Here is a 57,671-nt window from a genome sequence, read left to right on the forward strand (position 1 = left end):
GAGAACACTGCTCGAACCAGTCAGTCAGAGAAGGGAGTGAACCGGCCCGTCCGCGGGGATCCGCGTCCGTCTCGCTCGGTACTTCCCCAACTCTACCCCTGCGCCGGAGTGCTTGGGACACCTTTGCCGAACCTTGCCGGTGTCGTGCCTTACACGGTCCGCCCCAAACGGGGCGGACCGCCGCACAAGCACCGCGCACCCGCGTCGGAGCGGGCCCGGGGGCAGGTCAGAGCTTCTCGATCGGGGCGTACTTGACGAGGAAGTCCTTCTCACCGATATCCGCGCCGAAGTCGATCCTGGCCTTGGTCTTGTCGCCGGCGCCCTCCACCAGCTGCACGCGGCCCATACCGAAGGAGTCGTGGTTGACCAGGTCGCCCACACTCAGCGTCGGAGCCTCCTTGGCGGCCCTGGCCCCACCTCGCGAGCGCGGACCACCGCCACCGCCGAAGGTGCCGCCGAAGCCCCCGCCTCCCCCGAAGCCGCCCGGGCCCCGGCCGCCGCCGATGCTGCGGCTGGGCGGAGCGGCCAGGGTGGACTCGGCGCGGCGCCAGTCCACCAGGGACGAGGGGATCTCGTCCAGGAAGCGGGAGGCCGGGTTGTAGGACGGGGTCCCCCAGGCGCTGCGCACCGCCGCGCGGCTGACGTACAGCAGCCGCTGGGCCCGGGTCAGGCCCACGTAGGCCAGGCGGCGCTCCTCCTCCAGCTGCGTCTTGTCGCCGAGCGTGCGGGTGTGCGGGAACACCCCGTCCTCCATGCCGGTGAGGAACACCGCGGGGAACTCCAGTCCCTTGGCGGCGTGCAGGGTCATCAGTGTGACCACCCCGCCCTCGTCGTCCGCGTCGGGGATCTGGTCGGTGTCCGCGACCAGGGAGATCCGCTCCAGGAAGTCGACCAGTGTGGGCGCGCCCGGGTCGACCGCCCCCGCGGCTCCGTCCCCGTCATCGTCCTCGTCCTCGTCCGAGGGCTCCTCCTCCAGGAGTGCGGCGAAGGTGTGCTCGAACTCGCGGGCGACGTCGACGAACTCCTCCAGGTTCTCCACCCGGCTCTCGTCCTGGAGGTCCTTGGACTCGGCCAGCTCGGACAGGTAGCCGGTCTTGCTCAGCACCGCCTCGACGATCTCCGCCGGAGTGCCCCCGGGCACCGTCTCCGCGAGTTCGTCCAGCAGCGCGTTGAAGTTGCGCACCGCCTTGACCGAGCGGGTCGCCATCCCCGGGACCTCGTCCACGCGGCGCAGGGCCCGGGCGAAGGAGATGCGCTCGCGGGCGGCGAACAGCTCCACCGCCTCCTCCGCGCGCGCGCCGATCCCGCGCTTGGGCACGTTGAGGATGCGGCGCAGGCTGACGGTGTCCTCGGGGTTGGCCAGGACACGCAGGTAGGCGAGGATGTCGCGGATCTCCTTGCGCTCGTAGAAGCGCACACCGCCGACGATCTTGTACGGCAGCCCGGTCCGGATGAACACGTCCTCGAAGACGCGGGACTGGGCGTTGGTCCGGTAGAACACCGCCACCTGGCCGGGCGTGAGCGTCCCGTCGTCGGTGAGCCGGTCGATCTCCCCGGCCACGAACGCGGCCTCGTCGTGCTCGTTGTCGGCCACGTAGCCGGTGATGGCCGGCCCCTCGCCCTGCTCCGACCACAGGTTCTTGGCCGGGCGGCCCTCGTTGCGGTCGATGACCGCGTTGGCCGCGGACAGGATGGTCTGGGTGGAGCGGTAGTTCTGCTCCAGCAGGATGGTGCGCGCCTTGGGGAAGTCGCGCTCGAACTCCAGGATGTTGCGGATGGTGGCGCCGCGGAACGCGTAGATGGACTGGTCCGCGTCACCGACCACGCACAGCTCCGCGGGCGGCACCACGCTGGTGTCGGAGTCCTCGGCGGCGCCCACCAGTTCGCGGATGAACGCGTACTGGGCGTGGTTGGTGTCCTGGTACTCGTCGACCATGACGTGCCGGAAGCGGCGCCGGTAGTACTCGGCGACGTCCGGGAACATCTGGAAGAGGTTGACCGTGAGCATGATCAGGTCGTCGAAGTCCATGGCGCCCGCCTCGTGCAGGCGGCGCTGGTAGAGCTGGTAGGCCTCGGCGAGCTTCTTCTCCTGCTCGTTCTGGGCCTGTCCGGCGAACGTGTCGTAGTCGACCAGCTCGTTCTTGAGGTTGGACACCTGGAAGGAGAAGGACCTGGGCGGGAACCTCTTGGGGTCCAGGTCCATCTCCTTGCACACCAGCTGCATCAGGCGCGCGGAGTCGGCGGAGTCGTAGATGGTGAAGCTGCTCGGGTAGCCGAGCCGGGACGCCTCCCTGCGCAGGATGCGCACGCACGCCGAGTGGAAGGTCATGGTCCACATGCTGTTGGCGGCGCGCACGCCCAGCAGCGCCTGGATGCGCTCGCGCATCTCCGCGGCGGCCTTGTTGGTGAAGGTGATGGCGAGGATCTCACCGGGTCGCACGCCGCGTTCGGCCATGAGGTGGGCGATGCGGTGGGTGAGGACGCGGGTCTTCCCGGACCCGGCACCCGCCACGATCAGGAGCGGAGCGCCGCTGTGGACGACGGCGTCGCGCTGGGGACCGTTCAGACCTTCGAGAAGCTGTTCTTGGGAGGACACGGCATCCAGGTTACGGCCGACCGGTGACGCCGCCGTCCCGTCCACAGGACCGTTCGCCGGGTTGGCCCGGACCGGTCCGGTCCTCCGGTCGAAAACGCCCTGATCGGCGAATTACGCTGTTTCGGTACGGGTCCCCGTGAGGGGGCCGTCTCGTGTTTCGGGGGGAGTTTCCTTGACCATGCGTGTGTTCGTCGACTGCGACCCGGGGATCGACGACGCCGTCGCGCTCGCCTATCTGGCCGCGCGGCCCGAGGTGGAGATCATCGGTGTCGGAGCAGTGTTCGGCAACAACAGCGTGGACGTCACGGCGGACAACGCGCTGCGGCTCCTGGAGCTGTACGGCCGCCCGGACACGCCGGTGGCGGTGGGCGCCGCGCGTCCGCTGGTGCAGCCCCCGCGCCTGGCCGCCCACGTGCACGGCGGCAACGGTCTGGGGGACGTGGAGCTGCCCGAGCCCGCGGGCAAGCCGGTCACGGAGAGCGCGGCCGAGCTGCTGGTGCGCCTGGCCCGTGAGAACCCGGGCGAGGTCGACGTGCTCGCGGTGGGTCCGCTGACGAACCTGGCGATCGCCTTGGGCCTGGAGCCGGAACTGCCCCGGCTGGTGCGGCGCCTGGTGGTGATGGGCGGCGCCGTGAGCGTCCCGGGCAACGTGTCCTCGCACGCCGAGGCCAACATCAGCAACGACCCCGAGGCGGCGGAGGCGGTGTTCGCGGCCGGGTTCGACCTGGACCTGGTGGCGCTGGACATCACCATGAAGACGGTGGCCACCGCGGAGTGGCTGGAGGAGCTGAAGACGGTCCGGGGCGAGCGCGCCGAGCGCACGTCGGCGTTCCTGGACTTCTACGCGGACTTCTACGCGGGGATCTTCGGGTCCCGCCAGTGCGCGATGCACGACCCGCTGGCGGCGGCGGTGCTGGTGGATCCGGACCTGGTGACGGAGGCGTTCGAGGCGCCGCTGCGGGTGGAGCTGGCCGGCGCGCTCACCCGGGGGATGACCGTGGCCGACCGGCGTCCGCGTCCGAAGGACGACGACCGTCGGCCCGCGCGCGTGGTCACGGAGGTGGCCGGGGCCGAGTTCCTCGGACGGATGCTCGACTCGCTGCGCTGAGCGGACCGGGGCGAACCGGTGCACGGGCCGGGGCCGCCGTCCACAGGTTCTGGCGGGGGCTGGCGGCGCGCCCCCGCCCGGTGGTCCCATGGACAAGGGGGGTCCCTGGCATCCCCTGCTTCGCCGCGCCCGCGGGCCGCGGCACCCGTCGTGTCAGACGAGTCTGCGGGCGGTGGCCCAGCGGCTCAGCTCGTGGCGGTTCGACAGCTGGAGCTTGCGCAGCACCGACGACACGTGGGTCTCCACGGTCTTGACGGAGATGAACAGCTCCTTGGCGACCTCCTTGTACGCGTAGCCGCGCGCGATGTGCCGCAGGACCTCGCGTTCGCGCTGGGTGAGCCGGTCGAGCTCGGGGTCCACCGGCGGGGCGTCGGTGGCGGAGAACGCGTCCAGCACGAATCCGGCCAGGCGCGGGGAGAACACCGCGTCTCCGTCGGCCACGCGCACGATGGCGTCGGCCAGTTCCCTGCCGGAGATGGTCTTGGTGACGTAGCCGCGGGCGCCGCCGCGCACCACGCCGATGACGTCCTTGGCGGCGTCGGAGACCGACAGGGCCAGGAAGCGGATCTGCGGGTGCTGTGCCAGGACGCGGCGCAGCACCTCCACGCCCCCGCCGCCGGGCAGGTGGACGTCCAGGAGGACGAGGTCGGGCTGCTTCTCCCCGATGACGTGCACCGCGCTGTCGACGTCCCCGGCCTCGCCGACGACCTCCACGGCCTCCCCCAGCTCACCGCGCACACCGCTGCGGAACAGCCGGTGGTCGTCCACGATCACGACGCGGGGAACCGCGCCACCGTCACTGAAGCTCGTGCTCTCGTCTGCCACACCTGGACTCTACCCACGTCCGCGGCGGCGGTGTCCTCCACCCGGCCGGGTGTCCGGATCCGGCCGGGGCCGCCGCGCCCCGGAGCCACGGAGCCCCGGAGCCACGGAGCCACGGCGGGTGCTCACCGCACCGCCCCCTCGGGCCTCCCGGCTCCGGATCTTCCGACCTCAGGCCTCGGGGATGCGGGGCATGCGCAGCTGCACCTCGGTGCCCTCCCCCGGACTGGTACGGATGCGCGCCGAGCCGCCGTGCCGCTCCATACGGCCCAGGATGGAGCCGCGCACGCCCATCCGGTCCTCGGGGATGTCGTCCATGTCGAATCCGGCGCCGCGGTCGCGGACGAACACCAGCACCTCTTCCTGGTCGACCTCGCCGAACACGGAGATGTTCTCGGTGCGCGCGTACTTGGAGGCGTTGACCATGGCCTCGCGCGCGGCGCGCAGCATCGCGGCCAGCCCGTCGTCCATGGGGCAGTCGCCCACGCACACCACCTCGATGGGGATGCCGTGCTCCTCCTCGACCTCGGCGGCGACGCGTTCGAGCGCGGGCGAGACGGTGGTGTCGGCGTCGGCGGGACGCTGGTAGAGCCAGCTGCGCAGTGCGCGCTCCTGCACACGGGCGAGGCGCTGCACCTCGCGGGGGTCCTCGGCCCGGCGCTGGATGAGGGTCAGGGTGTGCAGCACGGAGTCGTGGATGTGGGCGGCCAGTTCGGCCCGCTCCGCGTTGCGGATGCGCTCGCGGCGCTCCTGGTCGCGTTCGCGTATCAGCCCGATGATCCACGGGGCGACGATGAGCGCGATACCCGCGAGCACCGTGAAGGCGAAGGTCAGCCCCGCGCGGGCGTTCTGGAGCTGCTCCTGGAAGACGAGGAAGCCGATGACGCCGACGACGACGAGCAGAACGCCCGCACCGGCGCGCATGAGGCCCTTGACCCCCGCCCCGCCGACCGTGGAGGTCATCCACTCGTCGCGCTGGGAGGGGTTGGCGTGCTGCCAGAGGATGACGCCGCCGAGGGTGCCGAAGACCACGAACCACAGCAGGGGGTCGAAGACCCCGCCGAAGAGCAGGAACAGGACGCCGAGCCCGGTGGCGAGGCCGACGTAGGCCACGACCTGGGACAGGTCGCGGCCCTTGCGGCGGCTGCCCGGTTCGTCGGACTCCTTCTCCTTCTCCTCGGGGTCCTCGGGGACGAAGAAGTACAGGGCGACGTAGACCGCGACGCCGATGCCGCCCACCGACAGCGCCATGAGGGCGAGGCGGACGACCACGGGGTCGAGCCCGAGGTGCCGGGCCAGACCGGCGGCGACACCGCCGAGGAGCCTGCCCTCCACCGCGCGGGTGAGCCGCGGGGTGTCCGTGGCTGGTACTGCCACCGCCCGATCACCGCTTTCGTTCGTTGCGTCCGAGCGGCGGGGGGACGTACCGCGCCGCGCTCACAGGTCCTGCGGTGTCCAGGATGCCCTCCCCGGACGCGTGCGGGCATCGGGGACGCGTCCCTGGTCCTGCCCCGGCCCCGGTCAGGGTGGCTTCAGGGTCGTCCCGGATGTCCTGGTGGGCGGTTCCGGGTGACCATGGGCGTGTGAGGAAAGTGCGGTGAGTGACCATGACTGACGATCCGACGCCCGACTCCGGGGGCGGTGCCTCCCCCGTGTCCGGTGCGCCGGAGGCCGGGGGCTCCGAGCGCGAACTGCGCAAGGAGGACGAGGACCGGGTCCTCGCCGGTGTGTGCGCGGGCCTGGGGCGGTACACGCGGACCGATCCCGTGGTCTGGCGGACGGCCTTCGTGCTGACCGCGTTCGCCGGGGCCGCGGGCCTGCTGCTCTACGTCGCCGCGTGGATGCTGATGCGCGACGACCGGGGCGGCCCGGCCACGTTCGAGCAGATGCTGAACCGGAGCATCCCTCCCCGGACGGTGCCCAAGCTGCTCGCGGTCGGGCTGGCTGTCGCGACGGCGTTCAGCCTGGTCGGCGGGTTCGGCTGGTCGACTCTGGTCCTGGCGGTGCCGCTCGTGCTGGGGCTGCTGACCGCGCGCAGCCGGGGTGTGGACCTGCGGGCCGCGTTCGTCCGGCTGCGCGAGGACCTGGGGTCGAAGGAGCCCCCGCCGACGACGCCGCCCCCCGGACCGACGCCGACCTACTACAACCCGGCCCAGCCGTGGGCGTCCGCTCCGCAGGGACCGGTGGACCTGGCGGTGGTGGCGGAGCGCTCCGCGGCCGGGTCCCGCGGGGACGGCGCGGACCGGTCCGACGGGGACGGAGGGCTCTCCGGACGCGGCTCCGAGGAGGCGGAGCAGTCCTGCCGCAGGGGTGCGCCGCTGGCCTCGCTCGCGCTGTGGACGGCCGTGGCCGGGGGCGTCCTGCTTCCCGTCCTCGTGTTCGGCTGGTCGTCCTCGCTGTGGAGCGGACAGACGGCCCGGCTGCTGTTCGGGCCGGAGACCGGGGTGTTCTTCCTCGCCGGGGTCCTCGCGGTGATCGGCGTGTACGCGCTGGTGGGCACCCGGGCCGGAGATCCGCGGGGGCTGATGTCCCTGGGGCTGGTGACCGCGCTGGTGCTGGCGCTGGCGTCGGTGACCGACCTGACCCGGGTGCGGGTCGGAGGGCAGGTCTGGCGTCCGGCCACGGTGGCCGGGGCCGAGGGAGGTGACCACCGGATGACCCTCGGTTCGGGAACGCTGGACCTGACCGGGCTGGCGGACCTCTCCCCGGGCGAGACCGTCGACGTGTCCCTGCGGGTGGGCGCGGGTCACGCGGAGCTGATCCTGCCCGAGGACGCGCGCGTCGCGGTGACCTCGCGGGTCGGGCTGGGCGTGGTGGACCTCGGCGGCCGGGAGGGGAGCGAGGACATGGTCGGGTACTCCCTGACCTACGAGGAGGTCCACGAGCCCGCCGCGGGCGCCGTGGCGGAGGAGGACCGGTCGGAGGGCGGGGCCGGGCCCCCGCTGATCAACGTACGCACCGACTCGGTGTTCGGGGTTGTGGAGGTAGGGCATGGCGAAGCGTAGGACTGACTGGGGTTCGCTGGTCGCGGGCCTGCTGTTCCTCGGCCTGGCGGTCGCGTTCGTCGTGCGCGGCACGGGCGACTGGGAGTTCGACGTCGTGTGGGTACTGCCGGTGCTGGCCGTGGGGCTGGGCCTGGCGGGGGTGGCCCGCGCCCTCACCCGGTCCCGGCGGGAGCAGCCGCTGCCGGACCGTCCGTCCGACTCCGGGGAGTGACCCCCCAAGGAGCGGGAGCCCCCGGGGAGTGGCGGCCGCGCTCGCGGAGCGCGGCCGGCGTCCGTCGGGGCGGGGGCGTCGGCGGGCCCGCGGGCGGGTCACGCCTCCGGGCGCGGGCGGTGTTCGGCGATGGCCGCGAACGCCGTCACGTCCAGCGACTCCCCGCGGGCTGAGGGATCGACACCGGCCGCGCGCAGTGCGGCCTCGGCCGCGGGCGCGGAGCCGGCCCATCCTGCCAGGGCGGCGCGCAGGGTCTTGCGGCGCTGGGCGAAGGCCGCGTCGATCACCCGGAAGACCTCCTCCCGGCCGGCCTTCGTGTCGGGCCGCGGGCGGCGGACGAGCTCGACCAGGCCGGAGTCGACGTTGGGGGCGGGCCAGAACACGTTCCGGCCGACCGAGCCGGCGCGGCGCGCCCGGGCGTACCAGGCGACCTTGGCCGAGGGCACGCCGTAGATGCGCCCGCCGGGGGCGGCGGTGATCCGGTCGGCGACCTCGGCCTGCACCATGACCAGCACGCGCCGCAGTCCGGGCAGCAGTTCGAGCAGGTGCAGAAGGACCGGCACGGACACGTTGTAGGGCAGGTTGGCCACCAGCGCCGTGGGCTCGGGCCCGGGCACCCCGGTGATGCGCATGGCGTCACCGGGGACGACGGTGAGGCGGTCGGCGAGGTCGGGCGCGTGGTCGGCGACGGTGCCCGGGAGCGCGGCGGCCAGCGCCGGGTCGATCTCGATCGCGGTCACGTGGCGCACGTGCGGCAGCAGGGCCAGGGTGAGCGAGCCGAGCCCCGGGCCGACCTCGACCACGACGTCGGTGTCGTCGACCCCCGCGACCCGGACGATGCGGCGCACGGTGCCGTGGTCGATGACGAAGTTCTGGCCCAGGGTCTTGGTGGGCCGGATCCCGAACCGTTCGGCGAGGGCCCGCACGTCGGCGGGGGTGAGCAGGCGGGAGCGGCCGTCGGGTGCGGGTGTCTGTGTCACCCCCATATCTTGCCAGCTTCCGCCCACCGACCCGTCTCGGCCCGTTTCGGGCCCCTCAGGTCCTCGGCCCCGGGCCGAACACGCCCCGACCCGTCGGCGCCCCGGCCCGCACAATGAACCGAACGTCGTTCTAGTGTGGGATCCGTACACGTCCACCGCCTCCTTGGAGACCGCCCATGGGACCCCTCAACGGAATCCGCGTCGTCGAGTTCACCGGGATCGGCCCGGCGCCGATGGCCGGGATGCTCCTCGCCGACCTGGGTGCCAGCGTCATCCGGCTCGACCGGCCGGCGGCCGCCGACGCGATGAACGCCGGCGCGGGCGGCCCGCACATGAGCGAGGGACGCACCGTCCTGCCCGCCGACCTCAAGTCCGACGGGGGCCGCGCCCTCGCCCGCGACCTGGTCGCGCGCGCCGACGTGCTCCTGGAGGGCTTCCGCCCCGGGGTGATGGAACGCCTCGGCCTGGGACCCGACACCTGTCTCGGGCTCAACCCGCGCCTGGTCTACGCGCGGGTCACCGGCTGGGGCCAGGACGGCCCGCTGGCCCGCGCCGCCGGACACGACATGAACTACATCTCCGTCAACGGCGCCCTGCACGCCATCGGGCGGGAGGGCGGCCCGCCGGTCCCCCCGATCAACCTCCTCGGCGACTTCGCCGGGGGCACCATGTTCGCGGTCACCGGCGTCCTCGGCGCCCTGGTCGAGCGGCAGTCCTCCGGACGGGGCCAGGTCGTGGACGCCGCGATGGTGGACGGCAGCGCCCTGCTGATGTCGATGGTGCACGAGGACCGCGCGCGCGGCTCCTGGAACGACGAGCGCGGCACGAACTACCTGGACACCGGCGCGCCCTGGTACGACGTGTACGAGTGCGCGGACGGCCGCCACGTGTCGGTCGGCTGCATCGAGCCCCAGTTCTACGCCGCCTTCCTGGAGGGCACCGGCCTGGCCGGGGAGGACCTGCCCGACCAGTGGGACCGGTCGGGCTGGCCCCGGCTGCGCGAGCGCTTCGCCGAGGTCCTGCGCACCCGTACCCGCGACGAGTGGGGCGAGGTGTTCGACGGGGTGGACGCGTGCGTGATGCCGGTCCTGTCCCTGGAGGAGGCCCCCGACCACCCGCACGTGCGCGCCCGCGGCTCACTGGTGCGCGACGGCGGCCGGGTGATCCCCGGTCCGGCGCCCCGCTTCGACCGCACCCCGGGCGGGGTGACCCGGGGCCGGAGGCAGCCGGACGCCGACGAGACCCTCCGGGAGTGGGGACTGGACCGCTGACCGACCCGGACCGGTACGCGCCCGGGCGTGCGAATCCCCCTACCCGGGGCGGAGAATGGCTAGGGTGATCGACCAGTCACAGGCTGAGCGCGCGACGGGGGGTCTCCGCCATGCCACGACGGCTCGTCACACCGGGGGCGCACTGGGGCGCGCGCCTGTGTGCCCTGCTGCTGTCCGCGACGGTGCTGGCGCTCGCCGCGCTCGCCGCACCCTCCGCGGCCGGCACAGTCGGCACGGCCAGAACGGACGGTGCGTCCGCGACCCTTCCGGGCGGTGGCGGCTTCGACACCACCCGCCTCGACCGGCCCGGTCCCGGGGCCATCGCCCGGCGTAGCGGGCCCGTGGTGCTCGTGGGGGTGCCGGGCCTGCTGTGGGAGGACGTCACCCGCGAGAACACTCCGACCCTGTGGGAGATGGCCGAGAAGGGCTCCATCGGCAACGTGTCGATCCGCACGGCCACCTCCCGCACCTGCCCCACCGACGGATGGCTGTCGGTGTCGGCCGGGCAGCGCGCCCTGTCCATCCGCGAGCGCTTCACGGTGTGCGAGGCCGCGCCGGAGCCCGAGCGCGACGGCTCGGGTGCGGTCGTCCCCGGGTTCGGCTCCTATGTCCGGCAGAACGAGCGGTCCTCCTTCGGCGCTCCCGTGGGCCTGCTGGGGCAGACGGTGCGCGACGCGGGCGGGACCACGCTCGCCGTGGGCCACGGTGCCGCCCTGGGAGTGGCCGACCGCTCCGGGCGGGTGGACCACTACGTCGACGGGGTGCACGCCCTGACCACCGAGCGCCTGGAGGGGGTCTCCCTGGCCGCGGTGGAGCTGGCCGAGCTCACCCGGCTCTACCCCGTCTATCCCGATCCGCTCACGCCCGGTCAGGAGGACGGGGACGCGAACGGGAACGGGGGTCCCGTGGAGGCGCCCGGAGACGGCGAGGAGGCCGAGGAGCCGCCCGAACCCGACCCCGACGACGTCCCGGAGTGGGAGCGCGACAAGGCGCTGTCCGCCCTGGACGACCGGCTGCGGTCCCTGGAGAGCGTCCTGCCGGCCGGCTCGTCCCTGATGGTCGTCGGAGTGTCCATGGACACGGGGCCCTCCCAGCTCACGGTGGCCCTGTCCGGCGAGATCACCGAGGACGGGTTCACGGGGGCGGAGTCGTTCCTGGCCTCGGAGTCGACCCGGCGCGCCGGCCTGGTGGTGCTGACCGACACCACACCGACCCTGCTGACCTCCCTGGGGATGCGGGCGACCGAGCCGACCAGCGGCCGCCCCTGGCACCTGACCGGGCGGCCGCCGACAACCGACAAGGCGGTGGGGCGGCTGATGGAGTTCAACACCGCCGCGATCGTGGTGGGCGCCGCCATCCCCGGCTTCTTCAGCGGGCTGGTCGCCTTCCAGCTGCTCATCTACGCGGCGGCGGCCTACGCCCTGCACCGGTACTCGAACCGGCAGCGCGGCAAGCGCGCACGCGTGCTGTCCCTGACGCGGATCGTGGCGCTGGCCGGTGCCGCCTTCCCGGTGGCCAGCTACCTGGCCAACCTCGTCCCGTGGTGGACCTCGCCCATACCGCCGCTCGCGCTGCTGGTCTGCGTCCTGTCCGCGGACGCCCTGGTGGTGGCGCTGGCCGTGGCGGGGCCGTGGCGGCACACCATCCTCGGGCCGATGACGGTGGTGGCGGGGGCGACGACCGTGGTGCTCTTCCTCGACCTGTGCTTCGGCGCGGACCTGCAGATGAACTCGCCCACGGGCTACTCCCCGATCGTGGCGGGCCGGTTCTACGGGATCGGCAACATCGCGTTCGCCACGTTCGCGACCGGCATGCTGATGGCGGTGGCCGGGATCGCCCACGAGCTGATCTCGCGGGGGCGGCGCCGCGCCGCCGTGGTGACGACCCTGGTCATCGGGTCGGCGACGGTGCTGATCGTCGGCTGGCCGGGACTGGGCACCGACTTCGGCGGGGTGATCGCGCTGGTTCCGGGCCTGGCGGTCACGACGATGATGATCGCCGGGATACGCGTCACCCCGCCCCGTCTGGCCGCGGTGAGCGCGGCCGCGGTGGCGGCGATCGCGCTGATGGCGTGGCTGGACTACCTGAAGCCCCCGCAGGCGCGCAGCCACTTCGGCGCGTTCGCCGGCCAGGTGGTCAGCGGCGAGGCGGCCGCGGTGGTGGCCCGCAAGCTCAGCGCGATGCTGGGGACGCTGGGCAACTGGCAGCTGACCCTGTTGGCGGGATGTGCGCTGGTGTTCCTGTTCGTGGTGCTCCAACGGCCGCTCCACTGGCGGTTCGGCGCCCTGCAGGGCGCCTACGAGTACGCGCCGACGCTCCGGGCGGGGCTGACCGGTTCCCTGCTGACCGCTCTGGTGGGTTTCGCGGCCAACGACTCGGGGGTCGCGATCCCGGCGATCGCACTGACGGTGGCGGTGCCGTTGACGCTGTCGGCGTGTGTGTGGGCGCTCCAGCGGCAGGACGGGGACCGCGCTCCCGGCCCCGAACCGGCCGAGAACGCCCAACGGATGTGATGTACACCTCACTAAGCACAGGGAGAGCAAAACGCGCGAGCACGACCTTGCGTCGCTCACGTCACGAAACGGCCACGGCCCTATGGTAAAGTCCGTGGTCGGGCGACCCTCGTAGAGGAACCCGGTACCCCGGACGGGTGCCAGGCCGATCGTCCGGGACCCCGGAGCGGCCCCGGTACCACCGCTCCGGACGCCGCCCCGAGCCACAGGCGGGGAATGCCCGCCCCCGCGGACGGGTTTGGTCAGTTGCAGAGGGCAGGGAGTGGCCCGAAGCAGCACCCACCGGCGCACCGCCCTCTCCGCCGTGTCCACGGCAGGGCGGCGCACATCCAGGAACTCCCGAACCGGGTCCGCACGTTCTCCGGACAGTCGTCCTCATTGTGAACTCCAGTGGATCCGGGCGAGAAGCGTTCCACCCCCGGCCCGGGGCACCACGCAAGGAAATCGATGAACCATCAGCTTGGCCACCGCGGTAACGCGAAGAACGCACCGGTCGGCACCCGCTCGCGGAGCGGTGTGCGACCGGCCGCGCCGACCCGTCGGGCACGTCCCGAATACGCCGGAGTCGCCATGCCCGACCTGACCATCTCCTCCACCCTGCACGACACCGGACGGGTTCTGGTGTTGGACGGGGAGATCGACATGGCCACCGAGCACCGCTTCCAGGACGCGGTGACCGAGGCTCTCACCACCCAGCCCTTCGGGCGCGTGGTCCTGGACTGCTCCGACCTCCGGTTCATCGACTCCAGCGGCCTGCGCGTCCTGATCCGCGCGCACAAGGCAGCCAAGGAGCAAAAGGCGCTCCTGGCGATCGCCTCACCCATCCAGAGGGTGCTGCAGACCCTGCGGGTCACCTCGCTCGACACGCGCATCCCCGTCTTCACGACGGTCTCCGAGGCCCTCAACGCGCCGCACTCCGGCTGACGCCGGGCCCGCGGGCGCACACGGACCACGGCACCTTGACGGCCGCGTCATGATGCGTCCACGACGCCCGGGGCGCGCCCCTGACGGGGCCGCGCCCCCTGTCGCCGTCCCGGGGACCGCCGCGGTCCTCAGAAGAGCAGCAGCCACACGCCCAGCGCGGCCACCGCGGCGTTCACCAGGAGGAAGACCGCCACCCACAGGGCACCGGGCAGGCCGGTGAGCCGCGCCAGCTGGTCGGCGTCGGAGTGCGGCGACGGGTCGCGCCTGCGCTGCGCCTGGAGCTCGAAGACCGGCCGCACACCCGCGAAGAGCAGGAACCAGATGAACAGGTAGGCGAAGGCCGCCTGGACCTCCGCGGGGGTGAACCAGCTGACGCCGAACACCACCGCACCGGTTCCCACCACCGACAGCACCCCGTAGATGTTGCGGATCATCACCAGCATGGCGGCGAGCACGACGATGCTCAGCCACAGCAGTGCGGTGATGCGGTCCGACATCAGCATGAGGATGCCGAGGAGGCCGATGACCGACGGGGCGACGTAGCCCGCGAAGACGGTCAGGACCATGCCGACGCCGGTCGGCCTGCCCCGGGAGACGGTGACCCCCGAGGTGTCCGAGTGCAGTCGGATACCGGTGAGCTGACGGCCGCTGAGCAGGGCCACGAGGGCGTGCCCGCCCTCGTGGGCGATGGTGACGACGTTGCGTCCGATCCGCCAGGGCGGGCCGAGCACCACCGCGGCCAGGGCCAGGACGGCCGCGGTGACGATGATCCACCGCTCCGGTTCCGGTTGGACGGACAGTACTTCCCGCCAGACCTCGCCCAAGGTTGTTCCCACCGCTGCCCCCGACTCCTGGTTCGACCGGACCGTGCGCGGGCCCCACCGGTTCGCGTCACGGCTGCCGGCAGACGCGCAGAACAGGGACCCTTGCCGAACTTTAGGGCATGTGGGCAAGCACCGCGTTTTCCGCCCGAACCGGGACCGGGCTTCGGAACCAATCCGCCCCTTCCGCACCGATGGACTGGCCAAACGGGATGCGCCGACCTACATTCATCACTGTCAGTAATTCACCCGCTACTAACAGCAAGGATTATCGTGAAGCGTTTCGCTGGACTCGCCCTCATGGCCATGGCCACCGGTGCCGTCATCGGCTCCGCCTCCCCCGCCGTCGCCGGCGACGAGCACGACGGCTACCACGGACACCACGGCCACAGCTGGGACTGGCACGAGTCCGACGGGGACAAGAAGAAGGGCCACGGCGAGGACGACGGCCACTGGGACGGATACGGCCACGAGGACGACGACGAGGACAACGGCCACGACCACGGGAACGGCCACGGGAACGGCCACGAGGACGACGACGAGGACGGGAAGAAGGGCTGGGGCCACGACCGCAAGGGCGGGGGCCACGACCACGACCACAAGGGCAAGGACAAGGACCACGACGAGGACGAGAGCGAGGACGAGGACGAGGACGAGGGCCACGACCACGACCACGACCACGACAAGGACAACGGCTACTACTGACCCGTCCTTCCCGGTCCGCGCGTCCGGCTGAGCCCGCGGCACCCGCTCCGGGAAGCGACGCGTTCCCGATCCCGCGGAAGACGGCCCGGGCCTCCCGCGCGAGGAGGTGGGAACGGCACCCCGCGGCGGCATGGACCCGCTCCTGTCACGACGGCGCCGCCCGCGGCCCCCGGCCGCGGGCGGCGCCCGTGTCCGCCCTCCCCCTTCCGGGGAGGACGGTCAGTCCCCGGCGGACTCCGCGGCGGCCTTGAGCCGCTCCAGGGTCAGCTCGATGCTCCGCCCGTTCCTGGCCGGCATCCCCGCCAGGACGTAGAACGCCGGAAACCCCCGGGAGTAGTCGAAGGTCTCGGTGACCCGGGTACCTCCCCCGGGCAGTTCCCGCAGCTCGTACCGCCAGCGGTGCGGGCCGAAGTGCCGCCAGGCGATGAGGCGGCCCTCCTCGTACTCCACCACCCGGTTGGTCATCCGGTATCCGACACCGAACATCTTCATGTCCATAACGAACTCGCTGCCCCGCTCCAGCCGCTCCGGGCCGAAGAGGTTGGCGTGCACGGTCCCCGAACCGTCGAACTCGGAGTGCCGCACCGGTGCCGCGATGATGTCGAAGATCCGTTCGGCGGGGGCGTCCACCACGACGCTCCGCGCAACCTTGTGTCTTGCCATGAGCGCATCATGTCACCGGACGCATGACCCGCCCCGGGCGCCCCGTCCCCTCGCTCTCAGGCGCGGATCGTGTGCCGCTCCACCGCCGCCAGCTCCCCGCTCAGAGAGGCCACGTGCACCACCCAGAAGGAGCCCTTGCGCAGCCCCAGCTGCTGGGTGAACGGCGCGTCCAGCTGGGTGAGCGCCTCGGCCATCAGGTGCGGTACCAGCTCGCCGTGCGTGCACACCACCGTCGGCCGTCCCTCGGCCAGGATGTCCGCGAACGCCTTCCTGGCCTCCTCCGCGCCGTGGGCGGACTCCCTGCCCGCCGGGGAGGAGCCTGCGGAGGGCTGGTGGACCGTGAACGCCCGCTCGGTGCGCGTCTGCGCCTCGAACTCCACCGTGTACGGCAGCACCGACTCGGTGCACCGCGCCGCCGCCGACGTCACCACCCGGGGCCGCCCGTAGGCGCTCAGCAGCCGGGACAGGGCCACGGCGTCGGTGCGGCCGGCCCCGTCCAGCGGGCGCAGCAGGTCCTCGCCTTCCCAGGTGCGCTTCTCCCCCGCCGAGAGGTGCCGCAGCAGGACGACGGGGAAGGTGGTGGCGGGACCGGCCAGGAAGTTGTCGACCACCTGCACGTCGTGGTCGTAGGTGAGCCGGTCGCGGGCCTCCTCCGCGCGCACCCACTCGACCAGTTCGACCTCCTCGTTGGGCGGGTAGTCGATCCCCGTGCCGGGGTCGGCGGGCGTGGCCGCCCACCACTCCACCTGCTTGGGCCACCCGTCCTTGAGGTAGCGCTGCGGTGGGAGCCTGCGGCCCAGCACGGGGGTCATACCGGTCTCCTCCCGGACCTCCCGGACCGCGCCGACGATGGGGTGCTCGCGGTTCTTGAGCTTGCCCTTGGGCAGGGTCCAGTCCCCCCGGTCGGGCCTGCGGATGAGGACGATCTCGGTGCCGCCCGCGCCCTCGCGCCACAGCAGGGCGCCGCCCGCGCGGATGGGTTCGAGGTAGCCCCCGACCGCCGTCCGGCGCGGGACGCCGCCGCCCACTCCCTCGACCGAGCCCTCGACGTCTCCCGCGTGTCCCATGGTGTTCATCCGCCTTCCACTACTCGCAGGTGCCGGTCTCCGCGCAGACTGTCCTGCAGGTCGGTGAGTGGTCGGCCGTCGGATCCGTGGGTGGCGCGGGTCCAGGTTCCGTCGGGCTCCAGCCGCCAGGAGGAGGTGGTGTCGGCCATCGCCAGGTCCATGAGGCGGACCAGGCGCCGGCACTGTTCCGCATCGACCACGCGCACCAGTGCCTCGACCCGGCGGTCCAGGTTGCGGGGCATCAGGTCCGCGCTGCCGATCCACACCCGGGGTCGCCAACCACCCGAGAAGACGAAGATACGCGAATGCTCCAGGAAACGGCCGAGAATGCTGCGCACCCGGATGTTCTCGGAGAGCCCGGGCACCCCGGCGCGCAGGACGCAGCTGCCGCGCACCCACAGGTCGACGCTGACCCCGGCCTGTGAGGCCCGGTAGAGGGCGTCGATGATCTCCTCGTCGACCAGGGAGTTGACCTTGATGCGGATGCGCGCGGGCTCGCCCTTGCGGCTGTTGTCGATCTCGGCGGCGATCTGTTCGAGCAGCCCCTCGCGCAGGGCGGCGGGGGCGACGAGCAGGCGCCGGTAGTGCTTCCTGCGGGAGAACCCGGTGAGGCTGTTGAACAGGTCGTTGACGTCCTCGCCCACCTCGGGGTCGGCGCTGAACAGGCCGAGGTCCTCGTACATGCGGGCGGTACTCGGGTTGTAGTTGCCGGTGCCCACGTGGCAGTAGCGGCGCAGCAGACCGTCGTCGTCCCGGCGGATGACCATGGAGAGCTTGCAGTGGGTCTTGAGGCCGACGACGCCGTAGACGACGTGGCAGCCCGCCTCCTCCAGCTTGCGCGCCCACTGGATGTTGTTCTGCTCGTCGAAGCGGGCCTTGATCTCGACCAGGACCACGACCTCCTTGCCCTCGCGGGCGGCCTCGATGAGGGACTCCACGATGGGCGAGTCCCCGCTGGTCCGGTACAGGGTCTGCTTGATCGCCACGACGTCGGGGTCGGTGGCGGCCAGGGCCAGGAAGCGCTCGGTGGTGGTGGCGAAGGACTCGTAGGGGTGGTGGACGAGGACCTCGCCCTCGCGGACGGCGGCGAACAGGTCGCCGGGGGCCAGGGCGTGGGGTTCGACGGGGATCATGGGCGGGTAGCGCAGTTCGGGCCGGTCGGAGTCGGCGATCTGGGCCAGTCCCGCGAGGTTGAGCGGACCGGGGACCCGGTAGGTCTCCCCCTCCTCCGCGCCGAGCGCACGCGCGAGGATGGCGAGCGCCCCGTCGCTGATGTCCTGTTCGACCTCCAGACGCACGAGCGGGCCGAAACGGCGGCGCAGCAGCTCGTTCTCCAGGGAGGTGACGAGGTCGTCGGTCTCGTCCTCGTCGACCTCCAGGTCGGCGTTGCGGGTGACGCGGAACGCGTGGTGCTCCAGGACCCGCATGCCCTCGAAGAGCCGGGGCAGGTGGGCGGCGACGATGTCCTCCACGGGGACGAACCGGCCGCTGCCCCGGTCGCCGGTCTCGATGAAGCGGGGCAGGGAGCTGGGGATCTTGACGCGGGCGAACATGCTGCGGCCGTCGAGCGGGTCCTGGACGGCGACCGCGAGGTTGAGCGAGCGGCCCGAGACGTAGGGGAAGGGGTGCGCGGAGTCGACCGCGAAGGGGGTCACCAGCGGGTAGACCGAGCGCCGGAAGTAGTCGTGCAGGTCCTCGCGCTCGTCGCTCTCCAGGTCGCTCCAGCGCACGATGCGGATCCCGGCCTCGCGCAGGGCGGGCGCGACGCTGTCCTGGAAGCAGGCGCTCTGGCGGAGCATGAGCTCGTGGGTGAACCGGGAGATGCGTTCGAGCAGCGCGCGGGGGTGGTGCCCGCTGGAGGAGGCGACGGACAGGCCGGTGGCCAGACGCCGTTTGAGCCCGGCGACGCGGACCATGAAGAACTCGTCCAGGTTGCTGGAGAAGATCGCCAGGAATCGGGCCCGCTCCAGGAGGGGGACGTCCTCGTCCTCGGCGAGTTCGAGGACACGCTGGTTGAAGCGGAGCCATCCCTCCTCGCGGTCCATGAACCTGTCGGCGGGAAGCCCGGGGGGTCTGGTGGCGGTGCCCGTCGGCGTTGGCGCTGATTCCGTGCTCACAATGGGCAGACTCCCTCTTTTCCATGACCTCCCGGTGACACCCCCGTGAGGGGAAGATGACCGCGACACGACCGCTGCGAACCTTCTCCGCTCACGCGCCGTCCGTGCCGGGGTGTCCCCGGCGTGCGCAACGGTCCGGTCTCGGGGTGACGGCGGCCTCGGAGCCGTCAGCCGACTCCGATCTGCAGGTCGGGCGGCATGATCATCAGGAACACCCCGACACGCATGGACACCTGGAGCCAGGTGTTGCGGAAGCACGCCCACAGGTAGCCGTAGAGCAGGCTGGCCGTGGCGTAGGTCAGCAGGGCGAGACCGGTGTTGTACACCAGGTCGTTCCCCGGCAGTTGGGAGACCGCGTCGTAGGGCTGGATGACCGCGTAGGTGACCGCGAAGATCACCGAGGTCGCCACGATCCCGCCCCAGCGGCCCATCTGGATCTCCAGGCGGCTCTGCACCATCCCGCGGAAGAAGATCTCCTCGCACACGGCGATCACGGTGAAGGCCAGCACGAATCCCAGCAGGGGGAAGGAGGGCTCCGGCAGCCCGCTGTAGGGGATGAGCAGGTAGCCGAGGAGGCCCAGCGCGACCCCGACCGGGAGCAGCCCGGCCCAGCGCCAGGGCTCGGACACCTTCAGCGCGATCGCGGGCATGTCGGTGCCCTTGCCGTCCACTGTGACCCCCGAACGGTCCATGATCAGCAGCGGCAGGGTGAACAGGAACAGAAGTCTGGACACCAGCGAGGCGGACATGGCCAGGTCCGCGCCGATCTGCGCTCCGAAGGTGCGAAAGAGCAGTGACAGCGCCGCCATGGACAGCACGAAGCAGACGAGGAGCAGCGCCAGCCAGGCCATCTCGCGGTTGAGGGGGTGGCCGTCCATCGCCCGGACGACCCTGCGGTCCAACTGCTCACGGGCACCGAATCCCCAGGTCAGGGCCCACGCCAGGATCCCGCCGATCAGCATCGGGGACCAGGAGACCATGAGGAGGATCAGGGAGTCGCCCAGGACGTCGGCGCGCAGCGCGGGGTGCGAGAGCATCGGCACCGCGATGAGCAGGACGGCGAGCACCGCCCACCCGGCGAGCCCCCATCTTCGCGCCATGGTCACAAGAGTCCCCCCTGTCTCAGAACTCTCATTCTGCCCAAGGGGAAACTAAAAGCTACTTAATGACTACGGTATGTCGCCACTCGTCTCGTCATGCCCGGTCAGGACACGGCTCGGGGCCGCTCCCGGATCCGGGAGCGGCCCCGTGCACCTGGACCGGTCGGGCCCTCAGTGCCCCTTTTCCAGGACCGAGCTGAGGAAGGACCTGGTCCGCTCCTCCTTGGGGTCGCCGAAGATCTGCTCCGGGGAGCCCTCCTCGGCGATCCGGCCCTGGTCGAACATGAGCACCCGGTGCGACACGTCCCGCGCGAAGCCCATCTCGTGGGTCACGCACAGCATCGTGATGTCCGTGGTCTCGGCGACCTCGCGCAGTACGTCGAGGACGCCGGCCACCAGCTCCGGGTCCAGGGCCGAGGTGACCTCGTCCAGCAGCAGGATCTCCGGCTGCATGGCCAGCGCACGGGCGATCGCCACGCGCTGCTGCTGCCCGCCGGAGAGCTGGGTGGGGTGGGCGTCGATCTTCTCGCCGAGCCCGACCAGGTCCAGCAGCTCCTCCGCCCGGGCGTTGGCCTCGCCCTTCGGGGTGCCCAGCACGTGCACGGGCGCCTCGGTGATGTTCTGCCGGACGGTCATGTTCGGGAACAGGTTGAACTGCTGGAAGACCATCCCGATGCGCTTGCGGCGCTCGCGCAGGTAGCCCTCGCTGGCCTGGGTCAGCTGGCCCCCGCCGCGGCGCATGTGGCTGAACGGTTCGTCGCCCACCCAGATGACGCCCTCGGTGACCTTCTCCAGGGTCATCAGCAGGCGCAGGATCGTGGTCTTGCCCGAACCGCTCGGGCCGATGAGGGTGACCCGCTCGCCGGGGGCGACGGAGAAGTTCAGGTGGTCCAGCACGGTGAGGTCGCCGAAGCGCTTCACCACGTCGTCGAAGACGATCAGGGGCTGGCCCTGGGATTGGCCCCCGACACCCTGGGGTTCTTCGTTCTGTCGGGTATCAGACGGCGGCATAGCGTCGCTCCAGTCGTCGGAGGAGGATGGCGGACGGGATGCTCACGAGGAGGAACAGGAACCCCACCACGGTGTAGACCTCGACGACACGGAAGCTCGCGCTGCCGATCTGCTGGGCCTCGGTGAGCAGCTCGCCGACACCGATCGCGATGAGCAGCGGCGTGTCCTTGAACGTCGCGATGAGGTAGTTGCCCAGGGCGGGGATGACCTTGCGGATCGCCTGCGGCAGCACGATGGCCCCCCACGTGCGGCGGGCGGGCAGGCTCAGCGCCCGGGCCGCCTCCCACTGCCCCTTGGCCACGCCCTCGATACCCGAGCGGTAGACCTCGGCGGTGTAGGCCGCGTAGTGCACGCCGATGACGACGATGCCCACGGTCATCGGGGAGATGTAGGCCGGGGCCAGGAGGAAGACGAACACCACCTGGATGAGCAGCGGGGTCGTACGGACGAACTCCATGGCCGCGTGCAGGACGGCGCCGACGAACGGCGCCCTGCGGACGATGGCGATCAACAGGCCCAGGACCAGCGCGATGAGGTAACCGAGGACGGTGATCTGGACGGTCACCGCCAGGCCGTCCATCAGGTCGGGCAGGATCTGGAGGGTCCACTGGAAGTCCCACATCAGGAGATCCCTCCCGCGGTACCGCTACCGACCGGCGTGGACTGGGCGAGGCTCTTCAGGCCTTTGCCGCGCGGCACTGCGCGGCCCAGCTTCCGGTTGGCGCGGCGTTCGAGCAGGCGCATGCCGAAGATGAGGGCATGCGCGATCAGGTAGTAGAGGACGAAGGCGCCGAGGAAGGCGATCACCGTCTCGCCCGTGGACTCGCGCATGTTCTGTGCGACGGCCGTCAGGTCGGTCACACCGATGAGGTAGACCACCGCGGTGGCCTTCATCAGCTCGATGATGAGGTTGCCGAACGTGGGCAGCATCTGGGCCCACGCCTGGGGCAGGACGACGAGGCGCATCCGCTGGAACCAGGAGAAGTTCAGCGCGACCGTCGCCTCGACCTGCGCCTTGGCCACGGCGTTGATGGACGACCGCACGACCTCGGCTCCGTAGGCCCCCACGTTGAGGCCCAGGGCGAGGATCGCGGCGAATCTGTCGTCCAGTTGGTATCCGCTCAGCTGCGGCAGGGCGAACGCCATCCAGAACATCAGCACCAGGGCGGCGATGCCCCGGAACACCTCCACGTAGACCGTGGAGACGGCCCGGGGCAGCCAGTGCCGAATCGTCCCGATGATCCCGAAGACCATGGCCAGGACGAAGGCCAGTGCACCGCCGCCGATGGTGAGCTGGATGGTGACCCATGCGCCGTCAAGGTAGAGCGGTAGTCGCTGGATCAGGAAGTCCACTGCGGGTTCATCCCTCGCAGAGTTCGGCTGTGGTCATGTCGTCGGGCAGGTCGGCCTCGGTGAAGCCCCACTCCTCGCCCAGCTCCAGGAGGCGTCCGCTCTCCTTGAACTCGGCGATCACGCGGTTCATCTCCTCCAGCAGCTCGGTGTCCCCCTGCCGGACGCACAGGCCGCCCCAGCCCTTCTCCTCCTGGCCGTCGATCTCGGGGAAGAAGGGCTCGGTGACCTCGAAGGGGCCGCCCCGGTCCTGGAGGAGGTACTCGTGGGACACGCTCAGCATGGACATCGCGTCGACGCGCCCCGACTGCAGCAGCTCGTAGCCGGCGGTCTGGTTGGGGATCAGCTTCTGCTGGTCCTCGGGCACCTCGAAGTAGTTGGCGTAGGTCTGCTCGACCGAGCCGTTGAGGACCGCGACCCGAAGATCGGGGTTCTCGGCGAAGTCCGTGAAGTGCTGGATGTTCTCCGGGTTGCCCTCCTTGACCATGAAGGCCTCGGGGGAGGTGGCGGTGGGCTCGGTGAAGGCGACCTGCCCACAGCGCTCGGGGGTGATGAACATACCTGCGGCGATGACGTCGAAACGGTTCGCCTTCAGGCCCGGGATCAGTCCGTCCCAGTTCACGGAGGAGGCCTGGATCTCGGGGACGCCCAGCTCCTCGAAGACCGCCTTGGCCACGGCGGGGGACTGCCCGGCGGGGTTGCCGGAGTCGTCGACGAAGCCGAAGGGGATCTCGTTGGCGAGGCCGACCGCCACGAAGCCCTGCTCGCGCAGGCGCTCCAGGGTCGAGGTGCCCTCGCCCTCCTCTCCTCCTCCGCCGCCGTCGACCCGGCTGCAGGCGGCGAGACCGACGGTGGCCAGTCCCACCCCGCCCAGGCGGAGTGCGTCTCGGCGGCCCCAGGTTCCTCGGCGTACAGCTGGTACCTGCTTCTTCACGACTGCTCCTCGAAAAGACTCGGGGGGAGCGGCGCGCTCGCCCGAGGGGGCGACTGCGCCGCGCATGCGGATGGTGGGACGCCTGGTGTGGGCGGGCCGCGGCCCGCTGTACCGCGACTGGGCCGCCGTCCGGTGCAGGGGCACGGCGGCCTGGTACGGGGTTCTCTCTCCCCCGGGCGTGCTCACCAGTAACGAGACCCGTTTAGTCCGTTATGCACTGGTTATGCACGTGCGCTCCCCGGGTGATCGGTCCTTCGCCCTGCTCAGGGCGGGTCACCTGTGCTTTGTGACCCTGAGTCCGATGCCCCGTCACCCTGGGGCGCCTCCCCCGTGAACGCGCCGTGGGCGAGGTCTCGCGACCTCGCCCACGGTGTGTTCGTCCTGCTCACTTCACTCGCTCATCGAAGGCCCCGGAGGGGACGCCAGCGGCGTGTTCCCCCGTCGTCCGGGTGCCCCGGGGACGGGAGCCCACCCCCCGGCGGTTCCCGTCACGAGTCCGGGCCTCAGGCCTGGGTCGAGTCGTCGTCCTCGACGATGAGCGGGTAGACGCCGTTCTCGTCGTGGACCTCGCGCCCGGTGACGGGCGGATTGAACACGCACAGCACACGGAAGTCCGTCTTGGGGCGGACGGTGTGCTTCTCGTGACCGTTGAGCAGGTAGAGGGTGCCCGGGGTGATGATGTGCTTCTCCCCGGTCTCCTCGTTGGTCAGCTCGGCCTCGCCCTCGATGCAGTGCACGAGCTCGATGTGGTTGGCGTACCACATGCTCGTCTCCGTACCGGCGTACAGGACGGTCTCGTGGAAGGAGAAGCCGACCTTGTCCTTCGCGAGGACGATCCGCCGGCTGCGCCAGGTCTCCGTCTTGATGTCGGCGTCGGTGTCGTTGACGTCGTCCAGGCTGCGAACGATCACTGGTTGTCTCCTAACGCGCTCTGCTGCGCCTTTCGGTGGTGGTGCGACACGGGGCGGGGCCGGACGACGTCCCGAGGGTCGCCGCCCGGCCCCGCACCGTGTGGTGTGGAACTTCCACGCAGGAGGTTCCTAGGCGGGCTGTGCCCCCTTGACCGCGGCACGGGCCGCGTCAGCCATGATGTCAAGCCCGGCCGTCAGCTCCTCCTCGCTCGCCGTCAGCGGCGGCAGGAGTTTGGCGACCTCGTCCTCGGGACCGGAGGTCTCCAGGAGCAGGCCGCGGTCGAAGGACTCGGCGGCGACCTTCTTGGCGATGCCGGCCTCCTCGAAGGCCAGGCCCCGGGCCAGGCCGCGGCCGCGCACGTGCGCGCCGAACTCGGCGTGCTCGGCGGCCATCTCGGCCAGGCGCGCGGCGACCATGTCGCCCTTGGCCTTGACACTGTCGGCGAACGAGGCGTCGCTCCAGAAGCGGCGCAGCGCCTCGGAACCGGTGACCATGGCCGGGTTGAACCCGCGGAAGGTGCCGTTGTGCTCGCCCGGCTCCCACACGTCCAGCTCGCGCTTGAACAGCGTGAGGGCCATGGGCAGGCCGTAGCCGCTGATGGACTTGGACAGGGTGACGATGTCCGGGGTGATCCCGGCTTCCTCGAAGCTGAAGAAGTCGCCGGTGCGGCCGCAGCCCATCTGGATGTCGTCGACGATCAGCAGGATCCCGTAGTCGCGGCACAGCTCCGAGAGCTCGCGCAGCCACTGGGCGCTGGCGGCGTTGATGCCGCCCTCACCCTGGACCGTCTCGACGATGACGGCGGCGGGCTTGTCCAGGCCGCTGCCGCTGTCGTCCAGCAGGCTGCGCAGCCACAGGAAGTCCGGCGTCTTGCCGTCCAGGTAGTTGTCGAACGGCATCGTGGCGACGTGGCCCAGCGGCACGCCCGCGCCACCGCGCTTCATCGAGTTGCCGGTGACGGCCAGGGCGCCCAGGGTCATGCCGTGGAAGCCGTTGGTGAAGTTGACGATGGTCTCGCGACCGGTGTACTTGCGGGCCAGCTTCAGGGCGGCCTCGACCGCGTTGTTGCCCGCGGGGCCGGGGAACTGGACCTTGTAGTCCAGGTTCCGCGGTTTGAGGATGACCTCCTCGAAGGTTTTCAGGAACTCGCGTTTGGCCACGCTGTAGGCGTCGAGGCTGTGGACGATCTTGTCGTCGGTCAGGTACTCGATGAGCGAGGTCTTCAGCTCCGGGTTGTTGTGCCCGTAGTTGAGCGAACCCGCTCCCGCGAAGAAGTCGAGGTAGGGCTTACCGGTCTCGTCGTAGACATGGCTTCCGACGGCCCTGTCGAACACGACCGGCCAGTTCCGGCAGTATCCGCGGACTTCGGACTCCAGGCGCTGGAAGGTCTCCATGGTGTGTTCCTTGGTTCCTTTCCCCAGGTTCGTGGGCTCATGGCTTGGACGATGGGGTGGGTGGGTGGATCCGGTGCGGATGGTCGGTCACACTTCCGGCTCGGGACTGAGCGGGCCGATGCGTACGAGGTCCTCGGGATCGTGGGGGGTCTCGTCCTCCGCGGGGAAGTGTTCCCCGCCGAAGAGCGGACTCCACACGGCTTCGGCTCCCCGGTCCCGCGCGAACGAGGCGAACAGGGCTCGGGAGGCGGTGTTGTCGGCGGTGACGGTCGCTTCGAGGTAGCGCAGGCCACGCTCGGTGATCCGGTCGCCGATGAAGTCGAGCATCCGGCGGGCGAGCCGCTGTCCGCGGAACGCGGAGTCCACGGCCACCTGCCAGAGGAAGTACGTGTCAGGGCTGTCCGGCCGCACGAAGCCGGTGACGTAGGCCGCGACACGGCCCTCGTCATCGCGGGCGACGACGCTGGTCGCGGCGAAGTCCCGGCACCAGAGCGCGTAGGCGTACGGGGAGTTGACATCCATGCCCGTCTCCCCCGCCAGCCGCCACATGTGCGGTCCGTCCTCCGGGGACGGGTGCGACAGGCGCACGCCTCCACGGCCCGCGGCTCCTGGTGTCTCGGAGCCCGTGGCCCCGGCGTCAGTGCGGTCGCGTGCTTGGAGGTTCGTTCGTAGATGTGGCACGTCGATCGAACTTAGCGAACGAATACCAATGAGGTTTCAGGGAGGCTCCGTGTAGATGTTTAGGCGCGCTCTCATCGGGTAGGACTCGTTCATTTAGCAGTGCCTGGTTGCTCTGACCAGGGCCTTCACCCGGAACTCCGGAAGGGTCCGCCGACGCGTTCACGCCCCGTCTATCAGGGGGTTTCGCGTCAGGATCGCGAGCGGACCGCACGGGCCGCCGACGCGGGCCGTGCCGCGCCCGCCATGTGAGGTCGACAACCGTCAGGGTCAAACATAGAGCCTCAACAGGCAATATTAAGCGTGCGTTAAGTCACATTGATTCGGTGGAAACCTCGCGACATAACGCCACCGGGGGTCGTGCCTCACGCCACACGGTACGCCCGGGGGTGCCGGGAGGCCCTCCGCAACGCCGCCGGGCGGGAGGATCCGGCGGTTCGGCGCGGCCCGGAAGCCGCCTGTGCACGACCCTCGGCGCGCGGCCGCCGGCACTGCCGGACCCGGGCCCGCGGCGGGACACAGGGACCCGCTACCCGGGACGTCCTTGAGAAATCACGGGTTTTCCAGCAGACTTCGCGTAGTACTACACAAGGTCGTACTACACTTGGTCGCATCGCTGCGCCGCGATTCCCGGGCCGACCGCCCGTGGACGGCGGGGCGAGGGAGTTCCTGACCCCGCCGTGAGAGCACGGTGCGGGCCACTGACCAGGGATCACAGCCACGGATCGGAGGCGCCCGTGAACCGCCTGTACCACGAGAGCGAGGACTGGGTCGAGCAGGGAAACTGCCGCTCGTACGACCCGGAGATCTTCTTCCCGGTGAGCAGCACCGGGATCGGGCGCGCCGACACCGAGCAGGCCGTCGCCGTCTGCCGCAGCTGTACTGTTCGCCAAGAGTGCCTGCGGTGGGCCCTGCGGGCCGGAGAGGCCCACGGAGTCTGGGGGGGCACCACCCCCGAGCAGCGCCGCTACATGCGGCGCGAGCTGGTTCCGGCCGGCCAGAGCTGAGCAGGGGCGCCCGGGGGGCCACCGGCGGCGCGGGGGACCGCGTCCGGTGGCCCCCGCCCTCCACACCCGGCCCGACCCCGCCCGAGGGAGGCGCCATGACGCGGACGAGCGCCGCCCCGGACCGCCGGGCCGGTCCGGTCGGCCCGTGCCGTACGCGGCCGTCGGCCTCCCGATGCCTTGCGGCCCCGTGGGGCACGGCCTAGGTTCTTTCTCGTGCGACCCGCTCACGGCACGCTCCGCCTCCTGCGCACGGCGCTCCTCGCCGCTGCGTGCACGGGGCTTGCCTGGAGCGGCCACAACGTGTGGGCCGCGTCCCCGGCCTCACTCGGCGGATTCGCGGCCGCGACCGCGGCCCTGTTCCCCCTGCTGTGGTACTTCACCCGCGCGATGCGCGGCTTCGGCGACATCTTCGCCGTCATGGCCTCCGCCCAGGTCCTGCTGCACCTGATCCTCCAGGGATCGGCCGAGCCCCTGCCCGGGATGCTCGGCACCGGCGCGGGCCACGCCGGACACGGCCTGCCCGCCCACGCCCTCGGCCTCGCGCCGGGCATGCTGCTCGCGCACCTGTGGGCCGCCCTGCTGGCCTCCGCCCTGCTCGCCCACGGCGAGGCGGCCCTGTGGTTCCTGACCGCCCTGCTCTGCCGCGCGCTGCCCTCGCTGCGCGTTCCCGGCCTCGCGTTCGCCTCACCCGTACGGGTGTCCTGTGCCGCCGCCTTGGCGGCGCCCTCCCCCGTCGTGCTCTCGGCGCACGGCCCCCGCGGTCCTCCGGGCCCCCAGGACGCCTCCGCGTGAACCGGCCGAACCGGTCGGAGGGCGCGGCGGCGGAAGACCCGGGCACCCCGAGCGCAGGCGCGGGGGAAGACGGCCCGGCCCGTATCCCCACCCCGAGGTCCGCACCCGCGCGGGCGACCGCGCACGGCCCGGCCGTGCGCAGGCCTCGTGCGCGGGTCCGTACCGCACCGAACGCTGAGAGAAGACATGACCACCAGCCACAGCATCCCCGCCCACGACGACGCGGCCCCCTCCCGCGCGCTGCCGCGCGCGGCCGCGCTCCTGCTGGCCCCGCTCGCCGCGGCCGCCCTGGCGCTCACTCCCTCCCCGGCCCTGGCCCACGACGCCCTGACCGACTCCAGTCCCGAGGACGGCCAGACCCTGGACAGCGTCCCCGAGGAGGTCGTGCTGACCTTCAGCAACGCCCCGATGGAGGGCGGCAGCGGCAGTGCCGTCGTCGTGACGGGACCGGACGAGGAGACCACCTACGAGGAGGGCGAGCTGACCTTCGACGGCACGGACGTGTCCGTGGAGCTGAGCACGCTGGACCAGGCCGGCGAGTACACGATCGGCTTCCGCGTGGTCTCCTCCGACGGGCACCCGATCCAGGACACCCTGACGTTCTCGGTGACCGAGGAGGCCGTCGCCGCGGCGGCCCCGGAGTCCGCTCCCGAGGAGACCGGGGCCCAGGCCGCGGAGGAGCCCGCGGACGGGCCCGCCGGGGAGGCGGACGAGGAGGCGCCCGCGGACGGGGCCGCGGGCGAGGAGTCCGACGGGGATGGTGTGTCGACCGCCGCGCTGGCGGTGCTGGCCGTCGTCGCCGTCGGCGGTGTCGCCGCGGTCGTGCTCGTGGCCGTGCGCATGCGCAACCGCCCCGGCGCGGGCGCCGACCAGAAGTAGGGGACGTCGGCGGCCGGCGACGGCCGAGGGGCCCGTACGGCGTTCCCGGTTCGAGGGGACGGTGTACGGGCCCCCTGTGTACGGCGCCCCGACGGGGAGGCGGTTTCCGTGGACGGGATCGGCGGAGCCTGTGGGAAGGGCGCGGAGGCGGTGAAGGACGTGCGGGGGACGGGGGCGTGTGATCCGTGGGGGCGGAAGCGGGGGGCGGGCGGGGGGCGTTCGTCGAAGGCGGGGTCAGACGCGGCGGGCCAGCAGAATACTGATGTTGTCCTTGCCGCCCGCCTCCATGGCGGCCTGCCACAGGGCGTGCACGGCGGCCTCGTCACTGCCCGCCTCGGCGATCATCCGCTCCATCTCCTCGGGCAGGACCAGGTCGGACAGGCCGTCGCTGCACATGAGCCAGGCGCTGGGGTCGGCCGCGTCGTCCCGGCCCACGTGGGGAACCATCGTGCCGCCCGAGCTGCCGCCCAGGGACTGGGTGATGAAGTTCGTGGTGACCGGGCGGCCGTCCTCGGACGGCGGCAGGGCCGGTGAGTCGTCCTCGGAGAGTTGCCTCAGGCGGCGCCCCTCCAGGCGGTAGGTCCGGGAGTCGCCGACGTTGAACCAGAAGTTCCCGTCGTTGTTGAGCAGGACGCCCGCGACCGTGGTCCCCATCCCGGAGAACTCGGTGTGCTGCGTGGCGTGGTCCTTGATCTCCTCGTCGATGTTGCTCAGCAGCTGCGAGATCTCCTCGACGCCGTCCAGGCGCGGCCCCATCTCGGCCATGCGGTGCACGGCGTGCTCCGAGGCGATCTCTCCCGCGGCCTGGCCGCCGATCCCGTCGGCGACCGCCAGGATGACGGGCTCGCTCACCGGGAGCACGCAGCGCACCGGCGAGGTCATGTTCGCACTGGCGACGGTCAGGGCACCCATGACGACGGCGTCCTCGTTGGCGGGACGGATAGCGCCCCGGTGCGTGAGGGCCGTGACAATGACTTCCCCACCAGCGACACCCATACGCCCTTCCTCCCGTTTCCTCGGCCGTGGCCGGTCGCCCGGCGCCCCGCGCCAGACCTTGATCGAGTCCCGTTCAACGTCTGGATTCTGTCACCGTACCGAGCCACCGCCGGACTGGGTCAAAATCCGCGTACATCATGGCGGAAAACACCCGGATATGCAGTTCCCTCCCGGGTTCCCACCGCCAGAAGTGTCGTGGCGTGCGGGCTCACGGTGCACGTTGTGCCGCCTGGTGTTCCGGTCCGACAGTAGCGGCGGCGCAGCGCTCCCGACAGGGGCCGTGCGCCGACACGGCGAAGTCGCAGCCCAGAGGCGTCGGAACGGAGTTACGGTCTGCCCTGAAACCCCCCTTTGTCCGTGGTGTGGGATCGTCCGCGCGTTGTCGAGGACGTGGGCCGTCTGGCAGAATGGAGCCCGTTGGGTGTCTAAGACGCAGACACACACGACCCGCCCCGTGCGCCCTCTCCGGCTGTCCACGGTGGCCCAGTCTTCCTCGACCGGTCGTTTGGTGTGATCTCCCGTGCGTCTGCCCTTCTCTCCCTCTCCTCCGCTCCACAGCCGCCGTATGCGCCACGCGCACACGGCTCCCAGTGCTGCCGAGCGGCCTCCTCCGGCGGGTCGCCCCACGGCATCCCGTGCCCCCTCCCCCTGACCCCGCCCCCCACCTCATCAAGCGCCACGTGTCGCGTGCCGCTCCCGGGATCTCCGGGGAGCAGGCGCGCCGACCCCAAGTCCCGCCCGGGGGAGATTCCGATTCCCCGCTCCGGAGTCACCTCGGGCCCGCCTACGACGGACACCGGTCGAAACCGTGTCCAAGGAGTGCAGCCCAGTGAAGATCGCCATGATCGCCGAACACGCCAACCCCCTCCCCGCCCACAGGGGAGAGCCCTCCTGCCCCGCGAGCCTGCACGTGTGCGCGCTGTCCCGGCAGCTCGCCAAGCGCGGGCACCGCGTGACGGTCTACGTCCGCCGCAGCGACCCCGACCAGCCCGACGGCCGCACCCGCATGGCGCGCGGCGTCTCCGTCATCCACCTGGACGCCGGTCCGGCCCGGCCGATGCCCGCCGACAGGCACGCCGAGCACACCGGCGCCTTCGGCACCGCCCTCGCCTCCGCCCTGGACGAGGACGCGCCCGACGTCCTGCACGCCATCGGCTGGACCAGCGGCCTGGCCGCCCTGCACGCCCAGGCGCACAGCGAGAGCGACCAGAGCGGCACGCCCATCGTCCAGGCCTTCCACTCCCTCAACGCCAGCGAGCAGCGCAGCGGCCTCGCCCACCAGCCCGAGCGCGCCCGCATGGAGACGATCCTGGCCTCCCGCGCCGACCACGTCCTGGTCAACTCCACCGACCAGCAGGGCGAACTGGCACGCCTGGGCGTGCCCCGCCACCACGTGAGCGTGGTGCCCTTCGGCGTGGACCCCGAGCACTTCAGCGTGGAGGGCAGCTCCTCCACCGAGCACTGGAACTCCCGGCGCGAGGAGCGCGCCCGCCTGGTCTCGGTCACCTCCCTGACCGAGTCCGGAGGCGCCGACCGCCTCGTGGAGGCCATGACCCGCCTGCCCGAGGCCGAGCTGCTGCTCGTCTCCACCACCGAGGGCATGGACGTCGCCCTCGACGAGAACGCCCGCCGGGTCGAGCTCCTGGCCAAGGAGGCCGGGGTGAACGACCGCGTCCACCTGACCGGGCCGATCGAGCGCAAGGAGCTGCCCCGCCTGCTGCGGTCGGCGGACGTGTACGTGTCCGCCGCCTCCTACGACCCCTACGGAGGGGCCGTGCTGGAGGCCATGGCCTGCGGCCTGCCCGTGGTGGCCACCGCCACCGGCGCGATCCCCGGGGCCGTCCTGCACCGCACCAGCGGTGTGCTGATGCGCTTCGGCCGTCCCGACGAGGTCGCGCGCTCGGTGCGCGCGGTCCTCAACACGCCCACCATGAGCACCGCCTACGGCATCGCCGCGGTGGACCGGGCCCGCTCCCGGTTCACGTGGCAGAGGATCGCCGTCGAGACGGAGCTCGCCTACAAGCGGTCCCACCCGCAGCAGACCGAGCGCGAGGACGCGGACGAGGACGAGGTGGACGGCCTGCTGCTGTCCGGGACCTCGCGCTGAACCGTGCCCGTATCCACCCCGCACCCGTACCGCCGGTCCCCCGGAGTCCCTCCCGGGGGGCCGGGCCGGGTACGCAGACCCCGGCGCTCGGGCGCCGGACGGCCGACCCCGAGCGCGGACACCACGAACCGATGACCTTCGAACACCAGGGCCTGCTCTTCCACCGCGAGCAGCAGTTCCACGAGGTGGCCCGGGAGCGGTTGCGGTCGGCCGTACGCGAAAACGCCCACGCGGTGCTCGCGGTCACCGGGGAGCGGGCCGCGGCGCTCACCGGCGCACTGTCGCCGGCCGAGCGCGAGCGGGTGCACGTCCTCGACCGGGACGGGCTCTACGACGCTCCCGGGCGCGCCCTGGCGGCCCTGCACCGCCTGGCGCTCACCCACGCCCCCGTTCCGGTGGTCGTCGTGGCCGAGCCCCCGCTGCCCTCGGCCTCCGAGACGGAGCTACGCGAGTGGCACCGCCTGGAGTCGGTGCTGTGCACGGCGCTGGCACCGCAGCGGATGCGGCTGCTGTGCGTCCACGACACCCGGAACCTGGCCCCCCGGACGCGGTCCGCGGTGATCTCCACCCACCCGGTGCTCACCGGTCCCCTGGGAGCCCGGTCCAACCCCGCCTACCTGGGTACGGCGGCGTTCGGCGCCAGGCCGGTCGCCCCGGATCCGCTTCCGGTCACCGGGCCCGTCCACCGGCTGGAGATCGGGCCGTCCCTGCCGCGGCTGCGCGGTGAGCTGGCGGCGCTCGGCGAGGACGTGGGGTTCCCGCCCGACCGGGTCGACAGCCTGGTGGTGGCGGTGAACGAGCTGGCCGCCAACGTGGTGGAGCACGGCGCGGGCAAGGGCACCGTGCAGCTCTGGCGCGCTCCCGGGCGCTGGGTGTGCGACGTGTTCGACGAGCGCGGGGGGCTCAGCGACCCCCTGGCCGGGTACCGGCCGGCCGACGGCGTGCGCCCGCGCGGGTACGGCCTGTGGATCACCCGGCAGACCTGCGACTTCCTGGAGATCAGCGGAACCGGCGAGGGGTCGCTGGTACGGCTGCACTTCGTGGACCGGGCACGCGCGGCCGGTCCCGCCGCGGAGGCGGGGGCGCGGGCCCCGCTCAGCTCCTGAGGGAGTCCACCGCGGCGCCGGTGCTCTCCGCGATCGGGATGACCTGGTCGATCCCGGCGATCACGAACAGGCGGTTGACCTGCTGCTGGGGTTCGGCGACCACCAGGCCCACACCCAGGTCGCGGGCCTGCCGGTAGGCGGAGACGAGCACCCCGATACAGCGGGAGTCGCAGAAGCCGACCTTGGTGAGGTCGACCACCACGCCCCGGGGCAGGTCGGCGGCCAGGACGCCGTCGAGTACGTCGGCCAGAGCGGGAGAGGTCACCGCGTCCATCTCCCCCACGGGGGTGACGACGACGACACCGTCCTCGCGAAGGATCGAGATGTCTGACGTCACGGTCGCTTCTCCTTGTCGTTCCGGGACGGACCCGAGTCCTCATCATGGCGCTTTTCGATCACGCTCGGGACTCATCGCCCGGTGCTGCCCGGTCGTTCACCGGCCGTCCGTACCGGTGCGGCGCGTCCGCGGCTGCGGCCCGGTGTTCTCCTCCACGAGGTCGCGGGCCACCTCGACCACCCTCTTGCGGTTGCGCTGGGCGACCTCGCGCAGCGCGGCGAAGGCGGTGTCCGCGTCGCAGCCCCGGGCGTGCATGATGATGCCCTTGGCCTGGTCGATCACCGTACGCGCCGACATGGCCCTGCGCATGTGGGCGGTCTCCCTCGCCGCGTCCGCCTGGCGCCCCGCGCTGTGGAGCGACACCGCGGTGTGCTCGGCGAGCAGGGCCGTCAGGGGCGCGACGACGTCCTCGTCGAAGGCGTCCGCGCGGCCGGAGTGCACCCCGAAGGTGATCACGCGGTCGTCGCCCTCGCCGGGCATCGGGCTGGGCAGGGTGACGGAGGAGCGGTCGCCGCACTGGACCGCCATGCTGGTGTAGCGGGGCCACCGGTGGGACTCGCGCAGGATGTCGCCCACCCGCACCTGGCGCATCTCGCGGACGGCCTCCACGGTGGGGCCCTGGTCGCTGGTGTACTGGTGCTCGAAGGCGGCGGAGAGGTCCGCGTGGGAGGCGCCGTAGTCGGTGACGACGTGCCGGACGGATCCGTCGGGCCCCCCGACCTCCCGCCAGACCACGACGAGCGCGGCCGAGCAGCCGGGCACGCCCAGGGCCGCGGCTCTGCTCATCTGGTCGAGGGCGCGCTCCAGAGTGGTGCCGTCCTCCTGTCCCAGCGCGCCGATGTCGCGGGCCAGGCGCTCGATCCACACGATCCGGCCTCCTTTACGCGTCCGGGCTCCCACTAACCGTAACCTTGGGAGACCCCGGTGGCGGACATCCGTTAGCTTCGGGGAGGACGCCATCCACGACGGGAGACCTGCGCGTGTCGGAGAACCTCGCGGGGCTGCAGCGCGAGACCACCGCCCTGAGCGAACGCATCGCCGCCCTGCGCAACACGCACACCATGTATCCCGACGACGCCCGGAGCACCGCGGAGGCCGCCCTGGCCGAACTGGAGTACGCCGAGCGCCTGCTGGGCGACGCCGGGGGTCAACTGGCACGGGCCCACGCCGGTCCGGGGCCGCGCCGCCAGGGCGACGACAGCGACCGGACCCTGCTGCGCGCGATGTTCCAGGAGCTGAGCGTCCCCGTCGTGCTGCTGGACCACGAGGGCTACATCCGGCGGATCAACAACGCCGGGGCCGCCCGGCTGGGCAGCGCGCCGGGCTACCTCACCGGCAAGCCCTTCGCCCACTTCGTGGACCTGCGCAAGCGCGCGGCGATGCAGTCCTGGCTGGCGGCGGTGCTGCGCGGCGACGGCAGCGCGGCGCTGGAGTCGCGGCTGGCACAGCGCGGCTGGGCCGAGGACGTGCACCTGACGCTGACCCGCCTGGACCTGCCCACCGAGCCCAACCCGCTGGTTCTCGTGGCGATGTCGCCGCCGATGAGCGGCGCCGAGGAGGAGGGCCCCGCCCCGCTGGAGCCGGAGGTGGAGGACCAGGTGGTGGTGCTGGCCGCCCGCAGGCTGGACGTGCTGACCCGGATGACGCGGCTGCTGCTGCGCTCGGCCGGGCCCGGGGGCGCCGGGAGGCCGCTCGCGCTGGCCGACGCCGCCGACCTCCTGGCCGACTCCTACGCCGACTGGGTGATCGTGGACGTGTGCGACCTGCCCACCGGCCCCGACGCGGCGCGGCGCGCCGTGGTCGCCGGCCCCGCCGACGCACCCGGGGAGCACCGGGACGCGGTGGCCTCGGCGGCGCCCGGCGCCTCCGACATCCCCGGCGAGGTGCTGGACCGCGGCCAGTCGCTGCTGTTCCCGCTGATCGAGGACGACGCCGTGCTGGGCCGCGCCGGGTCGGGTGCGCCGCTGCTCTCGATGCTCGGCGCGGGCTCGCTCTTGTCGGTCCCCCTGCGCGGCAGCCGGGGCGTGCGCGGCGCGCTCACCCTGATCCGCCGCAGCAACCGGGGCAGCTTCCGCCTGGCCGACCTGGGCCTGATCGAGGAGATCGGCGAGCACATCGGCCTGGCGCTGCCGCCCCGCCCGTCGGCCTGAGCGGTGCTTTCTTCGGGAGTTCCGATTCGCTTCAGTCCGTGTTCGGGCACCCTCAGGGCGAGAACCTTCGGCACCTCCGACGGGTTGGCTCGTTCCTCGCGAACCCGCCTACGGCACCTCCAGAACCCCGCCGGCGCCCGAACGACACCCCCTCGGGTCCCGTACGCCCGTCACGGTCCGGGTGGTTACTGGGGTCCGTGCAGGGTGTCCACCAGGGTGGTCAGCCGGGACACCGAGCTGTCCATGCGGCGCACGCCGTCCACCAGCGGCTGGTCCGCGTCCTGGTAGTTGGCCACGATGTGCTCGCGCAACTGGGTCAGGTCGGCCTGCACCTGGCGGGCGCGCTGCGCCAGCTGCTCGGCCAGGACCTTGCCGGGCTCCCCGGTCTCCTGCCCCAGGTCCCGCTGGAGGGTGCGGGCCTGCTCGCGCATCTGCGCCTTGAGCTGGTGCAGTTCCACGAACACCTCGACCTTGGAGCGCAGCACCCAGGGGTCGAACGGCTTGAGCAGGAAGTCCACCGCGCGCGAGGCGTAGCCGCGGAAGACCTGGTGCCGGTCGATCTCCTGGGCGGTCAGGAAGATGATCGGCACGTCCTTGGTCTTCTCGCGCTGCTTGATGTGCGCGGCGGTCTCGAAGCCGTCCATCCCCGGCATGACCACGTCGAGCAGGATGACCGCGAAATCCGTGCCCAGAAGGTGCTTGAGCGCCTCCTCACCCGAGTTGGCCCGGACCAGGTTCTGGTCCAGGGAGGTGAGTGCGGCCTCCAGCGCGATCAGGTTCTCGTCACGGTCGTCGACGAGAAGGATGTTGGCCTTCTGGGTCACTTCGGGTTACTCCAGGTCCTCGTTCGGGGTGCTGGTGCCAGTGTCCCCGTTCTGGTCGTTGTCATCCCCGGTGCGTTCGTACGTCGCGCCATTGTGCCTGTCCGGCGTCGTCTCCGACGCACCGGCCCGGTCGATTCCGGCGTCGTCGGCCGCGGCGCCGGCGATGGTCTCCTCGCGGTCGGCGGTGAGCCAGCGCCGCATGACGTCGAGCAGATGGTCCAGGTCGACCGGTTTGGTCACGTAGTCCGTGGCCCCCGCCGCGAGGCTGCGCTCGCGGTCCCCCTGCATCGCCTTGGCGGTGAGCGAGATGATCGGCAGGTCCGCGAACTGCGGCATCTCCCGGATCCGCTGGGTGGTCTGGTTGCCGTCCAGCTCGGGCATCATCACGTCCATCAGGACGAGCGAGATGTCCTCGTTGGCCTCCAGCATGGAGATCCCGGTGTGACCGTTGTCAGCGTAGAGGACCTCCAGGCCCTGCGCCTCCAGAGCGCTGGTGAGCGCGAAGACGTTGCGCACGTCGTCGTCGACGATGAGCACGCGCTGGCCGCTCAGGACCGCCTGCCGCTCGGGGTCGGTGCGCGCCTCGCTCTCTGCGGCCTCCTCGGGCTCCCCGTCCCCGGCCGCCCCCGCGGAGGCCTCGGGCACCTTGAGCACCGGGACCGTGGGCAGCGGCTCGTTGGTGATGTCGGTGAGGGCCGCCACGGCGGCGTCGAAGTCCTCGTCCGGCATGGAGAAGTCGTCGTCGAGCGAGGAGCCGTCGGTGTCCGCGCCGCGCCCGGAGTCGAGCATCGGCACCGAGTCCACCCCGCTCAGGGAGCCGGCGTCCTCGGCGCGCTCCCCGGCGTCCTCGGGCAGGCGCACCGGTAGCAGCAGCGTGAAGGTGGAACCCTGGTTGGCCACGCTCTGCACCCGGATCTCGCCGCCCAGCAGGCGGGCGAAGTTGCGGCTGATGGACAGGCCGAGGCCGGTCCCGCCGAAGCGCCGGGAGGTGCCGCCGTCGCCCTGGTGGAAGGCCTCGAAGATGACCTGGAGCTTGTCCTCGGCGATCCCGATGCCGGTGTCGGCGACGGTGAAGGCGATGACCTCCTCGTTCTCCACGAACATATCCAGGTCGGTGTCCTCCAGCGCCCACGCGGGCTCGATGATCAGCCGGACCTCGCCCTGCGGGGTGAACTTGACCGCGTTGGAGAGCAGGTTGCGCAGGATCTGCTGGAGCCGCTGCTCGTCGGTCCACAGCGTGCCGGGGATGTCCGGTGACACGTCCACCGCGAAGGCCAGCCCCTGCTCACCGGTGACCGGGCGGAAGGTGGCCTCGACGTAGTCGACCAGCTGGGCGATGGACACCTCGCTGGGCTGGACCTCGGCGCGGCCGGCCTCCACCTTGGACAGGTCGAGGATCTCGTCGATGAGCAGCAGCAGGTCGCTGCCCGCCTTGTGGATGGTCTGGGCGAACTCCACCTGCTTCGGGGACAGGTTCTGCTCGGCGTTGTCGGCGAGCAGGCGGGCCAGGATCAGCAGGCTGTTGAGCGGCGTGCGCAGCTCGTGCGACATGTTCGCCAGGAACTCCGACTTGTACTTGGAGGAGACCTGGAGCTGGTGGGCGCGCTCCTCCAGGGCGTTCCTGGAGCGCTGGATCTGCTGGTTCTGGAGCTCGATCGCCCTGTTCTGGTTGGCGAGCTGGGTGGCCTTCTGGCGGAGCTCGGCGTTCTTGCCGCGCAACTCCTCCTGCTGGCGCTGGAGCTCGTTGGACCGCTCCCTGAGCTGGCTGGTGAGCTGCTGGGACTGTTCGAGCAGGTCCTCGGTGCGGTTGTTGGCCAGGATGGTGTTGATCGTGGTGCCGAGCAGGGCCACCAGCTGGCGCAGGAAGTTCTTGTGGATCTCGCGGAAGTCGTCGTAGGAGGCGAACTCGATGGCGCCCAGCGAGCGCTCCTCGGAGACGATCGGCAGGATGTACAGGTTGCGCGGCGAGGCCTCGCCCAGGCCCGACTCGACCTTGACGTAGCCCGGCGGGATGTTGCCGACCTGCTGCTCCACCTGCTGGGCCAGGGCCTCGCCGACCAGGCCGACGCCCTTGCGGACGCGCCGCCGCTCCTCGCCGGGGTCGAACCCGAAGCCCGCGTAGAAGAGGAAGTTCTCCTGGTCGTCCTGGTCCTCGGGCAGGTAGCAGGCACCGTGCTGGGCGCCTATGAGCGGCGTCACCTCGGTCATGATGAGGCGGGCCAGCTCCTTGAGGTCGCGGTGGCCCTGGATGTGGCCGGAGATACGGGCCACGTTGGACTTGAGCCAGTCGGCGTCGCGCTGGGTGGCGGTGGTCTCGCGCAGGTTGGACACCATCAGGTTGATGTTGTCCTTGAGCTGTTCCATCTCGCCGCGTGCGTCGACCTGGATGTTGCGGGTCAGGTCGCCCTTGGCGACGGCGTTGGCGACCTCGGCGATCGCCCGCACCTGTGTGGTGAGGTTGCCCGCCAGGCCGTTCACGCTGTCGGTGAGCTGCTTCCACGTGCCCGAGACGCCCTCGACCTTGGCCTGTCCGCCCAGCTGGCCCTGGCTGCCCACCTCGTGGGCCACACGGGTCACCTCCGTGGCGAACGCCGAGAGCTGGTCCACCATCGTGTTGACCGTCGTCTTGAGCTCCAGGATCTCCCCCTGGGCGTTGACGTCGATCTTCTTGGTGAGGTCGCCCGCGGCGACGGCGGTCGTGACCTCGGAGATGTTGCGCACCTGGGTGGTGAGGTTGTGCGACATCGAGTTGACGTTCTCGGTGAGGTCGTTCCAGATGCCGGAGACGCCCTTGACGTCGGCGCGGCCGCCCAGCTTGCCCTCCGTACCGACCTCGCGCGCCACACGCGTGACCTCGTCGGCGAAGGCGGACAGCTGGTCCACCATGACGTTGATGGTGTCCTTCAGCTCCAGGATCTCGCCCTTGGCGTTGACCGTGACCTTCTTGGTCAGGTCGCCCGCGGCCACCGCGCGCGTGACCATGGAGATCTGCCGCACCTGGTAGGTCAGGTTGTTGGCCATGGAGTTGACGTTGTCGGTCAGGTCCTTCCAGACCCCGGACACGTCGCGCACGTGGGCCTGTCCGGCCAGCTTGCCCTCGGTGCCCACCTCGCGGGCCACACGGGTCACCTCGCCCGCGAAGGAGTCCAGCTGGTCCACCATCTTGTTGATGGTGTCCTTCAGGTCGAGCATCTCGCCCTGGGCGTCCACGGTGATCTTCTTGGTGAGGTCACCTGTGGCGACCGCCGTCGTCACCTGGGAGATGTTGCGGACCTGGTAGGTGAGGCTGTTGGCCATGGAGTTGACGTTGTCGGTCAGGTCCTTCCAGATGCCCGACACGCCCTTGACGTTGGCGCGGCCGCCCAGCTTGCCCTCCGTACCGACCTCGCGCGCCACGCGCGTGACCTCGTCGGCGAAGGAGTCGAGCTGGTCGACCATGGTGTTCACGGTGTTCTTCAGGGCGAGCATCTCGCCCTGCACGTCGACCTGGACCTTCTGCGTCAGGTCGCCCCGGGCCACGGCGGTCGTCACCTGGGAGATGTCGCGCACCTGGTTGGTGAGGTTGTCCGCCATGGAGTTGACGTTCTCGGTGAGGTCCTTCCAGATGCCCCGCACGCCGCGCACGTTGGCGCGGCCGCCGAGCTTGCCCTCGGTACCCACCTCGCGGGCCACACGGGTGACCTCGTCGGCGAAGGTGGACAGCTGGTCCACCATCGTGTTGACGGTGTCCTTCAGGTCGAGCATCTCGCCCTGCACGTCCACCGTGATCTTGCGGCTCAGGTCGCCCCGGGCCACGGCCGTGGTCACCTCGGAGATGTCGCGCATCTGGTCGGTGAGGCGGGAGGACATCTGGTTGACCGACTCGGTGACCTCGCGCCAGGCGCCGGAGACGCCCACGACCTGCGCGGTGCCGCCGAGCTTGCCCTCGGTGCCCACCTCGCGGGCCACACGGGTGACCTCCTCGGTGAAGCCGCTCATCTGGTCGGCCATCCGGTTGACGGTGGTGGCCAGGCGCAGCAGGTCGCCCTTGAGCTCCCCGCGGCGGCCGTCGGTGGAGGCGCGGCGGCTGAGCTGCCCCTCGGCGACCGAGTCCAGGACGCGGGCGACGTCGGTCACGGGCTCGGCGACCTCGTCGAGAAGGACGTTGAGCGCCTGGGCGCTCTCACCCCAGGCGCCGCGGGAGGGGTTGACGTTGACGCGCTCGTTGAGCCTTCCCTCGTTGCGTACGACGTCACCGACGCGCTGGAGCTCGTCGCTGAGCTGCTCGCTGTGGTCGACCACCTCGTTGAAGACGGAGGCGATCTCCCTCATGGTGCCGCCGCCGCGCTTGCGGAGGCGGACGCTGAAGTCGCCGTCGCGCATGCGGTACAGGGCACGCAGAATCTCGTCGAGCTGGTCGTCGGCCGCCAGTTCCTTGACCGCCTCGGGCATCGAACCCCCTCCTCAGCCTGATCTGCCACCTCGACCTTCCCGTCCGGGCACCCGTCCGGGCGGTCCGGCCGCCGCGGGGGCGGCGGGCCGGGCCCATGGACGCGGGCACAGGACAGGGGGCACGCGGCGGCACCGCGTACCCTGGTGACACCCCGTCACGCTACCCGCGCGAAGTACCACCCGAAAGAAGCGGATGTGTCGGTGACTTACACTAACCGGCTGAGCCGACCTGCACAGGTGGGTTCCCGATCTTGACCCTCCCCGCCGGCCCCGACCGGAGCCGCCCGGGCAGCGCGCTCCGGCGCCGCCCTCCCGTCCGTCCGGATCCTCGAACGACGCTTCGGGCAGCACCCGCCCGCCACGGCACGCGTATCGTGGCACTGACCACCACCCCCCGCGCACGCACCCAGTGACGAAGGACACCGACGGCTTGCCAGCACAAGACGCGTTGAAGGTCGCCCGACGAGAGTTCCCTCCCGCCCCGGAGACCGCGGCGGCGGCCCGCGAGTTCGTTCACGACACCCTTCTGTCGTGGGGCGTGCCCGGCCCCTCCGACGATGTGATCCTGCTGGTCAGCGAGCTGGTGACCAACGCCGTCATCCATGCGAGGTCGACCCTGGACGTGACCGTGCGCCGGGGCGAGGGGTCGACGGAGGTGATGGTGACCGACTCCGCGCCCGAGCGGGCCGTGCCGCAGGCGGGGCCGCTCTCGGTGGAGGCCTCGGCGTCCCGGGACAACGGGCGCGGCGGAGGCCTGGGACTGGCCCTGGCGTCGGCGATCGCGTCCAGCTGGGGCGTGAGCTACGGGCCGGGCGACAAGGCCGTGTGGTTCCGGATCGAGGACACCACCGAGGAGCACCCGTCGCTGGAGTCGCCCCCGGTGCGCAAGGGCCCCTCCCGTCCCACGCGCCCCGCGCCGTGGTCGGCGCTGGACGCCGCCCTGGGCTCGCGGCTGAGGCTGCCGCAGCTGCTGGAGCGCACCGTGGAGTACGCGACCACGGTGCTGGGCGGGGACGCGGCCTACATCACCCTGGCCACGTCCGACGAGACCATGTGGGAGGTGCGCTCCGCGGTCGGGCTGACCTCGGGCGGCTCCCCGTGGCGGTCGCTGCGGGTGCGCACCGAGGAGATCTTCCCGTCCGCGGCGCCGGAGCCGAACGCGGTGATCAACGACGACCTGATGATCGCCCGCACCGGCCGGGGACGGCTGCTGCGCGCGGGGATGCGCTCGCTGGTGACGGCGCCGCTGATCGTGGACGGGCGGGTCACCGGCCTGCTGGGCGTGGCCTCCAAGCGGGCCCGGCACTTCGGTCCGGCGGCGGCCAGGCGGCTCCAGGAGGGGGCGGACCTGATCGCGCTCCCGGTGGAGCGCGCACGCCTGGCGGAGGTGGAGCTGAGCAGGCGCGCGTCGCTGAGCTTCCTGGCCGAGGCCAGCGACCTGCTGGCGGGCACCCTGGACGAGCGGATGACGGGCGCCCTGGCGGCGCAGCTGATCACCTCGCGGCTGGGGCGGTGGTGCGCCATCGAGACCATCAGCGAGATGGGTGTGTCCCGGCTGATGCACGTGGTGCACAGCGACGAGAACTACAACGACATCCTGCGGGCGCTGCTGACGGGGCTGCCTCCGCACGAGCAGCGGGAGCCGCAGCCGCTGTGGTCCCCGGCCGAGCTGGCCAAGGAGGGGCTGGACGAGCAGCTGATCCGGGAGCTGGCGAGCGGACCGGCGATCAGCATCCCGCTGGTGGCGCACGGGCGCGCGCTGGGCCGGATGACGATCGGCAAGAACGAGTCGGACGACTTCACCCGCGACGAGGTCGACGTCGCCGACGACCTGAGCCGCCGGGTGGCCTCGGCGATGGAGAACGCGCGGCTGCACGAGAAGCAGGCCGCGATGAGCGACGCCCTGCAGCGCAGCCTCCTCCCCGCGAAGGAGAAGGAGCCGGTGATCCCGAGCGTGGACCACGCGGTGTTCTACCGTCCGGCGGACGAGCGGAACGTGGTCGGCGGGGACTTCTACGACGTGTTCGCGGCGAGCGGGCGCTGGTGCTTCGCCATCGGCGACGTGTGCGGGACGGGTCCGGAGGCGGCGGCCGTGACCGGCCTGGCACGGCACACGCTGCGTGCGCTGGCCAAGGAGGGGTTCACGCCGTCGCACATCATGCAGCGGCTGAACATGGCGATCCTGGACGAGAACACCTCCACCCGGTTCCTGACGATGCTGTACGGGGAGATGACCCCGGCCACGGACGGCGGGGGCGGCATGCGGCTGCGGATGGTCTCCGCCGGGCACCCGCTGCCGATGCGGCTGAACCAGAAGGGCGAGGTGTCCTCGTTCGGAGCGTCGCAGCCGCTGCTGGGCGCGTTCGAGGACGTGGGCTTCACGACCGAGAACGTGGACATCCGCCCGGGCGAGGTGATGCTGGCGGTGACCGACGGCGTGACCGAGCGGCGCAACAACAACGACATGCTCGGCGACGAGGGACTGATGGAGATCTTCTCCGGCTGCGCCGGGCTGACCGCCCAGGCGGTGATCAGCCGTATCGACCGTGAACTGGAGGAGTACGCCCCGGGCGGGCGCAGCGACGACACCGCGATGCTGGTGCTGCGCTTCCTCTAGCGGGCCGGCCGTGGGCGTCGCGGGTGTGGAGCAGGAGGCTCCACGCTCGTTGGTCTTGTACTTGCAGCGAGTTCGGGCGCCCGAACTCGCTCCAGGTACAGGACCACGCCGGACGGGACCGGCCCGGCGAGCCTTCGCGGTCACCGCACCAGGCAGCGTTCTTCGGAGGCTCCGCCCCGTGTCCGGGTCACAGCCAGCCCATGTCCTGGGCCGTGCGGATGGCGGACATGCGGTTGTCGGCGCCGGTCTTGCCGATGGCGTTGGAGAGGTAGTTGCGCACGGTGCCCTCGGTCAGGTGGAGGGCGGCCGCGATCCGGGCGACGGTGGCACCGTCGGAGGCGGCGCGCAGCACCTCGGCCTCACGGTCGGTGAGGGGGCTCTCGCCGCCGACCATGGCCGCGGCGGCGAGGTCGGTGTCGATGTAGCGGCCGCCCTCGTGGACGCGGCGGACGGCGCCGGCGAGCTGGTCGACGGGGGCGTCCTTGGCCAGGAAGCCGCGCGCGCCCGCGGAGAGGGCGCGTCGCAGGTAGCCGGGACGGCCGAAGCTGGTGAGGATGACGACGCCGCACTCGGGGGCGCTCCTCCCGAGCTGGGCGGCGACCTCCAGGCCGGTGGCGCCGGGCATCTCGATGTCCAGGACGGCGACGGCGGCGCCGTGCCGCAGGACGGCGTCGACCACCTCGTCGCCACGCCCGACCTCGGCGACGATCTCCAGGTCCTCCTCCAGTCCGAGGAGGGCGGCGATGGCTCCTCTGACCAGGTGTTCGTCATCAGCCAGGACAATCTTGATCAAGGTCGGCTCTTCTCCGGTGTCTCACTTGGGATGCAGCACGGTATCGTTTCGGACATTGCAGTGCATACAGTGCTTCCGGAGACCCGCGCCGGGGGAACGGACCGACGGCGCCCGGGCCGGGCCAACACTGTGCCAAAAGGACTCGAAACCCTGGTATATCGGGCTCTCACCCTGTTCTAACCCATGCCCCGCATGATGGATCCCGTCATTGAACATCGTCCCGCCAGTCGGAGGATGCGTTGAACGCCAACGAACCGAGTGCAGGTACCGAGCCCGGTGCGGCGGCCGGGAGCCAGCAGCCCTCCGGACCCGCCGACCAGCCGGTGGCCTCCAACCCGCATGAGGAGTACTCCTCCACCGGTGACGGGGCCCGGATCCGCAGCGAGGAGCCCGTGGAGGCCGGCTCCCGGCGGCCCGACGTCGACCCCGGGGCCCCGGGGTCCGGGGAGCAGCCGGCCTTCCGGCAGCCCGGCCCGCAGCAGTCCGGGGAGCAGCCGGGGCTCCGGCCCCAGGCGGAACCCTTCCAGGGGACCGGCCCCGGCTTCTCGCCGCCCGAGCACCCGCCGCGGTGGGCCACCGGGCCCAACGACCCGGAGCGGGCCTCCTACACCTTCCCGCCGCACGGGTCCGGCGGCCGGTACGACCAGTTCACGGCCCAGCACGGCGGCCACACGCCCCCGGGACAGAACGTCCCCCACGGGCCGGGCGCCCCCGGTGAGCACCACCAGGGGCAGCACCCCTACGGTGGCGGCGGCTCGTTCGGAACGGGCGGGTACGGCGGCCACGGCGGGTACGGCGGCCAGCCCCCGTTCGGCGGTCCGCCGCACGGCGAGGCGTCGGGGCCCGGGAGGAAGCGCGGCCTCGGCGGCATCATCACCATCGCCGCGATCACCGCGCTGATCACGAGCCTGATCGTGGGTCCCGCGGCGGCCCTGGGCACCGCCTTCCTGTTCCCCAACGGCCTGAGCGGGCCGGTCAGCTCGCTCAGCGGGGAGCCGGAGGGCACGCAGACCCAGGGCGCCGTCGGCGAGGTGGCCGACACGATCCTGCCGAGCGTGGTGTCCATCCAGACGCCCAGCGGCGGCGGCAGCGGTGTGGTCATCTCCTCCGACGGCCAGATCCTGACCAACGCGCACGTGGCGGAGGCCTCCCAGGGCGGCCCGATGGAGGTGCTGTTCAACGACGGGACCTCCGCGCGCGCCGAGATCCTGGGTTCGGACCCGGTCTCCGACATCGCGGTGCTCAAGGCGGAGGGGCGCAACGACCTCCAGCCGGCCGAGCTCGGCGACTCCGACAAGGTCGGGGTGGGCGCCGAGGTGGTCGCGATCGGCTCCCCGCTGGGCCTGACGGGCACGGTGACCACGGGCGTGGTCAGTGCGCTGAACCGGCCGGTGAACACCGGCGCGACCGAGAGCGCCAACGGGCAGACCTCCACGGTGATCAACGCGATCCAGACGGACGCGGCGATCAACCCCGGCAACTCGGGCGGCCCGCTGGTGAACATGAACGGCGAGGTGATCGGCATCAACACCGCGATCGCCGGCATCTCGCAGGACAGCGGCTCTGTGGGCCTGGGCTTCGCCATACCGATCAACCAGGTGCGCCCGATCGCGGAGCAGCTCATCGAGGACGGCAGCGCGAGCTACCCGGCCATCGAGGCGACCATCACCAACTCGCGTGTGGGCGGCGCCGAGATCGTGGACGTGACCAGCGGCGGCGCGGCCGCCGAGGCCGGTATCCAGACCGGTGACGTGGTGGTGTCCGTGGACGGCGAGGAGGTGTCCACACCGGACGAGCTGATCGCCCAGATCCGGGTCCGCCAGCCCGGCGAGGAGGTGACGCTCGGGGTGCTGCCCGGCGGCAGCGGCCCCGAGGAGGAGGTCACGGTGACGCTCGGGGAGCAGAGCTCCGACTCGGCCCAGACCGAGACCGGCAACGAGGGGGACTGAGCGGCGCGGCAGCCCGTCGCCACCTCTGGGGCGGCCCCGGACCCCCGGGTTCGGAGCCGCCCCTTCCCGTGCCCCGCGACGCCCGGGGCACCCGCCCCTTCCCGTGCCCCGGCACCAGGCGCCGCGGGGACGTCCGGGGCTCCGGCCGGGCCTCATGCCGTACCCGTCGGCTGCTCCCCATCAGGCGGTGTGGACAGGGGCAGCTGGAAGCCGATGACGGCGCCGCCGCCCTCGCGGTTGCGGGCGAACACCCTGCCGCCGTGGGCGTGCGCGATCTCCCTGACCATGGACAGCCCGAGCCCGGAGCCGGGCAGGCCGCGGGCGACGGTGGCGCGGTAGAAGCGCTCGAAGACGCGGTCGAGCTCGGCCGGGTCGATGCCGGGCCCCCGGTCCATGACCTCCACGGCCCCGCCGCGCACCCGGATCTCGATGGGCGCGGTGCCCTCGGGGTCGAACTTGGCGGAGTTCTCGACCGGGTTGGCGACGGCCCGCTCCAGGGACCCGGGGCGGCCCCACACGACGCTGTCGTCGGCGTCCACGACGATGTCCCGGCCGGTACGGCGGCGGGTGCGCTTGGCGACCCGCTCCGCGACCTGGGCCAGGGAGACGGAGCTCATCGGCTCGTCCTCGTGGTCCCCGGTGGCCAGGCCGACCAGCTCGTTGACGAGGGCGGTCAGCTCACGGGTCTCGCCGCGCAGGTCCTCGATGAGGCTGTCGCGCGCCTCCGGGCTGAGCCGGTCCACGCTGCCGAGCACCTGGACGTTGGTGTACAGGCTGGTCAGCGGGGTGCGGAGTTCGTGTGCCGCGTCCTGGACGAGGCGGCGCTGGTCGTCCTTGGAGCGGGCCAGGCGGGCGAGCATGGCGTTGAACGCGCTGCTGAGGCGGCCCACCTCGTCCCGTCCGGCCTCCTCCAGACCCTCCCGGCCCTCGCCTCCGCGTCCGGGGCCGACGGGATCGAGCCGGCCGGTGGAGCTGACGTACTCGGCCGCGTCGGTGAGACGCACCAGGCGGCCGGTGGTGCGGTGGCCCACCAGCCAGCCCACGGCGGCCGCGCACAGGGCGACGAACAGGCCCACCCACAGGATCTGGGTGGCGAGCCGGTCCAGCATCAGCTCGGTGGGCGAGAGCGCCTGCAGGAGCTGGAGGGCCCCGCTCCCGTCGCCGATCGAGACCGTGGCCAGCCGGTACTGCTGCCCGTTGATGCTCTGCTCGCGCATCTCGACGACCCCGGGCCTGTCCTCCGCCGCGACCTCCAGGTCCCGGTCCGAGGGGTTGAAGAGGATGACCTCGGACGGGTTGGTGACGGTGACCGTCCTGCTGCCGTCGGGGCCGAGGAACTGCAGTTGGAGGTTGTCGCCGGACAGGAACGGCCCCGGCCCGGAGGCGTCTCCCTGGTCGTGGAGGCTGACGAGCTGGTCGGACAGTTCGGCGACGGTGCCCTCGAACTCGTCCTCGACGTCGGCGCGGATGAGTCCGGCGGCGGTGGTGTAGGCGAGGGCGCCGACCAGGGTGATGACGGCGGTGGCGACCAGCGCGAAGATCACCGCGAAACGGGTGCCCAGCCGCCAGTCGCGCGGACGCACCAGCACGCCCCGCCACCACGGGCCGGTGCCGGGACCGGACCGGTCGGCGGGGCCGGAGGAGTCGTCGTGGCCGGCGGGACCGGTGTGGACGGGCTGATCGGCGTGGCCGTTCGGACCGTTCGGGCCGGGGTACACGCTCACCCCTGCGGGCGGAGCGTGTAGCCGACCCCGCGCACGGTCTGGATGAGCGGCGGTCCCCCGTCCTCCAGCTTCCGGCGCAGGTAGCTGATGTAGACGGCGAGGTTCTTGGACTCGGGACCGAAGTCGTAGCCCCAGATGCGGTCGTAGATGGTGGAGTGGTCCAGCACGATCCCGGCGTTGCGGACCAGGAGTTCGAGGAGGTCGAACTCGGTCTTGGACAGCTCGATCTCGCGCTCTCCGCGCCAGACCCGGCGGGCGCGCGGGTCCAGGCTCAGCTCGCCGACCCGCAGCGGCCCCTCGTCGCCGGCCTCCTCGGAGGCGGGTGCCGCGCGGCGCAGCAGGGCGCGCAGCCTGGCGAGGAGCTCGTCGAGCTCGAAGGGCTTGGCCAGGTAGTCGTCGGCCCCGGCGTCGAGCCCGGCCACCCGGTCGGGCGTCTCCACGCGCGCGGTGAGCATGAGGATGGGCGTGCGGTCGTGCTCGGCGCGCAGCACCCGGGCCACGCCGAGCCCGTCCACGCCCGGCATCATCACGTCGAGGACGAGCAGGTCGACGGGTTCGGCGTGTACGGCGGCCAGCGCCTGGACCCCGTCCGGCGCCGTCCGTACCTCGTAGCCCTCCAACTGGAGCGCGCGTTGCAGTGAGTCCCTGATCGCGCGGTCGTCGTCGGCGACCAGGACCGTGGCGGTGGCTTCCATGGCGACCATGGTCCCGTATCAGGGTGAGAAAGCGGTAAGAGGCCGTGGGGTGCGGCGCCGGGTCCGCGCCGGTCAGGCGCCGGGATCGAACTCGCGGGTGCGCCTGAGCCCGGCCGCGCGGCCCTTGCCCGCGACCACGAGCGCCATCTTGCGGGAGGCCTCGTCGAGCATCTCCCCGCCGAGCATGACGGCGCCGCGCCGGTCCACGGTGGTGGCGTGCGCGTAGGCGTCCAGGATCAGCTCCGCGTGGTCGTAGTCCTCCTGGGTCGGCGCGAACACCTCGTTGGCGGCCTCCACCTGGAGCGGGTGCAGGACCCACTTGCCGTCGAAGCCGAGGGCGGCGGTGCGCGCGGCCGACCGGCGGAAGGCGTCCACGTCGCGGATCTGGAGGTAGGGGCCGTCGATGGCCTGCAGGCCGCTGGCGCGGGCGGCCGTGAGGATGCGCATGAGCACGTAGTGGTAGGCGTCGCCGGTGTCGTAGCCGGGCGGCTGCTCGCCGACGACCAGGCTCTTCATGTTGAGGGAGGCCATGAAGTCGGCGGGCCCGTAGACGAGGCTCTCCAGGCGGGGCGAGGCGGCGGCGATCTCGTCGACGGCGACCAGGCCGCGGGCGTCCTCGATCTGCGCCTCGATACCGATCCGGCCGACCCGCAGCCCGGCGGCGCGCTCGATCTGGGTGAGGAGGGTGTCGAGCCACTGCACGTCGCGGGCCCCGGTGACCTTGGGCAGGACCAGGGCGTCGAGCTCGGCCCCGGCGCCCTCGACGACGGTGATGACGTCACGGTAGGCCCACTCCGTGGTGACGTCGTTGACCCGGACCGTGCGGACCCGGTCTCCCCAGCCTCCGTCGTTGAGGGCCCGGACCACGGTCTCGCGGGCGGCCTCCTTCTCCAGGGGTGCGACCGCGTCCTCCAGGTCGAGGAAGAAGGCGTCCACGTCCAGCCCCCGCGCCTTGTCCACGAACCGGGGGTTGGACCCCGGCACCGCGAGTACCGATCGCCGCGACCTGAGTTCGCCCATCTCCGTTGTCCCCCGCTCCGCTCGACCACGTGTGTGGTTGTGCCTGGATGACTGTGGTTGTGCCGCCGCGGCCGCCACCATGCGGTCCGCACGCCGCCGCGCGGTCCGCACGCGGCCGCCGGGCCACCGCCGCGCGGACCATCATCGCACCGTGCGGTGCATAAAGTGGGACTCGGGTCCACCGGTGGGGCCCGAGGAACACCAGGAGGTACACCAGCATGTCCGCCACGTCGTCGCATCCGACCAGCGCCCACTGGGGCAGCTACCGGGTGCTCGTCAGGGACGACCGCGTGGTCGGGGTGGACCCGGATCCGGACGATCCGGCGCCCTCCCCCGTGATCGCCAACACACCCGCCGCCCAGCACCACGCCTCGCGGGTGGCGCGTCCCGCGGTGCGGCGGCGCTGGCTGGAGCACGGCCCGGGCCCGGACCCGCGCCGGGGCGACCCGGACGACGCCTACGTCGAGGTGGAGTGGTCCACGGCCCTGGACCTGCTCGCCGGGGAGCTGGACCGGGTGCGCCGTACCCACGGGAACGCGGCGGTCTACGGCGGCTCCTACGGGTGGGGCAGCGCGGGGCGGATCCACCACGCGCAGAGCCAGCTGCACCGGTTCCTCAACACGATCGGCGGGTACACGCGGTCCCGTACGACCTACAGCCACGGCGCCGTGGAGGTGCTCTTCCCCCGGATCATCGGCACCCCGGCGGCGAACCGGCTGCTGCACCGGGCGCCGGCCTGGACGCAGATCCGCGAGCACACCGACCTCCTGGTCACCTTCGGCGGGCTGCGCGTGTCCAACACGTGGACGTCGTCGGGCGGCAGGGCGGCCCAGACCGCCGGTCCGGCGATGCGCGAGGCCTCCGGGGCCGGAGTGGAGTTCGTGTCGGTGTCACCGCTGCTGGACGACACCCCCGACGACGTGAGGGCCGAGTGGGTCTCCATCGCCCCGGGCACCGACACCGCGGTGATGCTGGCGCTGATGCACGTGCTGTTCACCGAGGGCCTGGCCGACACCGGGTTCCTGGACCGGTACACGGTCGGCGCCGACGTGCTGCGCGCCTACGTGATGGGCGAGCGCGACGAGGAGGGCGGCCCGGAGGGGACCGAGCGCTCCCCGGAGTGGGCCGAGCGGATCAGCGGGGTCGCGGCCGACGACCTGCGGTCGCTGGCCCGGCGGATGGCCGGGCGGCGCACCCTGGTCAACGTGGGGTGGTCGGTGCAGCGTGCCCGCTACGGCGAGCAGCCGCTGTGGGCGGGGCTGGCCCTGGCGTGCTGCCTGGGGCAGGTGGGACTGCCGGGAGGCGGTTTCGCGTCCGGATACGGGTCCATGGGCAACTACGGCGGCGGATCGACGCCCCTGGGGCTGCCGCGGATGCCGCAGGGCAGCAACCCGGTGGACTCGTTCATCCCGGTGGCGCGGGTGGCCGACATGCTGCTGGACCCGGGCGGCCGCTACGACCACGACGGCGAGGAGCGCCGCTACCCGGACGTGCGGCTGGTGTACTGGGCGGGCGGCAACCCGTTCCACCACCACCAGGACCTGGCCCGGCTGACCAGGGCCTTCGGCCGACCGGAGACCGTGGTGGTGCACGAGACGCACTGGACGGCGACGGCGCGGCACGCCGACATCGTCATCCCGTCCACGACGGTGCTGGAGCGCGACGACATGGCCGCGAGCCAGGGCGACCTGAGCGTGCGGGCGATGCCGCGCGCGGTGTCGCCGCACGGGCAGGCGCGCGACGAGTACGACACCTACGCCGACCTGGCCGAGCGACTGGGGGTGCGTGAGGAGTTCACCGAGGGACGGACCAGCGGCGAGTGGATGCGGGTCGTCTACGAGCGCTGGCGCTCGCTGGTGGCGCGGCGCGGCCTGGAGGTGCCCCGGTTCGAGGAGTTCTGGGAGCGCGGACGGGTGGAGATGCCCGGCCGGGTGGAGGACGAGGCCCTGCTGGGCGAGTTCCGCGAGGATCCGGAGGGGAGTCCCCTGCGGACGCCGAGCGGGCGGATCGAGCTGTTCTCGGAGACCATCGCGTCGTTCGGCTACGAGGACTGCCCCGGGCACCCGGTGTGGCTGCCAGGTCCAGCGGTGACCGGTGGTGCGGACGGGGAGGCCGAGGACTTCCCGCTGGTGCTGGTGGCGAACCAGCCGAGCGGGCGGCTGCACAGCCAGCAGGACATGGGCGCGCACAGCATGTCGCAGAAGGTCCGGGGACGTTCGCCGCTGCGGATGCGCCCGGAGGACGCGCGGGCGCGCGGTGTGGCCGACGGGGACGTGGTGCGGGTGTCGAGCGCCCGGGGCTCGTGCCTGGCGGGCGTGGTGGTGAGCGAGGCGCTGCGGCCGGGCGTGGTGCAGCTGTCGACCGGGGCCTGGTACGACCCTTCCGCGGAGGGCGTGGCATGCACGCACGGGAACCCGAACGTGTTGACGGAGGACGTGGGCACGTCGGCGCTGAGCCAGGGGTGCACGGGCCAGTTGACGCGGGTGCGGGTGGAGCCGTTCGACGGCGAGGTGCCGCCGGTGCGCGCCTTCGAGCCGCCGAGGGGCGTCACCGCCGCGTAGGACATGGTCGGACTGACGGACGCGCGCCTCGGCAAGGGATCCACTGCGTGAGGGTCGTCTACAAGGGGCCTGCCAGGCGTGCTCTGACCGAGGAGCTTCCCGAAGCGGTCGCGTCCACCGCGTACGAATTCGTGAACGGCCCCCTGAGGACGAACCCTTGGCGGGTCGGCAAACCTCTCGACGAGCCCTTCGTCGGGTCGCACTCGGCCAGGAGGGGGACCTATCGGATCGTCTACAGGATCCGTCCGGACAAGGACGTGATCGAGATCCACTCGATTCGTCACCGCAGGGACGCCCACAGGCTGTGGGCGGATCAGCGGATCAGGAGGCGGTCCACGCGCCGGGGCAGGAGCAGCCCCACCAGGCCGAGGACCGCGTACCCCACCTGGCCGGGGGCGAGCATCCCCAGGATCGCACCGGTGTTCGCGGTGGGCGCGCGCAGGAACTCGCGCATGCGCGGGTGGGCGTGCGGCACGCCGTTGCCGGTCAGCAGCAGGGTGAGTACCGCGGCCAGGGCCGCGGCGGCCCAGGCCGTCTCGACGGCGGTCAACCCGCCCAGCCACCCCTGGATCCGGTCCAGCGCCACGAACGCGTAGGCGGCCCCGTCGGCGCCGCCCGGTCCGGCCGGGGCGACCGGCGCGGTGAAGGCGGCGTACACCCCGGCCGCGCCCATCGCCGCCATCGCCCCGGTGACCCCGCCGGTGGCCGCGAGCCCCAGCCGCCGGGCCAGCTCGTGTGCCTGCCGGGTGAGCTCCTCCTGTGAGGGGTGGCGGCGCCAGGGCCTGCCCGCGGACCGGGCCTCGCCCATGGCGTTCCCGCGCCGCCTGCGCAGGAACCGCCAGGTGTCGCAGAGCACCCCGGGCCCGCGTCGCGCGGCGATGGCCGCGACGGTGAACTCGTGGGCGATCGTGGACAGCGTCGTGGCCAGGGTGACCGGCAGGTCCACCCAGGACAGCGCCATCCGCCGGAACAGCGGCGCGATGTCGGCGGGCACGCGCACGCGCATGGCCACGGAGCGGCCCCGGGCCCAGCGGCGCAGGCGTGCCAGCGGCGGCTGCCCGGGCAGCGGCGGCGTGGACTCGGCCGCGGTCGCGATCATCCGGTAGTCCATGGCGACCGCGCACGACAGCAGCAGCGCCAGCAGCCACGGGGTGAGGACCCCGCCGCCGAGGAGGCCGTGCACGAGGTCGGAGGCCGGGTGGAGCGCGGCGTTGGCCAGCCGCGCGTTGAGGTTCAGGTGTTCGAGGAACGCCAGGGTCAGCGCGACCGGGGGCAGCAGCCACAGCCAGGCCCCGTAGCGGCGGCCCACGACCGCCAGGCCGAGCGCGGCCCCGACCAGTCCGGTGGTGACGGCGTGCCCGGAGAAGACCGCCAGCACGGTGCCCGCCGGATCGGTGACGGTACTGCCGCCGGGCAGGAACAGGCCGCCGTCGACGGAGAGGTCCCGGCCGCCCAGCGCCACCTCGGTGAGCAGGCGTTCGGCGAGCTGGAACCCGGCCCCGGAGGCGGCGGCCAGCAGCAGGAAGTCGACGGCGGCCAGGCGGCGCATCCGTCGGCGGGCCACCAGGGCCAGGAGCAGCAGCGGGGCGAGCTTGCCGATCTCCTCCACGGACACGGCGACGTAGGTGTAGCCGAGGACGCCGTAGGGGTCGATGCCCAGCAGCCGGACCACGGCGGCCTCGGCGAGGGCGAGGGGCCACAGCAGGAGCGCGCCGAGGGCGGCCACCCGCAGCAGGGCGGCGAAGGAGACGGTGCGCGAGCGCGCCGGCCAGGCCAGCTGGAACAGCAGGACGAAGGCGGCGGCCAGGGCGGGCAGCGCGGCCTCCAGACCGGGGACGACCAGGGGCGCCGCGAGCAGGGCCACCACCATGAGCCACCCCCAGGCGCCGCGCAGGGCGCGCAGGGCCCGGACCGCGCGCGGCGAGCCGCGGCGGGCGCGGTCGACGCCCCGGCCCAGGCGTTCGGCCAGGTCCGGGCCCGGGCCCCGGGGGCCGCGGGCGTGGCGGGCCCCGGTCCCGGCGCAGTCGTAGAGCTGGGCCGCCCGGGTGAGGACGGGTCCGCCCTCGGCACGGGCACGCGCGCCGAAGTGCGCCCGGGCCTGGGGGATGTCCGCGCCGACGAGTTCGCGGACGAAGTCGGCGGGCCCGGCGGCGACGGTGAGTTCGTTCGCGGTGACCAGGACGGCGGCGGAGAAGTCCTCGACGCAGACGAGGAAGTCGGTGGGCACGGGCCCCCACCCGCGGACGAGGTCGATGAGGGTGTCGGTGTCGAGGGGGACCTCGGTGACGGGGTCGTAGGAGAACTCGGGCCGGGTACGGCAGACCAGGAGCCGCTCGACGCCCATGGCCCGGCCCGCGGCGACGATCGCGCGGACGAGGTTGCGGTCCCGCGGCACGAGGAAGGGGGTGGTGACCTTGCCGTCGGCCCTGAGCCAGTGGGGGTCGAGCTCGGTCGCTCCGGCACAGACGCGCAGCACGAGGTCCCGCGCGAGCATGGCCTGTTCTTCCATGGGCTTCCTCGTGCCTTACGGGGGGGCGAAGACGACGTGGGGCCCGTCCCGCCACCTTTGCGGACGAGTCGGCCCCGACCGAGCATAACGGTGGGGCGTCCGCCCGGGGAGGGCGCCGTCCCCCCGGTCGTCCACAGGAGAGCGGAGGCTCTGGCGGCCGGTCACGGCCGTCCCTGGCGTGGTAACCGGGGGGATCCCACCCCCGCCCGCCTCGTGCTGCCCGGGGCCCGCGGCCGGACCGCCAGCCGCGGCTCCCGCTCCTCCGGGGCCCGCGCCCCGGAGGCGGGGTCGGCGGCGCGTTCGCCGGCCGAGGGCGCGGGCGGGTACGCGCGGCCGGGTCGGCGCGGTGTCAGAACCACCACGTCAGCGGGTTCCCGGAGTAGACGGCGGCGAAGGCGGTGGCCGTCACCGCGGTGACGGCCACCGCCGTCAGGACCGGGCGGACCCCGGGAAAGCGCAGCAGGCAGGCCCACACCAGGAGGGCGACCCCTCCGGCGGTCGAGATCCCCCAGTAGACGGGCGAGGTCGTCTCCAGGATGTACAGGAATCCGTACACACCCTCACCGATGAGCACACCGCACAGAACGCCCACGCCCCAGGGGGCGAACGCGCCCCGGCGCCGCAGGGCCTCGGCGCCCAGCCCCAGGACGGGTCCCACGGTGACGGCGGCCGTCAGCCAGAAGACCGTCATGCCGGCCGAGGCGGAGTAGCCGCGCAGGACGGAGGCGAGGTCGTAGCCGAGCACCATGGCCGCCAGTGCCAGGACCCCGGTGGCCGCGCCGACCCACCGCCGCGTCGCCAGGAGGGCCGCCAGGAACGCGGCGACGCTCCAGGACCCGCTGGAGTTGGCCAGCGGCGCCAGGGCGAACGGAAGCCATCCTTGGGCGAACGAGGTCAGCACGCCGACCGCCAGGCCGCCGAGGGCGGCGGTGGCCAGGGGTACCAGGGGCGAGGCCCTCTCCGTGATCGTGTCCATGGTCGCGCCAACGCGGCCGGGCGCCCCGCCGGTTCGCGGTGTGTCCGGCGGACCGCGCCCGCCTCACACCTCGACACCGCGCGCGGGCGCCCGCCCCTCCCCGTCCGGCGCGTCGGCGGGCTCCCGTGAGGGCCGGGGTCCGGCGCCGAAGGCGTCGGCGCACAGCTGCGCGAAGTGCCGCAGCCCGGGCAGGTCGAGCGCCCAGCCGACGAGCGCCCACCCCAGGTGGAGGTGTTCGAGCGCCCGGGCCAGCGCGGAGACCCCGCTCCAGCGGAGCCCGCCGGGAGTCTCGTAGGTCAGGCGGTACAGCACCTCGGGGTGCTCCGCCGCCGGTCTCAGCTCCAGCGCCACGGGGGCCCGGGCGGCGAGCCGGCCGCCCAGGCCCCGGCACATGTCGCAGTCCGACGCCACGTACAGGGTGCCCGATGTCCGGCCGGGCCACGGGCGCCACCGGGGCAGCCAGGGGCGCACGCCCGCCCGGTAGGCCTCCCAGTCCCGCCCGAACGCCTCACGCAGCCGGCCTCCCTCGTGCCACCCGGCGAATCCGGCGCCGTAGGCGAACGCGGCCAGCGCGCCGCCCAGCAGCCACGGGTTCCCCGTCACCGGGAACAGGACCACGTAGGCGGCGGCGATCGCGGTCTGCATCGGATTGCGCAGGTAGGCGTAGGGGCCGCTGGTGACCAGCCGGACGGGCGGGTCGAAGGGCAGCGGGGTGCCGCCGCCCACCCGGGCGAACTCGCGTGCCGCCGCCAGGCCGGGCAGGCACACCAGCGCGAGGACCTGTGCGGCGGTGAAGGCCGCACCCGGTGCGGGAAGGGCGTCCAGGGCGACCAGCGGTGCGACGACCATGAGCCCGAGGGCGAGTGCCGCCTGCGCCCACATCCGGGCGTGGACCAGCTGGCCGGCGCGGGTCCAGTAGGCCAGCAGCAGCGCGGGGATCAGGCACAGCGCGGAACCGGCGAACTCGCCGAGCAGCCACAGGGGCCCCAGCACCACCACGGGTTCGGCGAGCGGCATGACGATGACGTCCACCCACACGAGCAGGCCGGCGAGCAGCGGGACCGGCAGGAGGCGCAGCAGCAGCGCGGGCAGGGACCCCCACAGCAGCGCCCAGGCGAGCAGCAGGTCGACGGGGACGCCGAGCCACACGGCGCCCTCGGCGTGGAAGGACCACCAGCCCGCGCGCAGCGCGTACAGGTTGAGCGGGACGAGCGTGAGCAGGGACCACGCCCCCGCCACGACCATGGCGGCGATCTCGCGCTGTCGGGGCGCGCGCCACAGGCACAGCACGATCATGGGCAGCAGCGGGGCGAACAGGCCGACGCCGCGGACCAGGGCCGCGGGGGTCTCCGGCCCCATCACGAGTCCCCGGGCACGGCGGCGCCGAAGGTCGCGGCGAGGTACTCGGCGGCCAGGTCGGTGGCGTAGGACTGGACCGGTCCGAAGTACCAGGACGGCTCGTAGGTGCGCTCGTAGTCGATGGACCAGGTCAGGCGGGTCCCGGTGCCCTCGGCCCGCCACACGGCCTCGGCGCGGCGCATGTCCATCCAGTTCGCGAAGGCGGTGTCCTCGACCACCTCGAACACCACCCGGCCGCCGTCCCCGCGGATCTCGCTCTCCACGATCCTCAGCTCCATGTGGCGCGGGGTGGGCTCGTCGCCGAACCGCAGCGTGCTGCGCGGGGTGAAGCGGACCAGCCGGGTGTCGCCGACCTCCAGGCCCCCGCCGGACGCCGAGACGGGGCGCGGGAAGGGGACGGCGCGCAGGAAGAGCGCCTCGGGGGCCTCGTACTCGGGCGGTGCGGCCAGGGCCGCGGCGACGCCCTCCGCGGAGGCGGAGACCACGGCGTGGCCCTCCCCCGTGTCGGCCCTGGGCAGCAGGGAGATCCCGGCGACGCCCTCCAGCGCGAGCACGAAGAGCAGCGGCACCGAGAGCAGGGCGTGCTGGGAGCGGTCGCCCCCGCCGAGGACCAGCGTCGCCACCCAGGCGACCAGCGCCACGACGCCGTAGACCAGG

45 protein-coding genes (1 of these 45 running past the window's edge) are annotated in these 57,671 nt (G+C 72.3%); 16 read left to right on the plus strand and 29 right to left on the minus strand.

Annotated elements, in window-relative coordinates; all coding sequences use genetic code 11:
* Positions 1-226: 226 nt before the first annotated feature.
* Positions 227-2,596: a DNA helicase PcrA gene (pcrA, locus tag A6A08_RS00005; protein WP_073701018.1), complete on the minus strand. Its 2,370-nt coding sequence runs from the start codon at positions 2,594-2,596 to the stop codon at positions 227-229.
* 178 nt (positions 2,597-2,774) lie between these two features.
* On the opposite strand from pcrA, the gene A6A08_RS00010 reads away from it, so the two are divergent.
* Positions 2,775-3,704, plus strand: a complete 930-nt coding sequence (locus tag A6A08_RS00010; RefSeq protein WP_073700422.1) for a nucleoside hydrolase — start codon at positions 2,775-2,777, stop codon at positions 3,702-3,704.
* Positions 3,705-3,857: 153 nt separating this feature from the next.
* Here A6A08_RS00010 and A6A08_RS00015 read toward each other — a convergent pair whose 3' ends face one another.
* Positions 3,858-4,529 (minus strand): response regulator transcription factor, encoded by a 672-nt coding sequence (locus A6A08_RS00015; RefSeq protein ID WP_073700423.1) that lies wholly within the window; start codon positions 4,527-4,529, stop codon positions 3,858-3,860.
* A 168-nt stretch (positions 4,530-4,697) separates the two neighbouring features.
* On the minus strand, positions 4,698-5,903 hold the full coding sequence (locus A6A08_RS00020; protein ID WP_073700424.1) for an ATP-binding protein: 1,206 nt from the start codon (positions 5,901-5,903) through the stop codon (positions 4,698-4,700).
* Positions 5,904-6,133: 230 nt separating this feature from the next.
* Here A6A08_RS00020 and A6A08_RS00025 point away from each other — a divergent pair, with 230 nt between their 5' ends.
* Positions 6,134-7,531, plus strand: coding sequence for a PspC domain-containing protein (locus tag A6A08_RS00025; RefSeq protein WP_242422034.1), 1,398 nt, complete (start codon positions 6,134-6,136; stop codon positions 7,529-7,531).
* Positions 7,518-7,742 carry a hypothetical protein gene (locus A6A08_RS00030; RefSeq protein WP_073700426.1) on the plus strand — a complete coding sequence of 75 codons (225 nt, stop codon included), beginning with the start codon at positions 7,518-7,520 and terminating at the stop codon, positions 7,740-7,742. The genes A6A08_RS00025 and A6A08_RS00030 overlap by 14 nt, the downstream gene beginning before the upstream one ends.
* A 98-nt stretch (positions 7,743-7,840) precedes the next feature.
* On the opposite strand, the gene rsmA is transcribed toward A6A08_RS00030, so the two are convergent.
* A complete protein-coding gene (rsmA, locus tag A6A08_RS00035; protein ID WP_073700427.1) occupies positions 7,841-8,728 on the minus strand; it encodes a 16S rRNA (adenine(1518)-N(6)/adenine(1519)-N(6))-dimethyltransferase RsmA in 888 nt (295 codons plus the stop codon).
* Positions 8,729-8,898: 170 nt separating this feature from the next.
* Between rsmA and A6A08_RS00040 the strand changes: the two genes are divergently transcribed.
* The 3 genes from A6A08_RS00040 (at position 8,899) to A6A08_RS00050 (ending at position 13,430) form a co-directional block, all read left to right on the plus strand.
* Positions 8,899-9,993 (plus strand): CaiB/BaiF CoA-transferase family protein, encoded by a 1,095-nt coding sequence (locus A6A08_RS00040; RefSeq protein WP_073700428.1) that lies wholly within the window; start codon positions 8,899-8,901, stop codon positions 9,991-9,993.
* Between the two features lie 110 nt (positions 9,994-10,103).
* Entirely contained in the window at positions 10,104-12,506 is a 2,403-nt protein-coding gene (locus tag A6A08_RS00045; RefSeq protein ID WP_073700429.1) for a hypothetical protein, read from the plus strand.
* Between the two features lie 570 nt (positions 12,507-13,076).
* Positions 13,077-13,430: an STAS domain-containing protein gene (locus A6A08_RS00050; RefSeq protein ID WP_073700430.1), complete on the plus strand. Its 354-nt coding sequence runs from the start codon at positions 13,077-13,079 to the stop codon at positions 13,428-13,430.
* 128 nt (positions 13,431-13,558) lie between these two features.
* Here A6A08_RS00050 and A6A08_RS00055 read toward each other — a convergent pair whose 3' ends face one another.
* Positions 13,559-14,254: a M50 family metallopeptidase gene (locus A6A08_RS00055; RefSeq protein WP_073700431.1), complete on the minus strand. Its 696-nt coding sequence runs from the start codon at positions 14,252-14,254 to the stop codon at positions 13,559-13,561.
* Positions 14,255-14,524: 270 nt separating this feature from the next.
* Between A6A08_RS00055 and A6A08_RS27235 the strand changes: the two genes are divergently transcribed.
* Positions 14,525-14,956, plus strand: coding sequence for a hypothetical protein (locus A6A08_RS27235; RefSeq protein WP_242422035.1), 432 nt, complete (start codon positions 14,525-14,527; stop codon positions 14,954-14,956).
* 219 nt (positions 14,957-15,175) lie between these two features.
* Here A6A08_RS27235 and A6A08_RS00065 read toward each other — a convergent pair whose 3' ends face one another.
* The 11 genes from A6A08_RS00065 to ectA all read right to left on the minus strand — a co-directional run bounded on the left by A6A08_RS00065 (position 15,176) and on the right by ectA (position 26,092).
* Positions 15,176-15,619: an SRPBCC family protein gene (locus tag A6A08_RS00065; protein WP_073700433.1), complete on the minus strand. Its 444-nt coding sequence runs from the start codon at positions 15,617-15,619 to the stop codon at positions 15,176-15,178.
* A 56-nt stretch (positions 15,620-15,675) separates the two neighbouring features.
* The gene (locus tag A6A08_RS00070; protein WP_073701019.1) at positions 15,676-16,686 is read right to left on the minus strand and encodes an NUDIX hydrolase; all 1,011 of its coding nucleotides are present in this window, start codon (positions 16,684-16,686) and stop codon (positions 15,676-15,678) included.
* Between the two features lie 5 nt (positions 16,687-16,691).
* Positions 16,692-18,803 (minus strand): RNA degradosome polyphosphate kinase, encoded by a 2,112-nt coding sequence (locus tag A6A08_RS00075; protein WP_073700434.1) that lies wholly within the window; start codon positions 18,801-18,803, stop codon positions 16,692-16,694.
* Positions 18,804-18,970: 167 nt separating this feature from the next.
* Positions 18,971-19,903, minus strand: a complete 933-nt coding sequence (locus tag A6A08_RS00080) for a CPBP family intramembrane glutamic endopeptidase (RefSeq protein WP_073701020.1) — start codon at positions 19,901-19,903, stop codon at positions 18,971-18,973.
* Positions 19,904-20,074: 171 nt separating this feature from the next.
* On the minus strand, positions 20,075-20,914 hold the full coding sequence (gene ehuA / locus A6A08_RS00085) for an ectoine/hydroxyectoine ABC transporter ATP-binding protein EhuA (RefSeq protein WP_073700435.1): 840 nt from the start codon (positions 20,912-20,914) through the stop codon (positions 20,075-20,077).
* The gene (gene ehuD, locus A6A08_RS00090) at positions 20,901-21,539 is read right to left on the minus strand and encodes an ectoine/hydroxyectoine ABC transporter permease subunit EhuD (RefSeq protein ID WP_073700436.1); all 639 of its coding nucleotides are present in this window, start codon (positions 21,537-21,539) and stop codon (positions 20,901-20,903) included. Before ehuD ends, ehuA begins: the two co-directional genes overlap by 14 nt.
* A complete protein-coding gene (gene ehuC, locus A6A08_RS00095) occupies positions 21,536-22,267 on the minus strand; it encodes an ectoine/hydroxyectoine ABC transporter permease subunit EhuC (protein WP_073700437.1) in 732 nt (243 codons plus the stop codon). Before ehuC ends, ehuD begins: the two co-directional genes overlap by 4 nt.
* Positions 22,268-22,274: 7 nt before the next feature.
* Positions 22,275-23,129: an ectoine/hydroxyectoine ABC transporter substrate-binding protein EhuB gene (ehuB, locus tag A6A08_RS00100; RefSeq protein ID WP_073700438.1), complete on the minus strand. Its 855-nt coding sequence runs from the start codon at positions 23,127-23,129 to the stop codon at positions 22,275-22,277.
* Between the two features lie 572 nt (positions 23,130-23,701).
* A complete protein-coding gene (locus tag A6A08_RS00105; RefSeq protein WP_073700439.1) occupies positions 23,702-24,109 on the minus strand; it encodes an ectoine synthase in 408 nt (135 codons plus the stop codon).
* Positions 24,110-24,238: 129 nt separating this feature from the next.
* A complete protein-coding gene (ectB, locus tag A6A08_RS00110) occupies positions 24,239-25,504 on the minus strand; it encodes a diaminobutyrate--2-oxoglutarate transaminase (RefSeq protein WP_073700440.1) in 1,266 nt (421 codons plus the stop codon).
* An 87-nt stretch (positions 25,505-25,591) separates the two neighbouring features.
* Positions 25,592-26,092, minus strand: coding sequence for a diaminobutyrate acetyltransferase (gene ectA, locus A6A08_RS00115; protein WP_083608694.1), 501 nt, complete (start codon positions 26,090-26,092; stop codon positions 25,592-25,594).
* A gap of 827 nt (positions 26,093-26,919) precedes the next feature.
* On the opposite strand from ectA, the gene A6A08_RS00120 reads away from it, so the two are divergent.
* From A6A08_RS00120 to A6A08_RS28090, 3 genes are all read left to right on the plus strand, one after another.
* Positions 26,920-27,189, plus strand: a complete 270-nt coding sequence (locus tag A6A08_RS00120) for a WhiB family transcriptional regulator (RefSeq protein WP_073700442.1) — start codon at positions 26,920-26,922, stop codon at positions 27,187-27,189.
* Positions 27,190-27,402: 213 nt separating this feature from the next.
* Entirely contained in the window at positions 27,403-27,981 is a 579-nt protein-coding gene (locus tag A6A08_RS28085) for a copper resistance protein (RefSeq protein ID WP_073700443.1), read from the plus strand.
* A gap of 186 nt (positions 27,982-28,167) precedes the next feature.
* Complete coding sequence (locus A6A08_RS28090; RefSeq protein ID WP_073700444.1) at positions 28,168-28,860, plus strand: copper resistance CopC family protein; 693 nt, start codon at positions 28,168-28,170, stop codon at positions 28,858-28,860.
* A 234-nt stretch (positions 28,861-29,094) separates the two neighbouring features.
* Here the strand turns inward: A6A08_RS28090 and A6A08_RS00135 are convergent, their stop codons facing one another.
* Positions 29,095-29,856: a PP2C family serine/threonine-protein phosphatase gene (locus A6A08_RS00135; RefSeq protein WP_073700445.1), complete on the minus strand. Its 762-nt coding sequence runs from the start codon at positions 29,854-29,856 to the stop codon at positions 29,095-29,097.
* Positions 29,857-30,685: 829 nt separating this feature from the next.
* On the opposite strand from A6A08_RS00135, the gene A6A08_RS00140 reads away from it, so the two are divergent.
* Both A6A08_RS00140 and A6A08_RS00145 read left to right on the plus strand, forming a co-directional pair.
* Positions 30,686-31,963 carry a glycosyltransferase gene (locus A6A08_RS00140; protein ID WP_073700446.1) on the plus strand — a complete coding sequence of 426 codons (1,278 nt, stop codon included), beginning with the start codon at positions 30,686-30,688 and terminating at the stop codon, positions 31,961-31,963.
* A gap of 131 nt (positions 31,964-32,094) precedes the next feature.
* Entirely contained in the window at positions 32,095-33,069 is a 975-nt protein-coding gene (locus A6A08_RS00145; protein ID WP_073700447.1) for an anti-sigma factor RsbA family regulatory protein, read from the plus strand.
* Here the strand turns inward: A6A08_RS00145 and A6A08_RS00150 are convergent.
* Together A6A08_RS00150 and A6A08_RS00155 are read right to left on the minus strand one after the other, a co-directional pair.
* Complete coding sequence (locus tag A6A08_RS00150; protein WP_073700448.1) at positions 33,059-33,406, minus strand: STAS domain-containing protein; 348 nt, start codon at positions 33,404-33,406, stop codon at positions 33,059-33,061. The two genes, A6A08_RS00145 and A6A08_RS00150, sit on opposite strands and share 11 nt — an antisense overlap.
* 96 nt (positions 33,407-33,502) lie before the next feature.
* On the minus strand, positions 33,503-34,273 hold the full coding sequence (locus tag A6A08_RS00155) for an ANTAR domain-containing response regulator (RefSeq protein WP_073700449.1): 771 nt from the start codon (positions 34,271-34,273) through the stop codon (positions 33,503-33,505).
* 113 nt (positions 34,274-34,386) lie between these two features.
* On the opposite strand from A6A08_RS00155, the gene A6A08_RS00160 reads away from it, so the two are divergent.
* Entirely contained in the window at positions 34,387-35,556 is a 1,170-nt protein-coding gene (locus A6A08_RS00160) for a GAF domain-containing protein (protein WP_073700450.1), read from the plus strand.
* Positions 35,557-35,741: 185 nt separating this feature from the next.
* Here A6A08_RS00160 and A6A08_RS00165 read toward each other — a convergent pair whose 3' ends face one another.
* Together A6A08_RS00165 and A6A08_RS00170 are read right to left on the minus strand one after the other, a co-directional pair.
* On the minus strand, positions 35,742-36,380 hold the full coding sequence (locus tag A6A08_RS00165) for a two-component system response regulator (RefSeq protein ID WP_073700451.1): 639 nt from the start codon (positions 36,378-36,380) through the stop codon (positions 35,742-35,744).
* A 6-nt stretch (positions 36,381-36,386) separates the two neighbouring features.
* On the minus strand, positions 36,387-40,811 hold the full coding sequence (locus A6A08_RS00170; RefSeq protein ID WP_073700452.1) for a HAMP domain-containing protein: 4,425 nt from the start codon (positions 40,809-40,811) through the stop codon (positions 36,387-36,389).
* 448 nt (positions 40,812-41,259) lie between these two features.
* Here A6A08_RS00170 and A6A08_RS00175 point away from each other — a divergent pair, with 448 nt between their 5' ends.
* A complete protein-coding gene (locus A6A08_RS00175; protein ID WP_073700453.1) occupies positions 41,260-43,428 on the plus strand; it encodes a SpoIIE family protein phosphatase in 2,169 nt (722 codons plus the stop codon).
* Between the two features lie 187 nt (positions 43,429-43,615).
* On the opposite strand, the gene A6A08_RS00180 is transcribed toward A6A08_RS00175, so the two are convergent.
* The gene (locus A6A08_RS00180) at positions 43,616-44,221 is read right to left on the minus strand and encodes a response regulator transcription factor (RefSeq protein WP_073700454.1); all 606 of its coding nucleotides are present in this window, start codon (positions 44,219-44,221) and stop codon (positions 43,616-43,618) included.
* A 239-nt stretch (positions 44,222-44,460) separates the two neighbouring features.
* Between A6A08_RS00180 and A6A08_RS00185 the strand changes: the two genes are divergently transcribed.
* The gene (locus A6A08_RS00185; RefSeq protein WP_073700455.1) at positions 44,461-46,170 is read left to right on the plus strand and encodes a S1C family serine protease; all 1,710 of its coding nucleotides are present in this window, start codon (positions 44,461-44,463) and stop codon (positions 46,168-46,170) included.
* Between the two features lie 152 nt (positions 46,171-46,322).
* On the opposite strand, the gene A6A08_RS00190 is transcribed toward A6A08_RS00185, so the two are convergent.
* The 3 genes from A6A08_RS00190 to A6A08_RS00200 form a co-directional block, all read right to left on the minus strand.
* Positions 46,323-47,759, minus strand: coding sequence for a HAMP domain-containing sensor histidine kinase (locus tag A6A08_RS00190; RefSeq protein WP_073701021.1), 1,437 nt, complete (start codon positions 47,757-47,759; stop codon positions 46,323-46,325).
* Between the two features lie 131 nt (positions 47,760-47,890).
* Positions 47,891-48,589: a response regulator transcription factor gene (locus A6A08_RS00195; RefSeq protein WP_073701022.1), complete on the minus strand. Its 699-nt coding sequence runs from the start codon at positions 48,587-48,589 to the stop codon at positions 47,891-47,893.
* Positions 48,590-48,661: 72 nt separating this feature from the next.
* Positions 48,662-49,609, minus strand: a complete 948-nt coding sequence (locus A6A08_RS00200) for a CoA ester lyase (protein WP_073700456.1) — start codon at positions 49,607-49,609, stop codon at positions 48,662-48,664.
* A gap of 218 nt (positions 49,610-49,827) precedes the next feature.
* Here A6A08_RS00200 and A6A08_RS00205 point away from each other — a divergent pair, with 218 nt between their 5' ends.
* The gene (locus A6A08_RS00205; protein WP_073700457.1) at positions 49,828-52,170 is read left to right on the plus strand and encodes a molybdopterin-dependent oxidoreductase; all 2,343 of its coding nucleotides are present in this window, start codon (positions 49,828-49,830) and stop codon (positions 52,168-52,170) included.
* A 313-nt stretch (positions 52,171-52,483) separates the two neighbouring features.
* Here A6A08_RS00205 and A6A08_RS00210 read toward each other — a convergent pair whose 3' ends face one another.
* The 4 genes from A6A08_RS00210 to A6A08_RS28440 all read right to left on the minus strand — a co-directional run.
* On the minus strand, positions 52,484-54,679 hold the full coding sequence (locus A6A08_RS00210) for a protease PrsW (RefSeq protein WP_073700458.1): 2,196 nt from the start codon (positions 54,677-54,679) through the stop codon (positions 52,484-52,486).
* Between the two features lie 349 nt (positions 54,680-55,028).
* Positions 55,029-55,655 (minus strand): DUF6518 family protein, encoded by a 627-nt coding sequence (locus tag A6A08_RS00215; protein WP_073700459.1) that lies wholly within the window; start codon positions 55,653-55,655, stop codon positions 55,029-55,031.
* Positions 55,656-55,718: 63 nt separating this feature from the next.
* Complete coding sequence (locus A6A08_RS00220; protein ID WP_073700460.1) at positions 55,719-57,014, minus strand: methyltransferase; 1,296 nt, start codon at positions 57,012-57,014, stop codon at positions 55,719-55,721.
* Positions 57,014-57,671: the 3' portion of a hypothetical protein gene (locus A6A08_RS28440; RefSeq protein WP_073700461.1), read on the minus strand. It continues 287 nt past the right edge of the window; the window shows 658 of its 945 coding nt (coding positions 288-945); the start codon falls outside the window, past its right edge; it ends in the stop codon at positions 57,014-57,016. The genes A6A08_RS00220 and A6A08_RS28440 overlap by 1 nt, the downstream gene beginning before the upstream one ends.

This window comes from Nocardiopsis sp. TSRI0078 (assembly GCF_001905145.1).
GTDB lineage: Bacteria > Actinomycetota > Actinomycetes > Streptosporangiales > Streptosporangiaceae > Nocardiopsis.

Coding starts and splice junctions, on each gene's coding strand:
- A6A08_RS00010 (WP_073700422.1), top strand. CDS start 2,775: ATGCGTGTGTTCGTCGACTGCGACCCGGGGATCGACGACGCCGTCGCG.
- A6A08_RS00025 (WP_242422034.1), top strand. CDS start 6,134: ATGACTGACGATCCGACGCCCGACTCCGGGGGCGGTGCCTCCCCCGTG.
- A6A08_RS00030 (WP_073700426.1), top strand. CDS start 7,518: ATGGCGAAGCGTAGGACTGACTGGGGTTCGCTGGTCGCGGGCCTGCTG.
- rsmA (WP_073700427.1), bottom strand. CDS start 8,728: ATGGGGGTGACACAGACACCCGCACCCGACGGCCGCTCCCGCCTGCTC.
- A6A08_RS00040 (WP_073700428.1), top strand. CDS start 8,899: ATGGGACCCCTCAACGGAATCCGCGTCGTCGAGTTCACCGGGATCGGC.
- A6A08_RS00045 (WP_073700429.1), top strand. CDS start 10,104: ATGCCACGACGGCTCGTCACACCGGGGGCGCACTGGGGCGCGCGCCTG.
- A6A08_RS00050 (WP_073700430.1), top strand. CDS start 13,077: ATGCCCGACCTGACCATCTCCTCCACCCTGCACGACACCGGACGGGTT.
- A6A08_RS00065 (WP_073700433.1), bottom strand. CDS start 15,619: ATGGCAAGACACAAGGTTGCGCGGAGCGTCGTGGTGGACGCCCCCGCC.
- A6A08_RS00070 (WP_073701019.1), bottom strand. CDS start 16,686: ATGGGACACGCGGGAGACGTCGAGGGCTCGGTCGAGGGAGTGGGCGGC.
- A6A08_RS00080 (WP_073701020.1), bottom strand. CDS start 19,903: ATGGCGCGAAGATGGGGGCTCGCCGGGTGGGCGGTGCTCGCCGTCCTG.
- ehuA (WP_073700435.1), bottom strand. CDS start 20,914: ATGCCGCCGTCTGATACCCGACAGAACGAAGAACCCCAGGGTGTCGGG.
- ectB (WP_073700440.1), bottom strand. CDS start 25,504: ATGGAGACCTTCCAGCGCCTGGAGTCCGAAGTCCGCGGATACTGCCGG.
- A6A08_RS28090 (WP_073700444.1), top strand. CDS start 28,168: ATGACCACCAGCCACAGCATCCCCGCCCACGACGACGCGGCCCCCTCC.
- A6A08_RS00135 (WP_073700445.1), bottom strand. CDS start 29,856: ATGGGTGTCGCTGGTGGGGAAGTCATTGTCACGGCCCTCACGCACCGG.
- A6A08_RS00145 (WP_073700447.1), top strand. CDS start 32,095: ATGACCTTCGAACACCAGGGCCTGCTCTTCCACCGCGAGCAGCAGTTC.
- A6A08_RS00170 (WP_073700452.1), bottom strand. CDS start 40,811: ATGCCCGAGGCGGTCAAGGAACTGGCGGCCGACGACCAGCTCGACGAG.
- A6A08_RS00195 (WP_073701022.1), bottom strand. CDS start 48,589: ATGGAAGCCACCGCCACGGTCCTGGTCGCCGACGACGACCGCGCGATC.
- A6A08_RS00200 (WP_073700456.1), bottom strand. CDS start 49,609: ATGGGCGAACTCAGGTCGCGGCGATCGGTACTCGCGGTGCCGGGGTCC.
- A6A08_RS00205 (WP_073700457.1), top strand. CDS start 49,828: ATGTCCGCCACGTCGTCGCATCCGACCAGCGCCCACTGGGGCAGCTAC.
- A6A08_RS00210 (WP_073700458.1), bottom strand. CDS start 54,679: ATGGAAGAACAGGCCATGCTCGCGCGGGACCTCGTGCTGCGCGTCTGT.
- A6A08_RS00215 (WP_073700459.1), bottom strand. CDS start 55,655: ATGGACACGATCACGGAGAGGGCCTCGCCCCTGGTACCCCTGGCCACC.
- A6A08_RS00220 (WP_073700460.1), bottom strand. CDS start 57,014: ATGGGGCCGGAGACCCCCGCGGCCCTGGTCCGCGGCGTCGGCCTGTTC.